General features: G+C 43.2%; 68 protein-coding genes and 1 pseudogene. 21 read left to right on the top strand and 48 right to left on the bottom strand.

Annotated features, from left to right (window positions below; all coding sequences use genetic code 11):
• The coding region (locus A136_RS19580; protein WP_017063889.1) for a DNA ligase at positions 1-705 on the bottom strand (705 nt) is incomplete at its 3' end.
• Positions 706-1,016: 311 nt separating this feature from the next.
• Here A136_RS19580 and A136_RS19585 point away from each other — a divergent pair.
• From A136_RS19585 to A136_RS19665, 17 genes are all read left to right on the top strand, one after another.
• The gene (locus A136_RS19585) at positions 1,017-1,346 is read left to right on the top strand and encodes an STAS domain-containing protein (RefSeq protein WP_017059596.1); all 330 of its coding nucleotides are present in this window, start codon (positions 1,017-1,019) and stop codon (positions 1,344-1,346) included.
• A 63-nt stretch (positions 1,347-1,409) separates the two neighbouring features.
• On the top strand, positions 1,410-2,246 hold the full coding sequence (locus A136_RS19590; protein WP_017063890.1) for an OmpA family protein: 837 nt from the start codon (positions 1,410-1,412) through the stop codon (positions 2,244-2,246).
• Positions 2,243-4,342, top strand: coding sequence for an SLBB domain-containing protein (locus tag A136_RS19595; protein ID WP_017063891.1), 2,100 nt, complete (start codon positions 2,243-2,245; stop codon positions 4,340-4,342). The genes A136_RS19590 and A136_RS19595 overlap by 4 nt, the downstream gene beginning before the upstream one ends.
• Positions 4,342-5,031 carry a tyrosine-protein kinase family protein gene (locus A136_RS19600; RefSeq protein WP_017063892.1) on the top strand — a complete coding sequence of 230 codons (690 nt, stop codon included), beginning with the start codon at positions 4,342-4,344 and terminating at the stop codon, positions 5,029-5,031. The genes A136_RS19595 and A136_RS19600 overlap by 1 nt, the downstream gene beginning before the upstream one ends.
• Before the next feature lie 575 nt (positions 5,032-5,606).
• On the top strand, positions 5,607-6,599 hold the full coding sequence (locus A136_RS19605; RefSeq protein ID WP_017063893.1) for an ABC transporter substrate-binding protein: 993 nt from the start codon (positions 5,607-5,609) through the stop codon (positions 6,597-6,599).
• A gap of 147 nt (positions 6,600-6,746) precedes the next feature.
• The gene (locus A136_RS19610) at positions 6,747-7,646 is read left to right on the top strand and encodes an ABC transporter permease (RefSeq protein WP_017059591.1); all 900 of its coding nucleotides are present in this window, start codon (positions 6,747-6,749) and stop codon (positions 7,644-7,646) included.
• On the top strand, positions 7,639-8,871 hold the full coding sequence (locus A136_RS19615) for a quaternary amine ABC transporter ATP-binding protein (protein WP_017063894.1): 1,233 nt from the start codon (positions 7,639-7,641) through the stop codon (positions 8,869-8,871). The genes A136_RS19610 and A136_RS19615 overlap by 8 nt, the downstream gene beginning before the upstream one ends.
• Before the next feature lie 379 nt (positions 8,872-9,250).
• Positions 9,251-9,655 carry an Hpt domain-containing protein gene (locus tag A136_RS19620; protein ID WP_017059589.1) on the top strand — a complete coding sequence of 135 codons (405 nt, stop codon included), beginning with the start codon at positions 9,251-9,253 and terminating at the stop codon, positions 9,653-9,655.
• Positions 9,656-9,878: 223 nt separating this feature from the next.
• Entirely contained in the window at positions 9,879-11,390 is a 1,512-nt protein-coding gene (locus A136_RS19625; RefSeq protein WP_017063895.1) for a sigma-54-dependent transcriptional regulator, read from the top strand.
• A complete protein-coding gene (locus tag A136_RS19630; protein WP_017063896.1) occupies positions 11,371-12,477 on the top strand; it encodes a glycosyltransferase family 4 protein in 1,107 nt (368 codons plus the stop codon). The genes A136_RS19625 and A136_RS19630 overlap by 20 nt, the downstream gene beginning before the upstream one ends.
• A 252-nt stretch (positions 12,478-12,729) precedes the next feature.
• A complete protein-coding gene (locus tag A136_RS19635; protein WP_017063897.1) occupies positions 12,730-14,106 on the top strand; it encodes an O-antigen ligase family protein in 1,377 nt (458 codons plus the stop codon).
• Between the two features lie 92 nt (positions 14,107-14,198).
• Positions 14,199-14,984: an acyltransferase gene (locus A136_RS19640; protein WP_017063898.1), complete on the top strand. Its 786-nt coding sequence runs from the start codon at positions 14,199-14,201 to the stop codon at positions 14,982-14,984.
• Positions 14,977-16,095, top strand: coding sequence for a glycosyltransferase (locus A136_RS19645; protein ID WP_017063899.1), 1,119 nt, complete (start codon positions 14,977-14,979; stop codon positions 16,093-16,095). The genes A136_RS19640 and A136_RS19645 overlap by 8 nt, the downstream gene beginning before the upstream one ends.
• Entirely contained in the window at positions 16,092-17,516 is a 1,425-nt protein-coding gene (locus tag A136_RS19650) for a GumC family protein (RefSeq protein WP_017063900.1), read from the top strand. Before A136_RS19645 ends, A136_RS19650 begins: the two co-directional genes overlap by 4 nt.
• Before the next feature lie 365 nt (positions 17,517-17,881).
• Positions 17,882-18,982 carry a glycosyltransferase gene (locus A136_RS19655; RefSeq protein ID WP_017063901.1) on the top strand — a complete coding sequence of 367 codons (1,101 nt, stop codon included), beginning with the start codon at positions 17,882-17,884 and terminating at the stop codon, positions 18,980-18,982.
• The gene (locus A136_RS19660) at positions 18,979-20,166 is read left to right on the top strand and encodes a glycosyltransferase family 2 protein (protein WP_017063902.1); all 1,188 of its coding nucleotides are present in this window, start codon (positions 18,979-18,981) and stop codon (positions 20,164-20,166) included. Before A136_RS19655 ends, A136_RS19660 begins: the two co-directional genes overlap by 4 nt.
• Before the next feature lie 9 nt (positions 20,167-20,175).
• Positions 20,176-20,835 (top strand): sugar transferase, encoded by a 660-nt coding sequence (locus A136_RS19665; protein ID WP_017063903.1) that lies wholly within the window; start codon positions 20,176-20,178, stop codon positions 20,833-20,835.
• A gap of 239 nt (positions 20,836-21,074) precedes the next feature.
• Here A136_RS19665 and A136_RS19670 read toward each other — a convergent pair whose 3' ends face one another.
• The 11 genes and pseudogenes from A136_RS19670 to artP form a co-directional block, all read right to left on the bottom strand.
• Positions 21,075-21,590 carry a GNAT family N-acetyltransferase gene (locus A136_RS19670; RefSeq protein WP_017063904.1) on the bottom strand — a complete coding sequence of 172 codons (516 nt, stop codon included), beginning with the start codon at positions 21,588-21,590 and terminating at the stop codon, positions 21,075-21,077.
• Positions 21,591-21,668: 78 nt separating this feature from the next.
• Positions 21,669-21,950: a hypothetical protein gene (locus tag A136_RS19675; protein WP_017063905.1), complete on the bottom strand. Its 282-nt coding sequence runs from the start codon at positions 21,948-21,950 to the stop codon at positions 21,669-21,671.
• A 194-nt stretch (positions 21,951-22,144) separates the two neighbouring features.
• A complete protein-coding gene (locus tag A136_RS19680; RefSeq protein ID WP_017063906.1) occupies positions 22,145-22,549 on the bottom strand; it encodes a DUF1801 domain-containing protein in 405 nt (134 codons plus the stop codon).
• Positions 22,550-22,653: 104 nt separating this feature from the next.
• Positions 22,654-23,105 (bottom strand): annotated as a pseudogene (locus A136_RS19685) (hypothetical protein).
• Between the two features lie 26 nt (positions 23,106-23,131).
• Positions 23,132-23,554, bottom strand: coding sequence for a hypothetical protein (locus A136_RS19690; RefSeq protein WP_017063908.1), 423 nt, complete (start codon positions 23,552-23,554; stop codon positions 23,132-23,134).
• A gap of 521 nt (positions 23,555-24,075) precedes the next feature.
• Entirely contained in the window at positions 24,076-24,618 is a 543-nt protein-coding gene (locus A136_RS19695; RefSeq protein ID WP_017063909.1) for a hypothetical protein, read from the bottom strand.
• Positions 24,615-25,700, bottom strand: coding sequence for a hypothetical protein (locus A136_RS19700; RefSeq protein WP_017063910.1), 1,086 nt, complete (start codon positions 25,698-25,700; stop codon positions 24,615-24,617). The genes A136_RS19695 and A136_RS19700 overlap by 4 nt, the downstream gene beginning before the upstream one ends.
• Before the next feature lie 339 nt (positions 25,701-26,039).
• Entirely contained in the window at positions 26,040-26,708 is a 669-nt protein-coding gene (gene artM / locus A136_RS19705) for an arginine ABC transporter permease ArtM (protein ID WP_017063911.1), read from the bottom strand.
• Entirely contained in the window at positions 26,705-27,391 is a 687-nt protein-coding gene (gene artQ / locus A136_RS19710) for an arginine ABC transporter permease ArtQ (RefSeq protein WP_017063912.1), read from the bottom strand. Before artQ ends, artM begins: the two co-directional genes overlap by 4 nt.
• 3 nt (positions 27,392-27,394) lie before the next feature.
• Positions 27,395-28,126, bottom strand: a complete 732-nt coding sequence (locus A136_RS19715; RefSeq protein ID WP_017063913.1) for a lysine/arginine/ornithine ABC transporter substrate-binding protein — start codon at positions 28,124-28,126, stop codon at positions 27,395-27,397.
• Between the two features lie 120 nt (positions 28,127-28,246).
• Complete coding sequence (gene artP / locus A136_RS19720; protein WP_032545343.1) at positions 28,247-28,975, bottom strand: arginine ABC transporter ATP-binding protein ArtP; 729 nt, start codon at positions 28,973-28,975, stop codon at positions 28,247-28,249.
• Positions 28,976-29,538: 563 nt separating this feature from the next.
• On the opposite strand from artP, the gene A136_RS19725 reads away from it, so the two are divergent.
• Entirely contained in the window at positions 29,539-31,374 is a 1,836-nt protein-coding gene (locus A136_RS19725; protein WP_017063914.1) for an ABC transporter ATP-binding protein/permease, read from the top strand.
• Positions 31,375-31,554: 180 nt separating this feature from the next.
• Positions 31,555-32,019, top strand: a complete 465-nt coding sequence (locus tag A136_RS19730) for an acyl-CoA thioesterase (protein ID WP_017063915.1) — start codon at positions 31,555-31,557, stop codon at positions 32,017-32,019.
• Positions 32,020-32,222: 203 nt separating this feature from the next.
• On the opposite strand, the gene A136_RS19735 is transcribed toward A136_RS19730, so the two are convergent.
• Positions 32,223-34,478, bottom strand: coding sequence for a peptidase U32 family protein (locus A136_RS19735; RefSeq protein ID WP_017063916.1), 2,256 nt, complete (start codon positions 34,476-34,478; stop codon positions 32,223-32,225).
• A 173-nt stretch (positions 34,479-34,651) separates the two neighbouring features.
• Between A136_RS19735 and A136_RS19740 the strand changes: the two genes are divergently transcribed.
• The gene (locus A136_RS19740) at positions 34,652-35,245 is read left to right on the top strand and encodes a glutathione S-transferase (protein ID WP_017063917.1); all 594 of its coding nucleotides are present in this window, start codon (positions 34,652-34,654) and stop codon (positions 35,243-35,245) included.
• A 179-nt stretch (positions 35,246-35,424) separates the two neighbouring features.
• On the opposite strand, the gene A136_RS19745 is transcribed toward A136_RS19740, so the two are convergent.
• The 7 genes from A136_RS19745 to A136_RS19775 all read right to left on the bottom strand — a co-directional run bounded on the left by A136_RS19745 (position 35,425) and on the right by A136_RS19775 (position 39,304).
• Complete coding sequence (locus A136_RS19745; RefSeq protein ID WP_017063918.1) at positions 35,425-35,874, bottom strand: GyrI-like domain-containing protein; 450 nt, start codon at positions 35,872-35,874, stop codon at positions 35,425-35,427.
• Positions 35,875-35,941: 67 nt separating this feature from the next.
• A complete protein-coding gene (locus A136_RS19750) occupies positions 35,942-36,175 on the bottom strand; it encodes a hypothetical protein (protein ID WP_017063919.1) in 234 nt (77 codons plus the stop codon).
• A gap of 8 nt (positions 36,176-36,183) precedes the next feature.
• On the bottom strand, positions 36,184-36,435 hold the full coding sequence (locus A136_RS19755) for a Rho-binding antiterminator (RefSeq protein WP_004733849.1): 252 nt from the start codon (positions 36,433-36,435) through the stop codon (positions 36,184-36,186).
• A 170-nt stretch (positions 36,436-36,605) separates the two neighbouring features.
• A complete protein-coding gene (gene catB, locus A136_RS19760; RefSeq protein WP_017063920.1) occupies positions 36,606-37,238 on the bottom strand; it encodes a type B chloramphenicol O-acetyltransferase in 633 nt (210 codons plus the stop codon).
• A gap of 93 nt (positions 37,239-37,331) precedes the next feature.
• On the bottom strand, positions 37,332-38,063 hold the full coding sequence (locus A136_RS19765) for a glucose 1-dehydrogenase (RefSeq protein ID WP_017063921.1): 732 nt from the start codon (positions 38,061-38,063) through the stop codon (positions 37,332-37,334).
• An 89-nt stretch (positions 38,064-38,152) separates the two neighbouring features.
• On the bottom strand, positions 38,153-38,536 hold the full coding sequence (locus tag A136_RS19770) for a nuclear transport factor 2 family protein (protein ID WP_017061812.1): 384 nt from the start codon (positions 38,534-38,536) through the stop codon (positions 38,153-38,155).
• Between the two features lie 51 nt (positions 38,537-38,587).
• Positions 38,588-39,304: an HAD family hydrolase gene (locus A136_RS19775; RefSeq protein ID WP_017063922.1), complete on the bottom strand. Its 717-nt coding sequence runs from the start codon at positions 39,302-39,304 to the stop codon at positions 38,588-38,590.
• 255 nt (positions 39,305-39,559) lie between these two features.
• Here A136_RS19775 and A136_RS19780 point away from each other — a divergent pair, with 255 nt between their 5' ends.
• Complete coding sequence (locus A136_RS19780) at positions 39,560-39,892, top strand: PBPRA1643 family SWIM/SEC-C metal-binding motif protein (RefSeq protein ID WP_017063923.1); 333 nt, start codon at positions 39,560-39,562, stop codon at positions 39,890-39,892.
• Between the two features lie 104 nt (positions 39,893-39,996).
• On the opposite strand, the gene A136_RS23190 is transcribed toward A136_RS19780, so the two are convergent.
• The 28 genes from A136_RS23190 to A136_RS19920 all read right to left on the bottom strand — a co-directional run bounded on the left by A136_RS23190 (position 39,997) and on the right by A136_RS19920 (position 56,206).
• Positions 39,997-40,239, bottom strand: a complete 243-nt coding sequence (locus tag A136_RS23190) for a hypothetical protein (RefSeq protein WP_029235167.1) — start codon at positions 40,237-40,239, stop codon at positions 39,997-39,999.
• 132 nt (positions 40,240-40,371) lie between these two features.
• Complete coding sequence (locus A136_RS19790; protein ID WP_017063925.1) at positions 40,372-40,887, bottom strand: adenylate kinase; 516 nt, start codon at positions 40,885-40,887, stop codon at positions 40,372-40,374.
• Positions 40,888-41,146: 259 nt separating this feature from the next.
• Positions 41,147-41,611: a DUF302 domain-containing protein gene (locus A136_RS19795; RefSeq protein WP_017061805.1), complete on the bottom strand. Its 465-nt coding sequence runs from the start codon at positions 41,609-41,611 to the stop codon at positions 41,147-41,149.
• Between the two features lie 200 nt (positions 41,612-41,811).
• A complete protein-coding gene (locus A136_RS19800; RefSeq protein ID WP_017063926.1) occupies positions 41,812-42,333 on the bottom strand; it encodes a GNAT family N-acetyltransferase in 522 nt (173 codons plus the stop codon).
• Between the two features lie 69 nt (positions 42,334-42,402).
• Entirely contained in the window at positions 42,403-42,660 is a 258-nt protein-coding gene (locus A136_RS19805) for a hypothetical protein (protein ID WP_017063927.1), read from the bottom strand.
• A 203-nt stretch (positions 42,661-42,863) separates the two neighbouring features.
• Positions 42,864-43,445 (bottom strand): HD domain-containing protein, encoded by a 582-nt coding sequence (locus A136_RS19810; protein ID WP_017063928.1) that lies wholly within the window; start codon positions 43,443-43,445, stop codon positions 42,864-42,866.
• 67 nt (positions 43,446-43,512) lie between these two features.
• Complete coding sequence (locus A136_RS19815; RefSeq protein ID WP_029235168.1) at positions 43,513-43,920, bottom strand: GNAT family N-acetyltransferase; 408 nt, start codon at positions 43,918-43,920, stop codon at positions 43,513-43,515.
• 88 nt (positions 43,921-44,008) lie between these two features.
• Positions 44,009-44,428: a GNAT family N-acetyltransferase gene (locus tag A136_RS19820; protein ID WP_017063930.1), complete on the bottom strand. Its 420-nt coding sequence runs from the start codon at positions 44,426-44,428 to the stop codon at positions 44,009-44,011.
• 56 nt (positions 44,429-44,484) lie between these two features.
• Positions 44,485-44,901 (bottom strand): VOC family protein, encoded by a 417-nt coding sequence (locus A136_RS19825; protein ID WP_017063931.1) that lies wholly within the window; start codon positions 44,899-44,901, stop codon positions 44,485-44,487.
• 119 nt (positions 44,902-45,020) lie between these two features.
• Entirely contained in the window at positions 45,021-45,365 is a 345-nt protein-coding gene (locus tag A136_RS19830) for a VOC family protein (RefSeq protein WP_017063932.1), read from the bottom strand.
• Positions 45,366-45,442: 77 nt separating this feature from the next.
• The gene (locus tag A136_RS19835) at positions 45,443-45,913 is read right to left on the bottom strand and encodes a GNAT family N-acetyltransferase (protein ID WP_017063933.1); all 471 of its coding nucleotides are present in this window, start codon (positions 45,911-45,913) and stop codon (positions 45,443-45,445) included.
• Positions 45,914-45,968: 55 nt separating this feature from the next.
• The gene (locus tag A136_RS19840; protein ID WP_017063934.1) at positions 45,969-46,313 is read right to left on the bottom strand and encodes a glyoxalase/bleomycin resistance/dioxygenase family protein; all 345 of its coding nucleotides are present in this window, start codon (positions 46,311-46,313) and stop codon (positions 45,969-45,971) included.
• A 59-nt stretch (positions 46,314-46,372) separates the two neighbouring features.
• A complete protein-coding gene (locus tag A136_RS19845; protein WP_017063935.1) occupies positions 46,373-46,729 on the bottom strand; it encodes a hypothetical protein in 357 nt (118 codons plus the stop codon).
• 89 nt (positions 46,730-46,818) lie between these two features.
• Positions 46,819-47,253: a GNAT family N-acetyltransferase gene (locus tag A136_RS19850; protein ID WP_029235169.1), complete on the bottom strand. Its 435-nt coding sequence runs from the start codon at positions 47,251-47,253 to the stop codon at positions 46,819-46,821.
• A 34-nt stretch (positions 47,254-47,287) separates the two neighbouring features.
• Positions 47,288-47,707, bottom strand: a complete 420-nt coding sequence (locus A136_RS19855) for a GNAT family N-acetyltransferase (protein ID WP_017063937.1) — start codon at positions 47,705-47,707, stop codon at positions 47,288-47,290.
• Between the two features lie 80 nt (positions 47,708-47,787).
• Positions 47,788-48,219: a DUF2000 domain-containing protein gene (locus A136_RS19860; protein WP_017063938.1), complete on the bottom strand. Its 432-nt coding sequence runs from the start codon at positions 48,217-48,219 to the stop codon at positions 47,788-47,790.
• Positions 48,220-48,294: 75 nt separating this feature from the next.
• Positions 48,295-48,744 (bottom strand): DUF3291 domain-containing protein, encoded by a 450-nt coding sequence (locus A136_RS19865; RefSeq protein ID WP_017063939.1) that lies wholly within the window; start codon positions 48,742-48,744, stop codon positions 48,295-48,297.
• Positions 48,745-48,881: 137 nt separating this feature from the next.
• A complete protein-coding gene (locus tag A136_RS19870; protein ID WP_017063940.1) occupies positions 48,882-49,703 on the bottom strand; it encodes an NAD-dependent epimerase/dehydratase family protein in 822 nt (273 codons plus the stop codon).
• 75 nt (positions 49,704-49,778) lie between these two features.
• Positions 49,779-50,237, bottom strand: coding sequence for a GNAT family N-acetyltransferase (locus A136_RS19875; protein ID WP_017063941.1), 459 nt, complete (start codon positions 50,235-50,237; stop codon positions 49,779-49,781).
• Between the two features lie 6 nt (positions 50,238-50,243).
• Positions 50,244-50,756: a DinB family protein gene (locus A136_RS19880; RefSeq protein ID WP_017063942.1), complete on the bottom strand. Its 513-nt coding sequence runs from the start codon at positions 50,754-50,756 to the stop codon at positions 50,244-50,246.
• 205 nt (positions 50,757-50,961) lie between these two features.
• Entirely contained in the window at positions 50,962-51,315 is a 354-nt protein-coding gene (locus A136_RS19885) for a tRNA-binding protein (protein WP_017063944.1), read from the bottom strand.
• Between the two features lie 139 nt (positions 51,316-51,454).
• On the bottom strand, positions 51,455-52,012 hold the full coding sequence (locus tag A136_RS19890; RefSeq protein WP_017063945.1) for a nucleotidyltransferase family protein: 558 nt from the start codon (positions 52,010-52,012) through the stop codon (positions 51,455-51,457).
• A gap of 38 nt (positions 52,013-52,050) precedes the next feature.
• Positions 52,051-52,896 carry an MBL fold metallo-hydrolase gene (locus A136_RS19895; RefSeq protein WP_029235170.1) on the bottom strand — a complete coding sequence of 282 codons (846 nt, stop codon included), beginning with the start codon at positions 52,894-52,896 and terminating at the stop codon, positions 52,051-52,053.
• Positions 52,897-52,914: 18 nt separating this feature from the next.
• Positions 52,915-53,403: a GNAT family N-acetyltransferase gene (locus tag A136_RS19900; RefSeq protein WP_029235171.1), complete on the bottom strand. Its 489-nt coding sequence runs from the start codon at positions 53,401-53,403 to the stop codon at positions 52,915-52,917.
• 80 nt (positions 53,404-53,483) lie between these two features.
• A complete protein-coding gene (locus A136_RS19905) occupies positions 53,484-54,101 on the bottom strand; it encodes an RraA family protein (RefSeq protein WP_017063948.1) in 618 nt (205 codons plus the stop codon).
• A gap of 61 nt (positions 54,102-54,162) precedes the next feature.
• The gene (locus A136_RS19910; RefSeq protein WP_017063949.1) at positions 54,163-54,639 is read right to left on the bottom strand and encodes a GNAT family N-acetyltransferase; all 477 of its coding nucleotides are present in this window, start codon (positions 54,637-54,639) and stop codon (positions 54,163-54,165) included.
• Positions 54,640-54,856: 217 nt separating this feature from the next.
• Positions 54,857-55,066 carry a DUF3955 domain-containing protein gene (locus tag A136_RS22425; protein WP_081326307.1) on the bottom strand — a complete coding sequence of 70 codons (210 nt, stop codon included), beginning with the start codon at positions 55,064-55,066 and terminating at the stop codon, positions 54,857-54,859.
• 729 nt (positions 55,067-55,795) lie between these two features.
• Positions 55,796-56,206 (bottom strand): cytidine deaminase, encoded by a 411-nt coding sequence (locus A136_RS19920; RefSeq protein WP_017063950.1) that lies wholly within the window; start codon positions 56,204-56,206, stop codon positions 55,796-55,798.
• Positions 56,207-56,628 lie beyond the last annotated feature (422 nt).

The following is a 56,628-nucleotide window of genomic DNA, read 5'->3' on the forward strand; positions in this document are numbered from 1 at the left end:
ATAAAATTCCACACCCTCTTCTGTGTGAACCAAGATTGAACCCATCATCCCTTTATACTTCCCTGTCCCACCCTTGTAGCCAATAACTGTGGCTTCGGCATCATGATGCCTTTTCAGTTTTAACAAATCATTACTTCGGCCTGCTTGATAACGACTGGTGATTTTTCTAAGCATCAAACCTTCGCCATTACGCTCATCGACATTATCAAGTTGATGAAACAAAGCCTCTTCACTGTGAATTGGTACATGTTCTATGTAGCTGACATGAGATTCTCCAATCACGCTTACCCAATGCAAAATGTTGTAATAGCGCTTTTGATAATCTCCCGCAGCGCCTGGCATATCAAACAGCATGAAATCGATTTGGCGCCATGCTGTGTCACTCGGCGTATGATCGAGAACGGTAGATTGAACAAGGTGGAACTTGCCCCTTCCTGCCCACAACTCTCCTTCGAGATGGACCTTAGGCAAGTTTTCAGTAAACCACTTGGGCGAGTAAATGCGATTACCATTGCGTGTATAAAGATGTTGTCCGTCCCAAAGAGCCCGAATCCCATCAAGCTTTTCACTCTTCCAGTATTCAGAAACATCAATGCCTTGTTGGTATGTATTGGCCAGTACCAAATGGTCGGGAGGTAAATAGGATGAATGAGAAGAAAGCGAACACGCCCATAGAGTTGCTATCGCCAATTTAGTTAATCTCATCATCTGCTCCGTATTGATATCTGTAGTAGTCAACAAACGCCTTTAATCCTAAGCGTTCTGACACGTAGGTAGACAACCTTTGCTAGAAGATGCGATCCACTCATCAACCTTATCTAACCTTTTCATTTATTCATTAAATTAATGACCTATAACTCTCATATATTCCGCCGTTTTTAGTTCTCATATTGAGAAACGTCTTTTCTCAATTTGAGATAGGAATTCGTACTAAACATAAATTATTGAAAAATAACAACATAAAAGTTGGCACATTCAGTGCAGTTGTCCATACATACTTAAAAGGAGATATCGCTATGGAACTACGTAAGACTGATTTAAACACAACGACACTGACACTTTCTATTTTCGGTGATCTGGATGCAGCAGGCAGTCGTGATGCACAAACCGACATCGATGATGTGATTTCTAACGATGGTCACCCTGAAATCGAAGTTGATTTTAGCCAGGTTGAGTTTTTAGATTCATCTGGTGTTGGCGCGATTGTTTATATGTTCAAACGTCTGACTGAGCGCGAACGCAACATGCGACTTGAAAATGTGACTGGTCAGCCTCTTGAAATTATGAACCTACTACGTATTGGCCACGCTATCCCAGTAAATTCAAAAAATCCTGCAAATTCATGAAGACCCACTAAGCTAGAAGTAACAAAAAAATAATAAGAAAAATTAGAAACATAGGACGTTGGCATGAAAATACTGAAAAACTACATAGCCCTTTCTCTGTCCGCTCTCGTTCTGGGTGGCTGTACTAGCTATCCTGAACAAGGCACAGGGGGTTTGGCTGAAAGTTACGATTCTATTAACTATCAAAACTCAGACTTCTCTCCTGTCATGCCAGACGAGCCTCTTGGTCCAGAACATGGATTACGCTTTGATTGGCAGCTCGCTAAATTGCACCTTGATGCTTTGATCCAAGAAGGTGCTCGTTGGTGTTTCCCAGCTGCTGTTGTTCAAGCAATCGAAAAGCAAAATCGTATTGCTCGTGAACTTCAAGGCGGTCTATTACTGGATGCAGCCAACGACTTAGTGATCCAAAGAAAACGCCTAAATGAACTTGAGGTCCAACTGGATTACGTAACTTCACAAGCCCGCTGTGAGCCACCAAAAAATGAAAATCAATTTAGAATGCAACTGTCGGTTATTGAACAGTTGTATGACCTGCTTAATGTTGACAACCAATTTGCGGAAAACTCGACTGAAGTAAATCCTAAATATATGGGAAGACTGGCCGAGGCGACCACTTTACTTAAAGAACACAAATCCCTAGACCTTGTTGTTACCGGCCATGCTGATGCAACGGGTGCCGAAGAATACAACGACAAGTTAGCACTTGGACGAGCGAAACAAGTCGAACGCTACCTGACTATTTTTGGACTAGGCGCTCAACGAATCAAAGCCGTCTCTGTTGGCGAAACCGTCCCTCTTTTTGAAGGTGAATCCGACGGCACGCGTTTAACGAACCGCCGAGTAAGTATTGAAATTTTCTCGCCTAAGAATGCCGAGAAAATGGGAGGTGGATTATGAAATCCTTGATCGCTTTTATCATCACCCTACCGTTATGCTTTGCGAATGTCGTCAATGCTAACGATGAGTTTTCAGACGCGGTTCAAGTCGGTGACCTTATCCAAGTTAACGTACCCGGTGAAAGTACCTTAAACACGGGGTTCCAAGTGGATAAGCGTGGCCGTATTACCCTTCCTGAAGTAGGCGCTGTGTTTGTTGCAGGTTACGACAGTGAGCAGCTTAACAAAGTGGTTCTAGAGTCGCTGGCAACCGCCTATAAAGATCTTTCGAACGCTTCAGTCTATGTAAAAGAGCAGCAAATCATCATCTACGTACAAGGTTATGTAGAACAGCCTGGTGAATACACTCTCGCATTAGGTTCTAGCATCCAAATGGCACTTTACGCTGCGGGTGGTTTACGCCCGGGCGCGCAACTGGATAAGCTGATTCTTAAGCGAGGCGCAGACAAGAAAGAGTTTAACTACAAACGATTCCTTGATTCAGGAGACGAGTCAGCATTACCTACTCTTCAATCACTGGATTCACTATTCGTTCCAGCTTCTCCATTAGTCGGTAACATCGAGCAAGAATTTGACGCAGCAAAGCTTGCTAACTCAGGTGACAGTGCTGATTCTCGTAACTCCATCAAAGTGTTTGGTGAGGTGAACGCGCCGGGTTCGTTCACTTACAAAGAGAACACCGACCTTGTCGACGTACTTATGCGTTCGGGCGGCGTAACTCGTTATGCCAGTGTTGAGCAAATCCGAGTGATTTCGAACAACACCCCAACGCTATTCAACCTAAAACGTTACTTAGATTCTGGTGACGAAAGTCTGCTTCCAATTTTACGCCCGGGTGCGACCATTTTCGTTCCCAAGCAAGAAGAAGAGATCAAATCCGGCGCCAACATGGTTTACGTAATGGGCGAAGTCGCAGCCCCTGGTGCTTTTGAAGGCAAAAGAGACGCGACCTTTATGGATATCTTGGCGAATGCGGGCGGCCCAACTCGATTTGCAGAGTCACGACAAATCCGTGTTATCAAAGCAGATGGCAGAGTGCTTAAATTCGATTTAGCGGCTTACACTGAAGGCTTACCTAACTCTAACCCTCCTAGCATCAAAGCTGGTGACGCGATTTTCGTTCCCGAGAAAACCGACATGAACGAGAAGTCTTGGTTGAAAATCACGCCAGACAGAGCAGTTAACGTGATTGGTGAGGTGAATCGACCTGGTCGTATTGAATGGTCAGATGAAATGAATTTCATGGGATTATTGGCACACGTCGGTGGCCCTACGCTACGCGCTGACACATCGAAAATCGAAGTTGTTACTGGTAGAAAGCTAGTTGTGTTTAACCTTGATGATTTTATTCGAAATGGTGCGCCACGTGACCAAATGCCACAAATTCGAGCGGGCTCTATCGTGCGTGTTCACGACTTGCCACAAGATCCTTCAGACAATAAATCACAATGGGTTCGTCAAAGCTCTGATGCTTCGATCTACATCTTTGGACAAGTGAATGCACCCGGTCGTTACCGCTTCACCAAAGACATGCACTTCCTTGATATCTTGTCTGCGGCTGACGGTCCAACAAAGGACGCCGACATCCACAACGTTCGAGTAACGCATCGTGACAAAACCTATTCGCAAGTAAGCAAACTTAACTTATCACTGTACTTTGAAACCGGTGACGAATCGTTACTGCCAAACGTAACCACTGGCGACACGATTTACATCCCAGAGAAAGGCAAAAACTGGTTAGATACACCGAAAGAAGAAACCGTTCGTGTGCTTGGTGCGATTAACAATCCGGGGCGTTATGTGTTCAACGACAACATGACCATTCTAGATATTCTGGCAGAAGCAGCAGGCCCTACCGACAATGCTTATGTAGAAAAAATTACCATCGTCAATATGTCTTGCTGCCAAGGTCAGGCTCGTACTTTTGACCTTGTTGAATTCAGCAAAACGGCGAACATTTACAATTTGCCGGTGCTACGCGCTGGTGACACGATTTACATCCCAGACCGTCGCGAAAGCTTTATTGAAAAAGCACGCGTCGGACTTGATGACATACTGCGTATCACCACCACCATCGTATTAATAGGAGCTTTATAATGACAATTTCAGCGACCCATGCCGAAGTCGAGCAACTGTATTTAGCTTCTGAACTTAACGGCCAAAAATCAATATGCGTCACCGCCTGCCATTCAGGTGACGGCGTAACATCTATTGCAACCGCACTAGCTGAGCGTTTTCTTCTTGCGGGTCATTCAACACTTTATGTTGATCTCAACTTATTCAACCCTGCTTTCAAAGATTTGAATATGCTAGAAGATAATCAGCAAGGTCAATTGATTGAACATGTTGAATCTCAGCGTACGTTTATCGGTGTACCTGCTCCACAAGTTGCTTCAACGCAATTGGCTTATAAAGATCCGACAACGTTACAAAAAGTGGTCAACAAATGGTTAGAGAAATACGACAGAGTCATCATTGATACCTCACCGCTTCTCAACATAAACAAAGGCAATATTCCGGCGCAGTCTGTCGCGAGCGCTTGTGGCAGTACACTAATTGTTGTCGCCTATGGAGAAACGTCGAGTCACCACCTAGAACAAGCGAAAAAGCTGCTTGATGCACAAAGTATCAATCTAATGGGCTGCGTGATGAACATGAAACAAAAGCCTAGCTTTGCACAAGAGTTGGTCAGACAAATCAATCGAATGAAATTTATCCCCGTTAAGCTTCGCGATAGCTTGGCAAACAAGCTGTATCAAAATGAGTTTTTGAACCTGCCGATGTAACTTTTCCGTGCCACTGTAACTTTCTTGTACAACTGTATGGCTGTCATTTATACCATGACAGCCACCTATCCTATTAAATTTCAAGCCGTGACAACTCTAAATACCTCCAAAACCAAATTGGGTGTTTTTGGCGAAATTATTATTGAAAATAAGATTTTAAAAACCATTCAACGCATTTCACACACGTCATTCATGGTCTTACCACCTTTAAATCCCTTCAAAAATAAACAGCCCCACACCTAACTTTAGCGGTAATGTGACACAGACGGTTAAAGTGCCATGTAAATCGCATCAAAGATGGAATTCGTACGATTATTCCCTAAGATTATAAATAGAGGTGGTTTTTGACGAATTTGTAATAGTTTGACAAAGTTATCCGATGGCTGTTGAAACACAGTGGATGAATTGGCAAATCACACTTCACTGACTTTGCACGTTTATCTATTCAAACTTCACCCATCCCTCCTTCTGCTCAAATGGTTCAAATACACGGAAAGGATCACCATCGAGCAATTTAGATAATCAATTTACCTTGGTTACCTTAGTTGTATTATTAAAGAGAAAGGAAACTCAATATGAAATACAAGTTAAGCTCCGTATTTTTGTTAGTAGCAGCAGCCAGCGGTAATGCTAACGCTGGAGAATGTGGCAGCGTAACAATCGCAGATATGAACTGGAACTCTGCAACACTGATCGCCAATATCGACCAATTCATCCTTGAACATGGTTATGGGTGTGATGCTGAACTTATCCCTGGCGACACTATGCCAACAGGCACGTCTATGATCGAAAAAGGCCAGCCTGATGTTGCACCTGAACTTTGGAGCAACAGCTTAAAAGACGCATTAGATAAAGGTGTTGAAGAAAAACGTCTTCGCTACGCAGGTAAAGCACTTGTGAACGGCGGCGAAGAAGGCTTTTGGGTTCCAGCTTACCTAGTAAAACAGTACCCTGAAATGGCAACCATCGAAGGCGTACGCAAAAACGCAAGCTTATTCAAACACCCTGAAGACCCAGATACATCTGCATTCTACAGCTGCCCTGCAGGCTGGAACTGTCAGATCAGCGCCGGAAACCTGTTTAATGCTCTTGAGCTAGAAAACAGCGGTTTCACGATTGTTGATCCAGGCTCGAGTGCCGGCTTATCTGGCTCTATCGCAAAAGCTTATGAACGTGAAGAAGCTTGGTTTGGTTACTACTGGGCACCGACGGCTGTGCTAGGTAAATACGACATGGTTAAAGTCGACTTTGGCAGTGGCGTTAATGAGGAAGAGTTCCTTAACTGTACCACTAAAGAAGATTGTGAATCGCCAAAAGCGACCATGTACCCGCCTTCACCTGTTCACACGATTACCACTGAAAGTTTTGCGTCACGTGCTCCTGAAGCATACGACTACTTTACTAAACGTGGTTTCACGAACGACAAAATGAACTCGCTACTTGCTTGGATGGAAGACAACCAAGCTGATGGCGAAGAAGCGAGTCTGCATTTCTTAAGTGAATTCCCAGAAGTATGGCACCCATGGGTTTCTGAAGAAGTGGCTAAGAAAGTTGAAGCAGAGCTGTAAGAGCTTGATTTAATAACAAGTAATTACGCTTCAACAATAAAACAGAAATAACGTCGCTATACTTGATGTTATTCATGATTCGGAGCCCTTTTCATTAGCGATTTTCTTATCGCATGGACAAGTGGCTCCGAACTATAAGGATATAAAATGGCTGACAGCAATTGGTTATCAAGCTTTCCAGAGATGGAACGCGGTGATTTACGAACCATAAAAAAGACGCTAGATGGCGCATACCGTGAATTTTCCCGTGAATACGGCGAAATGATTGAATCTCTCTTTGACCCTCTTCTTTCATTCCTCGTTTGGTTTGAAAAACTCCTTATCTCAACACCTTGGATTATAGTCCTGGCTGTGTGTACCAGCCTTGTCTACGCAGCAAGCCGTTCTTGGAAACTGGCTCTAGGCTGTGTTGCTTCTCTACTTCTCATTGGTTACTTTGGAATGTGGGAAGACACCATGCGGACGCTCAGTATCATCACTGTATGTACCTTGGTTTCAATATTCTTGGGCATTCCGATTGGTATTGCGATGGCTCGTTCAAATCGAGCTCAGTCAATTGTTACGCCGATGCTCGATATCATGCAAACCATGCCTGCGTTCGTTTATTTGATTCCAGTGGTAATGCTACTGGGCATCGGTAAGATTCCAGGGCTAATCGCCGTGGTTATCTACGCGATTCCACCTGTAATTCGTCTAACTAACCTAGGCATACGCTTAGTTGATAAAGAAGTCCTTGAAGCCGCTACCGCTTTCGGTGCGAGCAAAAAGCAACGCTTATGGGGTGTTCAACTTCCTCTAGCAATGCCCACGATCATGGCGGGTATTAACCAAACCATCATGATGGCACTGTCTATGGTTGTTATCGCATCCATGATTGGTGTGAAAGGCCTAGGACAACCGGTTCTCAAATCGATTACTAACCAGTACTTCACATTAGGCTTGATGAATGGTTTCGCCATCGTTGCCCTCGCAATCCTTTTTGACCGCGCTTCACAAGCGTACGCAAGAAGAACTAATGCGCATTTAGGAGGATTCAAGCATGACTAAACCATTGATTGAAATTAGTGGTCTGTACAAGGTGTTTGGACCGAAACCAATGTCTGTTATGAACCGAGTTCAAAACGGCGAACACAAAGATCAGATTCTTGCGGATACGGGTCATACCGTTGGTTTGAAAGAGATCAACCTTGAGATTAACCGTGGTGAAATCTTCGTTATCATGGGGCTTTCTGGCTCGGGTAAATCGACGCTGATTCGCCACTTCAACCGTTTGATTGACCCGACTCAAGGTAAAATCATGGTTGAAGGCATTGATGTGATGAGCCTCAACACTAAACAGCTAGAAGAGTTCCGTCGTCATAAAATGTCGATGGTATTCCAACGCTTTGGCTTAATGCCTCATCGCACTGTGGTTGAAAACGTTGCGTACGGGTTGGAAGTACAAGGCATCAAAAAAGAAGACCGTTTAGCAAAAGCCAACGAATGGTTAGAAACCGTGGGCTTGAAAGGTTACGGCAAGCAATACCCTGTGCAACTTTCAGGTGGTCAGCAACAACGTGTTGGCCTTTCTCGCGCTCTGTGTACTAACGCTGAAATCTTGTTAATGGATGAAGCCTTTTCGGCACTCGACCCTTTGATTCGAAGTGAAATGCAAGATCAGCTTATCGAACTTCAAGAGAAGCTTCATAAGACGATTGTTTTCATCACACATGATCTGGACGAAGCACTCCGCCTAGGCGATAGAATCGCAATTTTGAAAGACGGCGAGTTAGTACAACAAGGCACACCACATGAGATTCTGCTAAATCCAGCCGATGATTACGTGGAAGCGTTCGTGAAAGACGTAAACCGTGCTCGTGCACTGACCGTTGAAACCGTTATGCAGCCTCCTCTGTATCGAATCACATCAGAAACGATTGAAGGTGCTCTGGCACAGATGAAGATGCTGAAAAACGATTACGCTTATCACGTAACGGATGACGGCTATCAAGGCCTAGTCACACAAGAGAGCCTACAAGACGCAGTTGAAGATTCATCGGTACATGATTTTAGTGATGAGATATACGAAGAAGTCCCTGCCATCTTACCAGATGCGGTGATTGAAGAAGTGCTACCGGACACTATGTCTTGTGACTACTCTCTTCCAGTTGTTGATGAAGACGGTAATCTAAAAGGTGAACTCGAGAGAAGCGCTGTTGCTGATATCTTCTCAGAAAGTAGCGAGGAAGAAGTAGAAGCCGACCCAAAGCCAAAGATTGATAAAGCTTCGTAGTCCTACTTTTCGTGATTTAAAGCTCGGCTGTTTAAATTATCGCTATTTGCGTTATCGCTATTTAGATTAGCCCAAACTGCTTACCCCGCTCTAAGACCACTGTTGTTAATTCACTGCAGTGGTCTTTTTTATTTGTATCGGGCTCGTTTTCTTCTGAGATCTACCCGCACCTTAGGCTTTATAGGCACCTAAGTTTATATTTCATAAGAGAAAGCAAAATAAAATCAGTCCGTTAGGTTTGTCACAAACCCAATAGCAAGATGAGTGAGATGCCAATTAAATGCTCTATTTGTACGGCAACCAGTTGAAATTATTCTAGAAAATGACTAAAACTTAATAGTATTAACAGATATTAAGCTCAATAAAAGGACTTAGTTTGATGAATTCTACTTTAGCGTCAGACGCAGCTACAAATCTAAACTCACAACAAGTGAGCGAGCTTGTCGATGAAAGCGTTCTGGAGCAAATGATTCGCGATACAAGTGCGGACATTATCCCTATCTTGATCGACCATTATGTCGAAGAATCACAAACACGCTTGGTCGCTATAAAAGAGGCAGTCACGCAGAAAGACGCTCAAACACTTGAGTTCGAGGTCCACACTCTCGGCAGCACAGCGCTTTCGTTAGGTAATCGCCCTTTGGGTGAATTAGCTCGAGCTTTAGAAAAGCTATGTTTAGAACAGAGTCATGATGCGGCATTTCGACAAGTTGATGAATTACTAGAGCTCGCAGAGCGTTCAATAAAAGCCTTGCTTGAAAGGAAAGAGGCAGGCTTCAGCTAGCTTTGCATGTTCATTATCGGTATCAGATTAAAAACTCAAAACAGTCGTTATTAATATAGTCGCCATAAGATGGGCTCCATCATGAACAGCAATGCGAGAAGTTATACAGGCCGCTTCTTAAAAGATTGCATGTGGTAGATAACAAATACACAAGACTCGTATTGATGGTTGCATATCACTATGTTATTGATTGGTTAGGATAAAGTTTCAAAAGGAATACACAATGCGCCCTAAGGTATTGTTAGTTGAAGACTCCACCTCACTCGCCGTACTCTACAAGCAGTACGTAAAAGACGAGCCCTATGATATTTTCCACGTCGAAACCGGCGCGGAAGCTAAGACCTTCATTGAAAGGCACTCTCCACAGCTTGTGATTCTCGACCTTAAGCTTCCTGACATGCCAGGCGAAGAAGTCTTAGATTGGATTACTGCTAACGAAATACCGACCGCTGTCATCATCGCGACAGCGCATGGTTCAGTAAACATCGCGGTAGACCTTATCCAACGCGGTGCAGAAGACTTCTTAGAGAAACCCATTCAAGCCGATCGACTCAAGACCTCTGTTAGCTTGCATCTAAAAAGAGCGAAACTCGAAAACCTCGTCGATAACATGCAAAGCAAATTCGATCGTGATCGTTTTCATAATTTCATTGGCTCTTGCCTACCCATGCAGGCGGTTTACAAGATCATTGATTCGGTAGCACCAACCACTGCCAGCGTGTTTATTAACGGCGAAAGTGGTACAGGTAAAGAAGTGTGTGCGGAAGCCATTCACCAAGAGAGTCAGCGTAATGGTAAACCCTTCGTGGCCATTAACTGCGGCGCTATCCCTCGAGACCTAATGGAGAGTGAAATCTTCGGTCACGTTAAAGGTGCGTTTACCGGTGCGACAACCGACCGGAAAGGTGCAGCAATGCAAGCGCATGGCGGTACCCTATTTCTCGATGAGCTTTGTGAAATGGAACTGGAGATGCAGAAGAAGCTCCTCAGATTTTTGCAAACTGGTACGTTTACTCCACTCGGTGGCAACCGCGAGATTAAAGTGGATGTCAGAATTATCTGTGCGACCAACCGCGATCCACTGGTTGAAGTAGAAGAAGGACGTTTTAGAGAAGACCTTTACTATCGTGTTCACGTTGTGCCTATCGAAATGCCACCGCTTCGTGAACGAGGAAGTGACATTGTCACCCTATCTAATCACTTCTTGAAACTTTACGCGAAGCAAGACAAGAAGAAGTTCAAATCAATAGACAAAGAAACGCAGAATCTACTTAAACGTTATGCGTGGCCAGGCAATGTGCGTCAGTTGCAAAACATCATCCGTAACATCGTGGTGTTGAACAATGAAACGAGCGTGACTAAAGACATGTTACCGCCTCCGATGAATAAAGTAGATGCCGCTCCATCATCTAAATCAGTGACACCAATTCGAGTAACTGCGCCTCAACCTGCAGTTGTTGAAGCACCAGAAGCTAAGTTGCCACCGATTACTCCGGAAGAGTTGGAACAATCGTCAGTTGCTCAAGCTCACAACGAGCCGATGACGCCTGCATTTACCACAAGCGAAGGTGCTATTCGTCCAATGTGGCAAATAGAACGTGAAGCCATTCAACATGCCATCAATCATTGCGATGGGAATGTGTTAAACGCTGCTGTGCTGTTAGAACTTAGCCCTTCTACTGTTTATCGTAAGAAACAGGCTTGGGAATCGGAAGATGAGTACAATCAAGCCTAACCAAGGTGTACTCGACATAAACCTTCATGAGATTTGGCTGTTGATCGACAGCCAAACTTTTGGAGGCATAGAAACGCATGTTTTAGAATTAGCACAAGGCCTGATATCGGAAAGCGCTCAGTATTCAGAGGCTGTTCGTATCGTTCTTTTGACTAAGTTTAATCCTGAAGCGATCATCGTTGAAAAGTTGAATGCGCTGAACATCCCTTTTAGTTACCTCTCCGATTTAGCCTCATGTTCTGTAGATTCAAATGGCAATAGCGCGACACAGCTGAAACGTGCAGTTCAACATTATCAACCAAGGCTTATCCATGCTCATGGTTACAAAGCCAGTTTGGTCAGCAAGTTAATCAAGCTTCCGCCTCGTTTCAACAACACAAAGCAAATCACCACTTATCACGCAGGTGAAACCCCAACAGGCAAAGTATGGCTTTATGATTGGCTCGACCGTTACAGCAGTTTTCTTTCTGATCAGTCGCTCGTGGTCAGTGAAAAGATTAAAGCGAAAGTGCCGAGTCAAACCCATCAATTGAATAACTTTGTTAAAATGCCAACCGGGTTAACAAGCTCCCCTTCATCAAGCCCATTCCATGTTGGTTTTGTGGGGCGATTGAGCCATGAAAAAGCGCCTGATCGATTTGTTGCATTAGCCAAACAGTTTCCTGATGTTCGGTTTGAGCTTTTTGGTGACGGGCCAGAAATGGACATCTTAGTTAAATCGCAGCCTGATAATGTGACCTTTCATGGGCATCAGACCAATATGGACGACGTCTGGAGCCAAATCGATCTGTTAATCATCCCTTCTCGCTTTGAAGGCTTACCTATGGCGGCATTAGAAGCCATGATTCGTGGCATTCCCGTTCTCGCCACCTCAGTTGGTAACTTGCCTCAACTCATCGAGCATCAAGTTAACGGCTACCTTGCAAATTCAGAAGCTGAGCTAGAACAGTTTTTATCTTTGTGGATGTCATTGACGAACGAGCAACGTAACTCTCTCAAGAGTCACGCGATAGAAACCGTGAAAAACCAATACTCTCCACAAGCCGTTGTCCCGCAGTTGTTGGAAATCTATCAACTCGACCGTTAATTCTAGCCTTAGTCGATAACTGGTTATTTGGGCTTGATGATTTAAGTACTTTAGTCAGTTTTATACTGATTCTCAAAATGACAAAACTCACCTCAAGGCTACGCCCTCACTTAATAATCCAACATTAAATCAGTAAGTTAAATAAAATGCATAACTGGCACTCACTTTGCAATCTTTAACATCAGGCGTAACTACGTCTTAAAAAGATTACGAGCCGAGTCCTAAAGAGTTTATTTGCCAATAGAGGTCACAATGGTCAACCCTGAAGCCAATAGATTGCCAGTCATCATCACGATCAGCACCTTGTGTGTTGGGCTTGGTGTTGTTTGGTACTTTGTGCCTCACCCTGCTGTCATTGTGGCGCTCGCTCTTGTGCCATTGGCCGGGTTATTCGTGTTAAACAAAACATTCTGGTTAGTTCTATTGTTCGTTGTCTTTTCATTTTTCCGAATTCACGAAGCTATACCTCAGCTCTATTCGCTAAAAATACCGCTGATGCTTTCATTAGGCGCTCTGTCGGCTCTTCTATGGCATGCATTAATCAGTAAAGAACTTAAAATCTTCTGGCACCCTTGTTTAAATTGGCTCGCCATATTTTGGGTATTGGTTTTCATTGGTATTATCTTCGCGTCCAACAGGCCAATAGCACTAGCAGAATTCAAGGGCGTTTATTGGAAAATTATAGTGATGACGCTTGCGATTACTTGGCTAGTAAACACCACGGAAAATCTCGCAAAAACCGCGATGACGATCATCTACGCTGGCGCTTTAGTCAGCTCTATTGCCGTGTACAACTCAGTAAATGGTATTGGGCTTGTCGAGGGCTCACGCGTGACTATTGGCCGCGATTTTGGCTCTATGTTAGGTGACCCGAACGACCTAGCACTGGTACTGATGTTCCCACTCGCCTTTACAATAAGCCAAGCCACCACGACTGGCATCTCACGATCCAAACGTTTAATCAGTGCCTTAGTTTGTCTGTTACTGCTCGCCGCCATTATTGCGACTCAAAGCCGTGGCGGATTACTGGGGTGTATTGCGGTGATTGGTATTTTTGCGTGGAAACTAGTGCGCTCTAAAGTTCTCTTAATCTCCGTAGGAACTGTCGTGGCCGTAGTGCTCTACTTGGTTGCTGGGATCTCAGACAGATCTTCTGGTGGTGCCGCTGAACAAGGTATCGATGAATCTGCAATGGGGCGAATCTATGCTTGGGAAGCGGCAGTAAAAATGGCAGTTGAAAATCCACTGACTGGCGTAGGGTTGAACAACTTCTTCTCGAACTACTTCTTTTATAGTTCGCACTGGGACGGACTGAATCACGCCGTTCACAGTACTTGGTTTGGTGTGTTAGCAGAGACTGGCTTTATTGGTCTGATCATTTTTGTCTGCCTTATCGTTTCTTTGATCAAAACCTCTCGCTCTACGCTAACGAGATTAAAAAACTCGACCACAGAAATCTCCCCCGAGCTTAATGCGGTCGCCTATGCGATCTATGCAGGTCTGATTGGCACAATAGTGTCGGGGACATTTTTGACTCAAGGCTTCAACTGGCCGATTTATATCCTCGCAGCACTCACAGTTTGCGCCTCAAACGTATCTCAAACTGCCTGTCAAAATGAGAAAACCTAAAAGCTATATTTTAACTCATTGAAAATATTATATTTATTAAATGGCACAGTATATGAAAGTACTTCTATATAACAAAACAGAGGATTTTCATTATGACGTCAGTATCTATACATCAATTCAAACATTGGCTTAAGTTTCATCCTAATTCTCGAATTAGAAATGTGTTTTTCATTTTGAAAGACATCAGAAGCGCAGAGCTACCTACCCCTCAAGTACTTAATCGCTGCCTATATCAAGCGCACAAGCTAGTGGTGAATCTGGTTTCTGGCTTTACGCGATTCTTTTACTGGACTCCGGCTTTCAAAGGTCGTGTGGCTCAATGTGGCAAACGCCTGTATTTGTATGGTGGACTGCCTTTCGTCAGCGGTCCGGTGCAAATTACGATTGGCGACAACTGCCGTATCTCTGGCCACACGACATTCTCTGGTTGTACTCAACAACTTGAAGGCTTGGAACACCCACTATTGTCGATTGGCAATAACGTCGACATTGGTTGGCAGTCGACTATCGCTGTTGGAGGTAAAGTGGTTATCTCTGACAACGTACGAATCGCAGGCGGCGCTTTTCTATTTGGATACTCTGGACACCCGCTTGATGCAAAACGCCGAGCGCTAGGTGAAGGTGACGACCCTCAGCAAATCGGTGACATCATTCTTGAACCCGATGTTTGGTTAGGCACGAATGTGACGGTTAAAGGTGGCGTAACCATCGGCGAAGGTGCCGTAATAGCCGCAGGCAGCGTAGTAACAAAGAACATCCCGGCTTTTGCAATCGCAGGTGGCAACCCAGCTCGAGTTGTCGGTCACATTAAACCCGTTGAAGTGACAGAATCCGATATGTTCGATTCGTTAGAGACTCATGGAGGTGACCATGCGTGATTTAATCGTATTTGGTGAAGACTTTGGTGGCCTACCTTCATCGACTCAACATTTAGTTCGTCACCTTGCTAAGCAGCACAAAGTCTTATGGGTCAACTCAATTGGCTTAAGACAACCGAAGCTGTCCGCCAAAGATGCAAACCGAGCGTTCAACAAGTTGTTTGGTAAAACCAAGGCCGTAACTCAAAACATGCTCGACTCTGAGGGACACGACAACATTACTATCGTTAACTTAAAGACAATCCCTGCGCCTGCTTCTAAATTTTCTAGAAAGTTGGCTCAGCAAATGATGTTGCACCAACTAAAACCGATTATTGCGGAGCTTAATCTGAACGCGCCTATCCTATGGACTTCTCTTCCGACCGCTATTGATTTGTGCGGACACTTAGGCGAGTCATCTGTGGTCTATTACTGCGGTGATGATTTTAGCGCGCTGGCTGGTGTTGATCATGACACCGTTGCACAGCACGAATCAGAGCTAATCGAAAAATCAACGCTTATATTCGCGGCTAGCAAAAAATTGATGGGTAAATTTCCAAAGCATAAAGCGCACTTGCTACCACATGGTGTCGACGTAGACCTATTTTCAACACCCGCACCAAGAGCAAAAGATTTACCAAGCAACCACCGCCCTATTGCTGGTTTTTATGGCAGCCTTTCTAAGTGGCTTGATTATGAAATGATTGATCATGTTGCGAATGCGATGCCGGAATGGGACTTTGTTTTCATAGGTCCAAACGAGCTTGATAAGCTCATGCTGCCTAAGTTGAGTAACGTACATTACCTTGGCCCTCGTCCACACCACACGCTACCAAGCTATTCTCAACACTGGGATGTGAGCTTGTTGCCGTTTGTTGATAACGAGCAGATCCGAGCGTGTAGCCCACTCAAACTAATGGAATACCTTGCGGCGGGCACACCCATTATCACAACACCGTTCCCTGCTTTGGTTCCATATCAAGGGCACGTAACCACGGTTGGCAGTGCCAACCAAATGATTTGGGCGCTTGATCATGCACGCGAGCTAAGCAACTCACCTATCTCTGTCGTCGAACAAGAGAGCTGGCAGAACCGTGGTAACTTCGTACATTGGATGTTGGAGCTATTATGAATAATCTGAAATTGCGGTTATTAGTCATCATCAATGCGATGTGGCGCCAACGCTACGTTATCGTTCTGCCAATGCTTATTTTGCCCTTTGTAGGCTTTGGTGTGAGCAAGTTGGCTCCAACTAAATATGACGCGCATACCAGTATGTTGATTCAAGAAACGGCCAAGATGAATCCATTCTTGGAAGACATTGCCGTTTCGACGATGCTCAAAGATCGACTTAACGCATTGAGAACACTGCTTCACAGTCGACATGTGCTTTACTCGGTCGCTGATGAACTGCAATTAACCACGCCAGATATGCCTGAAATTGAGAAACAAGAGATCATTACTGACCTGTCTCAACGTCTAACGGTGACTCAGCTTGGAAAAGATTTTCTAAAGATAAGTCTAACGTCGAACACACCAAATGGAATGGAAGCGACGCTGCGCTCGGTAAGTGAACATTTCATTGAACAGTTACTCGCACCGGAACGTTCATCGATTGAAGATTCAAGTAACTTCTTGAAAATCCATATCGACAAACGTAGCGCAGAGCTTGCAGAAGCAGAAGAAGCGCTAGCTGCATACATGAATGAGAATGTTCATTCGACGCCTGAGGTACAGAGCCAAAGTTTGAATCGCTTAGCTTCACTCAAACAAACACTGGCAGAAAAAGAGGCCGAGTTATCGGGTGTCGAAAAAAGTTTAGGGTCAATCGACCAACAACTTTCAAGAACCAACCCTGTGATCGGTAAATTAGAAGACCAGATCATCGACATTCGTAGCGACCTTACCTTGTTACAAGCTAAATACACGGACAAGCACAGTGCTGTGCAAGCTAAAGTGCGTGAGCTAGACAGACTAGAGAATGAACGTAAGAGTTTGCTCGAGGTAACCCAGCCAACGATGAACAGCGACCAGCTTTGGGACATCGCAAGTAGTACGACACTGAACAAACTTTCTGATACCCAACCTCTTCTGGTCACTCAATTACACAGCCTACAGCTGGTTCGTGCTCGCTTTGAGTCTTTAACTGAAGAGACCAAAAGCCTTCGAACTATGATTTTCGAATTAGAACACAAGGCCAATAACTTCGGCGAAAATGCAAAAGAGATGTACCGCCTTAAACGTCAAGTTGAAATCAAACGTCAACTATATGATGAACTGACAGAGCGTTATGAAATGGCTCAACTAACGGGTTCGCTTGGTGTATTTGAGCAAAACAAACGTGTGAAGATTATCGATTTGCCTTTCACACCGAGTGTCAAATCTAACATGCCGACTTTTGTTTTTATTCTGGCTGGATTCGTTGCAGGTATCGGACTGGGTATTGGTTTAGCGGTATTGTTTGAACTGTTTGATTCTTCAATCAAACGCAAAGACGAAATCGAAGATATCTTGGGTGTCCCTGTGATAACGGTGATCCCTAAAATGAGCTAGTCAGCCTCAAAGCCATTTATGACTTGCTAGATTCACAGCTTTCAAATTTCCTAGCTTCGTGCATCCTAGAGCAAAACGCCAACACTCGGTTGGCGTTTTGTTTATTTAGAGCCCCAGTTCTAATGCTACTTTCGATTTACCCAGCCCTATGATTCAAACTGCCATTCAATTGTATTTTGTTTTGATTCCCATTTTGAGAAATGAAAACTGCCCTAGAATTGAATAATCTAAACGCATGAAAAATATAGGTTATTTAATTGGCACAACTCCTGCAATCTCCTTGTGTAGTTAAACGTTTTAAAGAAGTTACTTCAAGAGAAACGTCAGAAAGGCGAAATAAGAATCACAAAGGCAGGGTCCAAACTATGAATACGCATTTAACGAAGCATGGCAAAATGATCATACACGTTGTTCAGCACCTTGCACCGGGTGGATTAGAAACCCTAACTCTGGATTTGCTCCGCCTTGCTAAACCAACAGACCAAGTGTTGATTGTCAGTTTAGAGGGTACTAAACAAGAGTCTATAAACAACTGGCCGAAGCTAGAGCCATACAAAAAGCAAATCGTCTTTTTGGATAAAGCACCAGGCGTACAATTCAATATCATTATTAAGCTAATTAAAGCCTTCAACGCGATTCGCCCTGATGTGGTTCATACCCATCATATTGGCCCACTGTTATACGCTGGTTATGCCGCTCGCGTAACCGGGGTTCCAACTCGAATCCATACCGAACATGACGCGTGGCATCTGAACAACAACAAACGTCGTCGATTACAAGCGCTTGCTTTAAAAGCTGCTCAACCAACGTTAGTTGCCGACGCGACACGTGTTTATAACCAACTACGCACTGCTTTTTCTTATGAGAACATCATTACCATCAAAAATGGCGTTGATTGTGAGAAGTTTAAGCCGATGTCGAAAGAACACGCGAGAGCAAAACTAAACCTGCCGACAGACAAACACATCATCGGTTGTGCAGGTCGACTAGAACATGTCAAAGGCCAAGACCAACTTATTAAAGCACTGACTCTTTTACCTGCAAACATGGTTGTCGCATTGGCTGGCGGCGGTACGAAACGCAATCAACTAGAGCAACTGACTAGCCGCTTGAATCTGAGTGACCGAGTCATCTTTCTTGGCTTAGTTGAAGACATGACCACGTTTTACGGAGCGTTGGATACGTTCTGCCTACCTTCACGCCACGAAGGACTGCCGCTTTCTACACTAGAAGCTCAGGCGTGCAACATCCCTACCGTCGCAATGAATGTAGGAGCTGTCGATGAAACCTTATGTCCAGTCAGCGGCGCCCTCGTCAAAAGCGGCAGCATTGTGGGGTTAGCTAGTGCGCTATTAGAAAAGCAAAATGAACGCTTTTTGTCACCTCGTCGTTACGTACTCGAAAACTTCGACATCATCAAAATGGTTTCGTCTTACAACGATATATCAGAAGGAGCTTACGCATGATTGATTGGTTGCTTGCGGGACTTTGTTTGTTTTCAGGTGCGTTGATTGTCTATCATCACGCAGCCTACCCTTTGTTACTGCGTTGGTATGCGAAAAGCCACCCCGCACGCAAAGTTGAAGAGAGTCATCGTTGCTACAAAGAGGAACAGCAAGATGGCACGTTGCCGACCATCACCGTTCTTGTTCCTGCATTTAACGAAGAACAGTGGATCGCAGACAAGATTCGTAACCTTGCTTCACTCGATTACCCAAAAAAGAAGTTGGAAGTCATTATCGCTTGCGATGGTTGCACTGATAACACAGTCGCCATTGCACAAATGACCATACAAGAAGCGATGTGCAGTGATGTTTATTTTGAGATACATGACCATCAAGTAAACCGAGGTAAAGTCGCGGTTGTTAATGAAGAAGTGACACGTATAACCAGTGATATCACGGCGATGAGTGATGTTTCTGCCCTTATTTCATTGGATGCTTTGCTTATAGCTGCCGCTCATTTTGAAAGTGACAAGGTTGGAGTGGTAAACGCAACGTATCAACTTTGTCCAACAGGCAATGAAGGCGAAAACACGTATTGGCAGTACCAAACCGCGGTTAAAGAGTCTGAGGCTTCGTTAGGTTCTAGCTTGGGTTCTCATGGCGCTTTCTACTTGTTTAGAACACACCTGTTTGAACTGCTTCCACTCAACACTATTAATGATGATTTCATCTTACCGATGCAAATCGTTAAACAAGGTTACATCGCCGAATACGAAACCCAAATGGTGGCATTAGAGCTAGAAGAATCGAACCTAGAAACAGACTTCAAAAGAAGACTTCGTATTTCAGCGGGCAACATGCAACAAGCGATTCGATTATTTGCCTTGTTCAGCCCGAAGTTTAAAGGCATCGCGTTTGCGTTCTTTTCAGGAAAAGGACTTCGCCTACTCACTCCATATTTAATGATTGTGTGCTTAGTGTGCTCAATCTTACTTAGCAACTACTTGGTATTTGAAGCGCTGTTATGGGCTCAAGTTGCCGTTTATACCATTGGCGTCCTTGGCTGCATCTTGCCAAAGCGTCTAGTAAACAAACCTATTTCATTAATCTCTTATTTGATAGTTGGACACTACGCCAACTTCATTGGTGGCATTCGTTACCTAATCGGACTAGAAAACTCACCTTGGACACGAGCAAATCATTAAGGACTTATTATGATGAACATCGAACAGCTATCTACCCAAAACCTATACCAATACAAAATCTCACGTGCTAAACGTACTTTCGATTTTGTAAGCTCACTGATTGCTTTGATTTTGCTAGCGCCCGTATTCCCGTTGATTGCGATGGCGATTGCACTCACTTCTCGTGGCCCTATTTTCTACCGTCAATTGCGCGTTGGTAAATCGACACCGGAGAAAATGGAAATCTTTGAGATCATGAAATTCCGTAGCATGTACGAGGATGCAGAAACTCGCTCTGGTGCAGTTTGGGCTACCGCGAATGACCCACGAATCACGCCTGTTGGCCGCTTTTTGAGAAAGACACGTCTTGATGAACTGCCACAACTGATCAATGTACTGAAAGGTGAAATGTCTCTAATTGGCCCGCGCCCTGAACGCCCTACTTTTTACACCAAACTAGAGAACGAAATTCCTTACTTTGCCGACCGTACATACGGTGTAATGCCTGGTATTACAGGGCTTGCACAAGTAAATCAAGGTTACGACACCTGTATTGATGATGTACGTCGTAAAGTAGGTTTTGACCACAGTTATGCACTAAGCCTATGTTCGGTTAAGTCTTGGATTGCCGCTGATCTCAGCATCATCTCTAAAACAATCATCGTAATGGTAGATGGTCGAGGTCGCTAAACCAGTATGGTCTAATGTGGATACAAAGCCTGTTTTCTATAAAGCCTTAGGGGGCGATTGGAGAGTCGCTAATGAAACACAGAGTGCCGAATTAGCCCACGTTAACTAGACTCGCTGCTCTCGGTTCTCAGTTGAATTGTGTAATAAGGTTTCTTCCCTATCAATTGACGTAAACATTGGCAATGAATGTATAACGCAGATGTGGCTTGAGTTAGGGATTAGAAATTAAGAGCTCAGAGTTAAGAGTTAAGACGAGAAAGCTTATATTCATAGAAAACCACAGCACTTTCGTCAGAGGCTTGCTCAACAAAACCTAGCTTTTTAAGTAAGTTGGCAGAGGCTATGTTTGAACGATCGACACCGCCAATCAGTGTGGACCATGACTCGGTTTTTGCGACTTCTGTGATGAAACTCTGCAATAACTCACTCGCGAAACCCTTGCCCCAGAACTCTTCTGCAAGCAAGTAGCCAATATGAGCATCACTTTCGTCTTCTACATAAGCGAACAGAAAACCAATTAATTGATTATCGTTGGATTTCACTTGAAGTAAGCGGCTCTCCGACAACATTCGATCGAGCCAAATTTCAGCCAGCTCACCTGACACAATACCATGAAAGTATGGTGGAAGGTTTTCAACGACTGACGGGATTAGAATGCCAGGTACTCGCTCAAGCAGAGCCGAACGTTCAGGAACAGTAAGTTCACCTGCGACTTCTTCTACTTTTAGTCTTTGAGTTTCAAACGAGATCGCCATGTGTCCTGCCCAATTTGATAAAAATGTGGATTATACACCTGAGTTCTCGTGTTGGCTTCGTTTCCAGGCTAAAGCAAACTAAAGAACTGCCACGCCTTCAACTTCAATCACTGAGTTAACATTTGCTCGCTCGATTATCTTGAGTAACGTCGTTTGAACTAATTCATTATCTCGGATTTCGGTTTCACAAGAAAAACGCTCTTCTTGAACACCATCGCCCTCACCCAGCATAAATTGAACCGCGACTTCCGTTGCGAGATCTTTGGTCGCTCCGTAGTACGCTAACGTGATTTTTGGGTATCCGTGGTCGCCTTTTTTAACCTGCTTTGCGATACGTTTTTTGGCTTTATCTAAATTCATACAACTTCCTTTTAAGTTTGAAATACAAGGTGACTAGAACACCTTTTTAAACGGTAAGCAATACAATCAGCGTTGGTTATAGAGATTCCCTAGCCTCTTGATACTAATCAAGATGGTACACTCTTAACGCTTTAAAGAGTGATAGCTAGAACACAGATAACCAGTTTAAGAAATATAATGACAGCGCGTAAGAATTACGCGCCAAGAAGCGGTAGATGTTTTCGTTGTTGATAAGTTAAGGCTAACTCTAAGCACTGCTTGATTGGTGCTTTGGGAAGTGGTTCAGTTAGGTTCAAGACGATTGCCCGATTACCTTGAAATACCAATGTGCCATCGTGCAATTCTCTGAATGTGTCGACTAGCTTCGTTTGACAGTTAAAGAACAAGTAATAGTTGTTTGGTGACTTCAATTTCCAGTCGATTCGAATTGGGCTGCCCGTCTTAACGCTGTAACTCGGCTCGCCCCATTTCAGAGACTCTTCGACTTCACCTAGTTCCAAATCAGAGCAAAGCTCAAAGATTAATGAACGCAACTCTTCAAGCCGAGCTCGAACATCATCGGGATACTCGTCGAAATGTGTTTTGATTGCTCTGTCCATTCAACCTCCGATTCATTTGTTGTGATATTAAAGTCCAGCTCACTTAAAGCATAGAACCTTAAACATTAGCCCAACTTTAAACGAAAAGTGCCAAGCCTAATAAATCATTTTTCGTTTATCTGTTCGTTAGCGGTTTCAAGGCCAGCTTTAAACCGTCCGTATCCTTACAACCAATGTAAACATGCTTTCCATTACTTAAGCTTAACTTAAGCGCTGAACCTATCGATGCATTATACAACCAACCATCGCTCAGCATTCGGATACCAATACCTTGATACCACTTGCTTTGATAGAACGATGTCTCGGTAATGTCTGACACTTCTACATTCTTACGCAAAAAGCCAAAGCCGAAATACCAACTTAGTACATTGTCTTTGACCTCAATGGTCATGGAGAAAAAGAGCAAAGCAATTAAACCATTGATGGCGTGAGCGACTAATGTCCCGGGGTTATTATCCGAGGTAACGACAATGAAAGCACTTATCGCAACAAGGATGAGCAGCAATCCCTTGTTGAATTCCTTACTATAAAACACAGCGACAACTCCTATAGACAACGAACAACCCACTAACTAGCCAACAGTTATCTTACTGCAGCCTTTCTAAATAATCGTAGCAAGTAATGCAGGCATACTCCCACAACCAAACCAAGTAGCATCGCCTTGATACTACCAACCCAAAGTATCAAGCCAGAATAACCTTGTCCCGGACCTAAGCCTTGTTTATTAATCACATCGACGAACATAAATCCGTTCCACAGCACATGCAGTGAGGCTGTAAATCCATGCACACAAATTGCGATGGTTCCAAGTAACTTGTACTTGCTAATGACTGGTGCGCCACAAAAAATGACAACAAGCGCAAAGGTAAAAATCAGAGGGCCAGACAATACTAAAGTGAGTGTGGTTACTTCAACGTGGCTCTCTATGCCATAACTGTATGTACAAAATACCATTGTCATTGAAAACAAAAGCGAAATGAGTGCGAACCATAGCGTTCTATTCATTGGGGTTCCCTGCCTTAATAGTGGGTTTAGGACAAATTCGATAATCGACAGGAAGAACTAATTACCAAAAATACGGTATGAGAAATGCCCTTGTTACTCTACTATTCGATGGACGACTCAGACTTTCATAAACCCAATGTAACAGAAGACTTAGAACACAAGGCAATATTGCTTCGGCTATATTGAACCACGAGCATAGACTGAAGACAGGTGCTACGACGGAACAAGTAAGGTAGGCTCTACTCATCAAACGATGAGCAATCCACGTATATCAGCATGAGAACCGACGACATTACTTGCTTCATCTATGTGATAACACTATCCCTTAAATAACAAGAAAGGCTCTATAAATGCGGGAGCAGAAACTTCTACGCTCTTATTGACAGAGGGGGTCATATCGCCCAATTAAGGTGTGAAGCACGCTACCACAGCATTTGAATAGAGCATCTTAATCACTAAACTTGATTCAAACCAAAAATGCCAAGCGTGCTGAATCACTCTTAAATTGTTTGTTAACTGGCTTAGTGACGCTGGTTATGTGAACGCTCATTCCTAGTTTTAGCTTCTGCAATTTTGCCCTTAACATCTTTCAGCGCAGATTTTGTTTGTAGAAATGTTGCAAACAAAAGATACAACTGAATGATTGCTAGTACCACGATTGTAAAAAACAAAATTCCTCGTAGGTAATTACGATACTCATTCAAAAAGCTGATTTGGACAGCAACTTCTTTAACGAACGGAATCCCAACACTAATTGCGATAACAACAATTGAGGTAATGATTGTTTTTATAAAACCAAGCAATACATTATTATCATGTTGCGCTTGTTCATAAACAGCATCATTAGCAGCTTTTAGAGCCAGTTCTGTCGATGCCAAAGCCTTAGGATATACAAGAGCTAACCAGGCACCAGTTACGCCAAAGATTATAGCTGAGACGTTTCTAATCTCCGACAATAAACTCGCTTGCTTGGCGTAAGAAATATTCATACCCAAAGTCACTGCATAATACGAACCCAGAAACGTAGCAACTAGCAGAATGAATTTTGCTAATTTAGATTTCATGCGCTCTGTCGTTGCTCCAAAGTTGACACGTTATCTTCTAACAAGTTGACCAGTTCACTTCGATGAGAATGTAGTGTCTGAAGAAGTACATCACCTTTAACTAATTGTCCTACCAAAACCCACTCAATATCGACCGTTATTTTTATTTTTGCAAACGACTTACTCAACCACTCTGTTTTCTCAGCGCCAAAACCATTGTTGTCAGGAAATACAAAACCTACGTCTTCCCAATTACTTTTACTTGGTGAAGTCTCGTATGTTGAGAACATTTCTTGAACTTCACTCTCTGTCGGCGTGTAGCTAAATTCATATTTAAGAGACACATCATGATCATGAATCGCTGTTTCGGTTGATATGCCGACACGGCTTTTTAAGTTGTCGATTAAGCCTTTATCTGCGACTTGTCCACGTTCGAGGTTGATACGGCGAACTACTCCACGAATATGCTGACAGTTTGAAAGTATGAGGTGTCTTTTCGAAGGGTTTCGATACAGTTGTTTACTAAACCTAGGTTCAAGATCGTTGTGAATCGTGCCATAAGCAGACCGATAACCGATAAACTGATCACTTTCATCAAAAGTTGCAAACCTACTTTCAGTACGGAAAAAGCTCTCTAACCAATAACTAAACGCATTCATACCTGAGCGAGGATTACCAAAGGTAATTGTAGCCATTACAGATTTAGACGGTATGAACCAAAAGTAGGTTGCATATCCTGGAATTGAACTTTCCGGCAAGTTCCCTTGGTGAAACGTTTGCTCAGAAACATTCGTCAACTGAGTTCCTGCATCCAAAGCATAGACGGAATCACCACTGGCATGTGTTCGGTTCCAAAAGCAAAATAGGTAGTCATCATTATATTTTTGCGCAGAAACCAAATACGTTTCTAAAAACTCTTGTTCAAAATCTTCGCCGACCTCGTAACTACACGTATTCAGAACTAAGCGCCCTGGCTCGGCAGCCCAGTTATAGATATTGTGTAAAATTTCGTTGAAACTCCCCAATGTGCTTTGACGAGCCCTAGCTTTAAACAGCCCGCAATGTTTCACATCGTAAAATCGAATACTCGCTCTTTCTGACATATTTCACCATTATTATTTGTATTGTGCAGGGTTCACCTGCCAGTTAACAGCTATTAGACAGAAAAATTCTGCATTTAAATATAGGATTTTTCTATCTAGTTTCATATGTACAGCAATTTACCACGATTAATCACAGAAATTCAGTGACTTAAAACATAGATAGACTCATTGAATGACAAAATGCAGAATATTTCTATATAGTATGAATTTCGCAAAAACCCCGCTCTACTAGATATAAAAACAGTACCACTACACATACCCCAAACACAAAAAAGCCTGCCATCTATGCGAACATAAATGGCAGGCTTTATACGTTAATTAAATTTGTTTGTGGCTAGCTTACGCGGCTTCGAATGCGAGGGCTTTCTTCTCTACTTGGCGGAAGATCAGCGTTAGTATGCCGTTTACTGCTAAGTAGAATGCGCCGGCGATACCAAACACAGTAAGTGTGTCGTAGGTTTGGCCGTTAATACGCTGAGCGTAACCCATCAAATCCATTATGGTGATGGTGCTTGCCAGTGACGTGCCTTTGAATACAAGAATCACTTCGTTCGAGTAAGCTGGAACGGCGCGACGTAGTGCGTATGGAAGCAACACTCTAAGCGTTGCGATTTTGTCCATACCAAGTGCGCGACATGCTTCCCACTGCCCTGCTGGAATCGCGTTGAATGCACCTCTGAACAGTAGCGTGCTATATGCTGCAGTGTTCAAAGCCAATGCTAACATTGCACAGAACCAAGGTTGACTTAACCAAGTCCACATGAAGCTTTCACGAATCCAATCGAACTGACCCGGGCCGTAATACACCAAGAAGATTTGAACCAACAATGGTGTGCCAGTGAACAGCGTGATGATGCCACGAGTGAACCAGTGAATCGCCGGTATTCTTAGAATTAGCGTTACCGTCATCAGCAGTGACAAGATACAACCAACCAGCAATGAAGCGCCTGTGAGTTGAAGACTGGTCACTAAGCCTTCAAGCATTTGAGAGAGGTATTGTTGATTCATGCCATTGCCCCTTTGTTACCCAAACCTTGAATAGATAACTTACCATCAATCACTTTTACCAATCTTTGTGTGATTAAAGTGATGACCAAGTAGATTGCTGCTGCGGTCGCGTACCAAGTAAATGCTTCGTGCGTTGCCGCTGATGTTAGTTGTGCTTGTTTCAGCAAATCTGTTACGCCAATTAGCGAAACTAGCGCGGTATCTTTCAGTAACACTAACCATTGGTTGGTTAACCCTGGTAGTGCGTGTCTTACCGCTTGAGGTAACACGATACGAAAGAATGCACGAGACTGAGAAATACCAAGCGCGCTTGCTGCTTCTCTCTGCCCTTTGCTTACTGCTTTTAATGCACCACGCAAGGTTTGCGAAGCGTAAGAAGCAAAGATAAGTGACAGTGCAACAACACCAGATAAGAACGGGCTCACTTCTATGAAATCGCCAGTGATCATGAACAGAACTTGTGTCGAACCAAAGTAGATAAACAGTACGACCAGAATTTCTGGTAAACCACGAACAATCGTCACAAATGCAGTCGTTGGCCATTTGATTGCAATACGACGAGACATCTCACCACTTGCAAACAAAACTGCTAGAACCAATCCAACCAATAGGCTTACGAACGCAAGCTGAACAGTCATCCAGCTTGCTTCGACGAGCCCTAAAGAGTAACCCGTTAATTCCATAAATTACTTACCGAAGTACTTGTTGAAGATCTTGTCGTATTCGCCGTTCGCTTTCACTGCTGCAAGTGCAACGTTAAGCTGATCTACAAGTTCTTGGTTGCTCTTGTTTACTGCGATGCCAAAGCCGTTACCGAAGTACTCTTGGTTTGTTACTTGGTCGCCTACGTACGTTAGGTTGTCTTCTTTCTTGAACCATTCTGCTACAACGGCTGTGTCACCGAATACAGAATCGATACGACCGTTCTTCATGTCGATGAATGCATCTTGGTAGCTTGAGTAAGGTACCGCTGTTACGCCAGTCATTTGCTCAAGTAGGAAGCTCTGGTGAGTAGAACCGTTTTGAACGCCAACACGCTTACCTTCTAGTGCTGCTTGGTCTGCTACTTTGCCTTCGAAAGAAATGAATGCTGCAGAGTTATCGTAGTATGCGTTAGAGAAGTTCACTTGTTTAAGACGCGCTTCTGTGATGTCCATTGCCGAGATAGCGGCATCGTAACGTTTGAATTTAAGTGCAGGGATCAAGCTATCGAATGCTTGGTTGTGGAAAGTACAGGTCGCTTTCATCTCTTCACAAAGTGCGTTTGCTAGGTCTACGTCAAAACCTTGAATTTGGTTGTTCTCATCCATGTATTCGAATGGTGCGTACGTTGCTTCCATCGCGAATTTGATTTCTTCTTGAGCTGCTGCGTTAAAAGAAGCAAGGCCGATAAGTGAAGCTAGTAGAATCTTTTTCATTTTGTTACTCCGAATACTGTGTAATAGCGGCCTGTGGCCATTCTTATAATTTGATTGTTTTAATTGATGTTGTGTTTAGCTAGATCTAGTGAGTCAACTTTCTTTTAATAAGTGACTTACTTAATGAGTCAGATACTCGGCAAACTCAGGTGTCTGCGGATTAACGAATGAATCGCTGGTGCCGTGTTCAACGATGTACCCTTTCTCTAGGTACAGAACGTGGCTAGCAATCTTCTTCGCGAAATCGACTTCATGCGTCACGACCACTTGGGTAATGCCCGTTCCGCTCAATTCTTTAATAATGCTCACGACTTGGTTGGTGATCTCAGGATCAAGCGCCGCTGTTGGTTCATCAAACAACAACACATCCGGTTTCATCATCAGCGCACGTGCAATCGCAACACGCTGTTGTTGACCGCCAGACAGTTGAAGTGGCCAAGCGTCTGCTTTGTCGGCAAGTTGAAGTGTCTTTAGGACTTCTTGCGCTTGCTTAATCGCTTCTTGCTTATCCAAACCCGCCACTTTGGTTGGTGCTTCAATCAAGTTTTCCATCACCGTCATGTGTGGCCATAAGTTGTATTGCTGGAACACCATGCCGACTTTACGACGAAGTTTAAGCCCCTGCTTCTCTTGGATTTGGCTTGAAAAATCGAATTGCTCATTCGCAATGTCTAATTCGCCGTTGTCCGCGATTTCAAGCAGGTTCAATACACGCAGTAATGAACTCTTGCCCGCGCCGCTTGGGCCAAGCAATACCAAGGTTTCGCCACTCTCACAGTCGAAACTGATGTCGTGAAGAACTTGGGTATCACCGTATGATTTGTTGATGCTCTTTACTTGAATACTCATGCCACAATACTGCATTAATTGTCATTTGTTGGTTATTCTATTCAATCCGAGGTTTTATGCAAGAAAAATGTATAAAAAACTACTTTGTTGAATTTTTGTAACAAATATTCCACAAAAAACAGTCGCTATAACTGGTCTTACAACCAAAACTCACAAGTCATTGATAAAGCTAATATCGAGATAAATAGCAAACGTTTTGCTATCAATTTATAAATCATTGCACGGTTGCTTGTTTATGTGTGCACTCTCCTATCAACGCTAATTTACTTGCATAAAAATTAGGGTTAAATAGCTTGATTTCCTATCCAACTGACTGGATCAAAATGCTTAGTTTTCCTTTAAGGTCGTTTCGAATTATTCACTTAGTGTTGATGAAATATTGGAAATTGAGTTTCCTAGGGAGCGTCACAGCGCAATAAATGCTTTAATGGGTTCGATTCTCAACAACAATTACTGCCCAGCGAACAACGCGCAGTACAGGCAATAAGTCATAAAGCAATTAGCCATAAGCAACAAGCAACAAGCCATCTATTTTTAAAGCGATAACACATTAAGGCAGTCATATGCAAAACGATGTCTCTTCTACGCTCGACTCGAACCAGCGACAGACTCAGCGATCGACTCAACAAGCGCCAGAACCCAAACCTGAGAAAAAAAGCCTCAGTATTTTGTTTGAGCTGAGTAAATTCATTCAGCCTTATAAAGGTCGTGTTATTGCTGCGTTGATCGCGTTGATCTTCACAGCGAGCTTAACCCTTTCAGTCGGACACGGTATTCGTCTTCTTATCGACCAAGGCTTCAGCCAACAATCGTTGTCAGACTTAGGCAGCGCGATTCAATTCATCATGGTGGTGGTCGTGCTGATCTCGATTGGCACCTTCTTCCGCTTCTATTTGGTCTCTTCTGTTGGTGAGCGAGTAAGTGCGGATATACGCCTGTCGGTTTTCAATCATGTCGTGACGCTGCATCCAAGTTACTTCGAGACCAATGGCAGTGGCGACATCATGTCGCGCATTACTACGGATACCACTCTGCTTCAAAGCATCATAGGTTCATCGTTCTCTATGGCGATGCGCAGCGCGTTGATGTGTATTGGTGCGATCATCATGCTGTTTGCAACCAATATTAAGCTGACGTTGATTGTATTGGCCTCGGTGCCGTTTATCTTGATTCCGATCCTTGTTTATGGGCGCCGTGTAAGAGCCCTATCTCGCCAAAGCCAAGATTCCATGTCTGATGTGGGTTCTTACGCAGGTGAGGCAATTGAGCACATTAAAACGGTGCAAAGCTACAGCCGAGAAGAGCAAGAGAAAGCATCATTCGCGGTAGAAGTGGAAAAGGCGTATGAGATTGGTCGCCAGCGTGTAAAACAGCGCGCGATTCTTATTTCTGGCGTGATCGTGATTGTATTTAGTGCTATTTCAGGCATGCTTTGGGTAGGCGGCAGTGATGTTATCAACGGCACTATGTCGGCTGGTGACTTAGCCGCGTTTGTGTTCTACGCAATTATGGTTGCTTCATCGTTAGGTACGATTTCTGAAGTGATGGGTGAACTGCAACGCGCGGCAGGTGCGACCGAGCGATTAATCGAGATCCTACAAGTTGAAAGCCATATTGTTGCGCCAGTTGCGAATCCAACTTCGCTTGCTAACGTAACGCCAGAAGTTGCATTTGATGATGTGACCTTCTGTTATCCATCAAGACCGGACCAACCCGCAACAAGCAACCTCACGCTTACTGCCCATGAAGGCAAAGTGTTGGCACTGGTTGGCCCGTCTGGCGCAGGTAAAACTACCCTGTTCGAACTGCTGCAACGTTTCTACGACCCACAAGTGGGTAAGGTCACCTTAGGCGGTGTTGAACTGAATCAGTTTGATCCTAACGAGCTAAGAAAGCAGATGGCATTGGTGCCGCAACAACCTGCTCTGTTCAGTAACGATGTGTTCCATAACATTCGCTACGGCAACCCGCAGGCAACAGACGAGCAAGTGATCGAAGCGGCGAAGAAAGCGCACGCACACGAGTTCATTCAAAACCTACCTGATGGCTACAACAGCTTTCTTGGTGAACGTGGTGTAAGGCTTTCTGGTGGGCAGAGACAACGTATTGCTATCGCACGTGCCATCTTGAAAGATCCAAATATTCTATTGTTGGATGAAGCAACCAGCGCACTAGACAGTGAAAGTGAGCATCACGTACAACAAGCGTTAGAAGAGTTAATGCGTGGCAGAACGACGATCATTATCGCCCATCGATTATCAACAATTAAACACGCCGACCAAATTGCGGTGCTCGATAAAGGACAACTAGTAGACATCGGCGACCACCAGTCTCTCATCAATAGCTGCGAATTGTACCAACGCTTGGTTGAGCTGCAATTCAAACACCTTAGTGCCTAACTATTGAGTGGATGTGCAACTAAGTAACTGACATTGTGTGGTTTCAAGCTTCAAAAACTTAAATCACGCGTGTTGCAGTTTTGTTAATTTAGCGGTAGGGTTTTTATTCCAATAACAACTTATTCCGATGAAGGATAAGTAAATAACGTTAATTACACAGATAACAATAAGAGAGTTCGCATGGAAGCACTATTATCTGACTACCCGGTAGTAACAGAAATCCCTGTCGCTTGGGGAGAAATGGACGCACTCAATCACGTTAACAACGCCGTATATTTTCGCTATTTCGAAACCGCTCGCTTAGATTTTTTCAAGCACGTTGAGTTGATGGAAGAGATGGCGATTACCAAAGTTGGCCCTGTTCTTGGTGACACTTACTGTAAGTATTTCCGCCCAGTCACGTATCCAGATACCTTGATGGTCGGCTCACGTGTTACCGATATTCAAGATGACCGATTCACCATGGAATACGCGATTGTCAGTAAGGCTCAACAGAAACTGACGACCGTTGGCACTGCGACTATCGTGATGTTTGATTTTGCTTCGAACCAGAAAGCCCTGCTCTCGCTGCGCTTAACCAATGAAATCGAAAAGATGAACACGTTGAAGAGCCCATGCTTCAAACAAGAAACAGTGACGGAATAACGTATTCGCTGATTGAGAAAGACTCAGAAAGTTTCAGACATTAAAAAGGCCACTCGATTGAGTGGCCTTTTGTTTATTGGTTCAGAGTGCTTATAAGCGGTTGAGCGTTATAAACCTTGAACGCTCTTTGCGTTAGAAGCTATAAGCCTTACAGCCCATAGACATTGAACCCTATAAACCTTGTACGCTATAGACCTTGCACCCTATAAACCTTGAACGTACTGAGCATTAGTTCGAACTTCAACCATCTGCTCTAGGTTCTGTTGTGAACCTTCAACGCCGTTCAGTAGCGCTTCGAAATGCTTGATAAGCTCAACTTTGTCTTTCACTTCTTTAGAACCTGCACCGATGTTGGTTAGGTCAATGAAGAACTCGTCGAACAGACCAGAGAAGTCAGTTACTGCGTCGTGGTTCAAGAACTGCTCGTGGTTGTAAATGCTTGGGTAGCCACCCTTCTGTTTATCAACCGCAAAAGAGATGCCTTTCACGTTGGTAATCGTGGTCGCTTTCTCACACTTCAACATACAACCTGCTTCGATGCTTGGCTTGTTACAACCCACGGTTCTTTGGAAGAAACACTGACGGCTGGTCATCATCAAGATTGGGTGGTAAATGCTGTAGAACAGTTTGAAGTTCTCTGGGCGACGAATATGACGAATCTGACCTTTGTTGATCTCGTTCGAAATGAATGCGCCTGCACAGTTCAGCTCTTCTTTCAGAGTAACCAGTGCGTGAGAGTTGGTCGTGTTCATGAACGGGCCTGCAACCCACTCAATACCCATCTCGTAAGCTTTGTAAGCAATACCCGTGTTGTTGGTTACGATGCGAGCTGGCTTGATCTCTTCAAGAATACGAACCGCTTCGTCGTAATCTTTACCGATCAATACCGCTGGGAACCAAGGAATCAAACGTGGGTTTGCTGCCAAGATGTCGATGTACTTGTTACAACGCTTCTTGAAGCTTTCTGGAAGTTTGAAGTAAACATCCGCGTCAGTCACGTCACACAGGTGTAAGTCTTCTACATCGGCGATAAGCATCGACATAGTCGGCTTCTCGTTCACTTTAGGGTGCTGAGGCAGTGCTGGCACTTCAACGTGCTTAATCACTTCCACAGAGCCGTTCAGAATGAAGTCGATCTCGTCTTTTAGGTCTGAAACTTCTTTTAGAGGAATCAACAAGCCTGCATCCACTTCACTGAAGTCGTGGCTTTCTAGCGTGTGAACTGCACTCTTCACGTTTTTGAAGCGCTTCTCAAGTAGCTCTTGAGTAATCGCCTTCTCTTCAACCGCTTTCAATAGCGATTTAGATTGAAGAGTAAAGTTCTCTTTTGGCGTGTTCACAGTCACCGTAAATGGTTGACCCACTTTTGCGCTGAACGACAGTGCTACTGGTGTCTTGCGAATATCAAGGAACTCGATCTTGTCACGCATTTCGTTACCAAGAACGTCTTTCGCTTGGTGAAGTTCGTTGGTCACTTCTTGAATCTGTACAACTGAGATTTCGTTGTTCTGCTCCGTCGCTTTTTCAACAGCGTAGTTCATGCTGTTGTCGCGCGGGTTATCGATGAACATGTCTTTCGTTAGGTTGCCCTTTAGGAAAGAGTTGGTGAAATCACGGTTGAATACTTTGTGTAGGTTCGAATCGTCTTCGATCAACAAACCACTTTCTACAAAGCTATCAATCTGTTTACGCCATGTGTCTACCACAGTGTAAACGTAGTGTGCGCCTTTAATACGGCCTTCTACTTTCAATGAGTCGACTTTCGCATCAACCAATTCAGGTAGGTCGTAGTAAGCTGAGTTATCTTTCAGGTTAAGCGGGAACTTGTTGCCCGCGTTGGTGATTTCGTACTCATCACGACACGCTTGGCTACAACGACCACGGTTACCTGAGTTACCCACACTTACTGAGCTTGAGTAACATTGACCAGAGAATGCGATACACAGAGCGCCGTGTACGAACACTTCGGTTAATACGTCGTGATCGTGTGCCACTTCCGTCAGCATCTTGATTTCAGGCAGGTTCAACTCACGAGACAAGTTAACGCGCGTCGCGCCAATCTTAGACAAGAACTTAATCTGACCTTCGTTGTGCGTAGTTAACTGAGTCGACGCGTGAACGTCTAACGATGGGAAATGCTTCTTAACCAGGTTGAATAAACCCAAGTCTTGAACAATGATGCCGTCCACTTTGGTGTTCACAAGCTGGTTCAGCAGTTTGGTGATGCTCTTAGTCTCGTGCTCCAGTAGCACAACGTTAAGAGTCAGGAACACTTCACAGCCGTATTCATGAGCAAGGCGAATCACACCATTCAATTCGTCTAACGACAGGTTAGAGGCTCTGTTACGAGCGTTGAATGTGTCTAAACCACAATAAACTGCATTAGCACCCGCTACGATGGCGGCTTTTATCGCTTCTACATCGCCACCTGGGGCTAATAACTCAATTTTTCTGCTCATTTTTGAAGTCGCTCACTTACTTATAATTTTTAAGCCGCGTATTCTACCCACATCACGATCTCTTTACCACCGTACAACACTTTTCAAACTAAATGACCTCAATAATGCCGAACGAATCCGATCTACCTATCCTTTATTCTTTACGCCGTTGCCCTTATGCAATGCGCGGACGAATGGGCATCGCACTATCACAGCAAAAAGTGTTACTTCGAGAAATCGTTACCAAAGACAAGCCTAGCGAACTATTGGCCAGTTCGCCAAAAGGAACAGTGCCTGTATTGGTGTTACCCAATGGACAAGTCATTGAACAGAGCTTGGATGTGATGAACTGGTCACTTCAACAAAACGATCCTCAAGATCTTCTGCGTTCAAGCAATCCAACGCTTAGCGAACAAGTTCAGCAGCTCATTAAAACCAACGATGAAGAATTTATTGGTCACTTAGAAAGGTATCGTGCATCGGTTCGTTACCGAAACATCGATGTTGAACAACGCCGACAAGCCTGCGAAACCTTCATTAAGCAGTTAGAAGTGCGACTTACCGATCAGCCCTACTTTTTTGGAGAAAGCCCAAGCTTGGCCGATTTTGCGGTGATGCCTTTCGTCAGTCAGTTTGTGCGAGTCGAAAAGAAGTGGTTTGTGAAATCGGAATATCAAAACGTAGGACGTTGGTTAAGAGCGCACCTTGAAAGTAAGCTCTACACCCAAGTCATGAAGCAATACCCTTTGTGGAATGAAACCAAGCACGATTGTCTTTTTGGTGGATAATGGTAATTCAAGGATAGAGAAAGCGTAGTAATCAAGATAAGTACGTGACACTGTATCTTCTTTGTAATGAGCAGATATTCAAAGGCTTAACTGGGTTTCCGTTGTCTCTTTACCGGTAACTACTGTCTCTTAACTGGCAAACACAGTCTAAGCTAAGCCTTTTGTTCATTTTAACCTGATCACTGAATCGCTATCGAAATCTCGACTTCAGTTTCACCTTTGTATAGTTCAAAATCTGTCGTGTAAGTTCTCACATGTGGGCAGTCAGCAGCGCTGAAATACGCCCACACTTCACCCCATAGGTCGATCACAGCTTGTGGTAATTCACCTTCAGCAGAAAACGTTAAGTATTTACCTGATTGTATTGCGGTTTCTACAAGCGTATCAACATTCTGATCCGTAAGTGCATTAGTACACGCGATAACATCAAATTCGCCCGTAAAGTCAGACTCGTAGTTAGTGTAAACGCCATACACTTTTGAATCCGGTGTTAATTTCGGAAATGCTTGGTCAAAAAAGCCCTGCCACAATTGCCCTATCTTGGCTCTTGCTGGGTCCATCTCATCGGTATTGGTGGTTCTTACTGAAAAACCATACGCCTTTACGGCTTCTATCGTTTCAACTTTCATTCGTTCTATTCCTAAGCCAATTGACGATCTAACTGTATTGAATCCAATGTTTTATAAGATAACGATGCTAATCTTGTATCTCTTTATGGCCACATTTTTCACAGACAAGGTGACGAGAAAACTCATCCATTGACGCGACAAACGGGCCAAGGAACCAACCTTTTATCATGCCTGCCCAAAACTCGCTTCGCTTTTGGTTAGGTTTCTCTGCAAACGCACTCGTCTTTCTGACCAACACAACAACATGTTGTGTCTCTTCTCTGCACGCGGTGCAATAGCATTGTTCTATGGTGTTATTCATTTGAAAGCCTATGACGTTTTGAATGAAATCTGCTGAAAATGAGGGTTGTCGACACAAACTTCTAGTGTGGAAAGGTCTGTGAGTACGACAAGTTGTTCTACACCTTGAATACTGACCTTAATGCACTCTTCACGGCTATCATTGCGTTGAGTATCTAATCCGACACATTCAATCTGCTCGCCAGATTTCAGCGTTAATTTGATTGGGTATCGGTGCATACACACAATCTCAATATAATCGTAATCGTTGCAACTAATCATAATACCCTTCCAATTCATCCACCACGCTAATGCGACATGCCATACTATTCAATATCTTTACAATCAATAAGTTACTCGTATCACAATCGCATTGCCATAATCAGATTATTGAGTAATTTGTTAAATTTAATCTCGTTCTCACCATTCACATTTCATCTGTGAACGACAATTTAAGGCTTCAAGAATCCTTTCCAATAATGGTACAAACCACCAATGTCTGAAGAACACATTAGCGACATTGCGCCTTTGATTTGTTCTTCGCTCCATTCCCACCATTTCATTTCTAGCAACTGAGCGATTTCAGTCTCATTGAAACGATAACGGATATGGCGTGCTGGGTTTGAACCGACAATCGAGTATGGCGCGACATCTTTAGTCACAACCGCTCGACTTGCGATGATGGCTCCGTCACCAACCTTAACACCACTCATGATCATGGCTTCTGTACCAATCCACACATCGTTACCAATCACGGTATCACCAGAGCGTTCAAAGCCGTCTATCGCACCTTCAAACTTCTCATCGTCTTGATAGAAAAACGGGAAGGTACTCACCCACTGGTTTTGGTGGCCTTGGTTGCCCGCCATCATAAACACGGCGCCAGAACCAATCGAGCAGTAGCTGCCAATGATCAGCTTATCGATGTCGGTTCTATCCGGTAATAGGTAACGCGCACAGTCATCAAAGCTGTGGTTATGGTAGTAACCCGAGTAATAGCTGTGCTCGCCCACGATGATGTTCGGGTTGGTCACTTGTTCTTTGAGTGACTTTCCAACAAACGGGCTTTCAAAATAGTTTTTCATGGTTGTACTCTTAGTTTCGTTCTTTTAGTTAGGTACTTTTGTTGCGTGTTGATGGTTGTAACTTGTTTATATTAGTGTAAAGGCAAACGTGCCCTATCGACCGCCTGCAATATCAATAAACGAGCCGGTGACATACGAAGCTTCGTCTGATAATAACCACGCGATAGAGTTCGCGACTTCTTCTGGTGTGCCACCTCGTTGTAACGGTAACTGCGAAGCTAGTCTGTCTACGCGATCTGGCTCTCCGCCGTCTGCATGCATCTCAGTATAAATACAACCTGGCCTTACGCCATTCACTCGGATATTGCGTGAAGCTAATTCAAGCGATAAGCCTTTGGTGAGTGAATCCATCGCACCTTTCGATGCTGCGTAATCCACATACTCAAACGGTGCGCCAGTGCGAGAAGCGGCAGACGATACATTCACAATCGAACCCGCGCCATCGGCTTGTTTGATAAAGGCTTTACTGCACAGAAAGCAGCTTGATACGTTGGATTTCATCACCTTTTCAAAGCGATCCAATTCAATATCAACCAATGGTGACTGGGTAAACAAGATCCCGGCATTATTGACCAAATGAGTCACTGGGCCTAGCTTGTTACGAGCAATCTCAAACAAAGATTTCACATCCGATTCAACAGACACATCCGCCCGCACGCTTATCGCGGTTCCGCCTTGTTCGCGAATCTCGTTCACTAGATCTTCAGCTCGCGACTCATTGTGTATAAAGTTAACGCATACGGCATAGCCTTTACTGGCCAATAATTTAGACGTCGCTGCGCCAATGCCTCGGCTTCCGCCGGTTACAACCACTACCTTGCTCAATGAAACCTCCTAATGTTTACTTATTCTGTGCAACCTGATTATTCGATACGACCTAGTTGTTCGTGACAAACTGATCGTATCGATACAAACTAATTGTTCGATACGATCTGAACCCACTGCGATCGCCACGCCGGCGCTTCGAATGGGTCTGGCCAAAACTCAGTTTGCTTTTGAATTAAACCGTCAACCACCGTGTGAAAGGTGATCACTCGGCCTTTCAACACACTGTCAGTGACCGAAACGTCCGTGACTACCGTATCACCTTCACAGACAATCGAATTGAGCGTGAATTCCCAAACACCATTGGCTGGGTATTCAGTATTGATTGCAGTGAAGTTGTCGCGCCCTAACGTCAATTCAGACGACTGCGGCCAATAGCCTTCAAAATCTGCGGTTAGCCATTCACCTGCCTTTGCAAAATCATTACTGCGCATTGCATCCCAAAATCCCAATACCACTTGTTTTGGTGTCATTATTCTTCCTTCAAGTTATTTACGTGTGGTGATTTTTAAATGTCTGCTTCGTTATGCGTACTTGCTAATGATCGTTAAAAGATCATCGACACTGTTAGCAATGTAATCGGGCTTGGTTTGCCAATTTTCAGGTTTCGATTGGCTATAACCTGCTGCAACGGCAATCACTTTTGCGTTTTTACCCAGCGCGGCTTCAATATTGCGAGCAAACTGTGTGTCCGCTTCATGGTCACCGATGTACATCAAACAAAGCTCGTTAGTCGGATCGGCGCCAAATATGTTCTCGACACATTTCACACCACCAAATGGATGGGGTTTTTGGTTGCCGCTCGAAACATCGTCATAACCCACTACCGATTTAAACAAATCACCAATGCCATAGCTGTCGAGCACACCACGAATATTCAATTGAGAGTTTTGAGAGCAGATCCCATGAGGAAGATGAGCAAACTGATTAACCACGGTTTCCATTCCTTCAAACAAGGCAACGGCTGTTTGGTTTTTCTCTTGATGCTCTGCCCACATTCCACCAGCGATCAACATTTCATCGTGTGATAAGCCGTAATAGTCGATATATAAGGCTTGCCAGTTTTTAGCCCCGTGGTTGGCTTCATGATAAAGCGCTTCGCTGAGCAAATATTTAGGTAAGTTGTCGCCTGACAAGTGTGGCGCGACTAAAGAGATAATGTCTTTTGTGATTGCGATATTCTTTGGAACGGAATTGACTAAGGTTCCATCGTAATCCCACAGGATGGCATCTAACTTCATACACTATCTCTTTGTTTCGATTAATAATTTGAATTTATCATTCATAAGCCTATTTAGGGAAATCTTATTGTCTTGAATTTGAAAATTAGTCCAATCCGAACAATGCTAGAGAGCAAACCGTTACTAGCAAACAATAACCAAACAGCCTTTGTTCACATCACTGCTTTATCAATTGCAATATATGCGTATAATCCCCGCTCCATTGCGCTATCGTCGTTAAAAATAGCGCCATTCAACATTTTTTATGAGTACCCAATGTCGAAACTATTTTTCAAAGGCCGTATCGAAACAAGACAGAACCACGTTCTTGCTGGCTACAACGTAAACCGCGATGTAAAAGCGGGTACCGAAGAATCTCCAATCGCAGTAATGGTTCAAACTGAAGCGCGCAAAGCAGAAGTTGAAGCACTAGCCGCTGAAAATTCTATCTTCGTTACTGTTACAGTCGACGCAGACAAAGAAGAGAACACCATCGAGCTTGATACTCTACTGAACAAGCCAAAAACGATGACGTTTGAAAAGACCCCTAACCGTAACGATCCGTGTTCTTGCGGCAGCGGTAAAAAATACAAGAAGTGTTGTGCATAAGACTTCTCACTCAAACTGCCAATAGCACGATGAGTTAAGTAATATCTAACGGGAAGATCATTGAGGTCTTCCCGTTTTTATTTGCCTAAGCCAAACTCACAAACTCAGTCGAGGTTGTCTGGTGTATTCAGATATGTTCCACATTGGGTACATTTGTAATCACCTGTCGCGCCCGAACCTGTAACACCAAAAGATAGAAACTCCGATAAAATTCGTTGGAGTAAGCTCGGTTCTTTATCTTCAGCTTGTGGTGCCTTTTGCACTTGGCTACTGAACATCGTGTACCTATGCAGTGTAAGTTCCTTACAGTTACAGCAGAACGCTCTCGTCTTCTCACTTCCATACATAATATCTATAGCCTTAATTCAAAGCACAAATTCAACACATGGCAAATATGCCACATGTTGAGTTAAATCTATATATTTTCATGAAGTTATGAGCAAATTAAAGCGTTTCAAAGAAAGGTAAGCTCTCGACTGTTAAGTGACGTGTTGATGAACAAAGTTATTCAATTCAGTCACGCTTCTGATGATGTAAACCTCTTTCTCTTTAGCGCGCAATTCTAACTGCGCTTTAAAGTCGTCATTCCAAAATTTAGGACACAGTTTTAGTGTCTTATAACTTTGTATCGTGCCTTTTATAACTGAACTTCCATCAGGCCAGCCTTCAGGTTTAACGAATAGACCTTTGAGCATTCGCTTGGTTACAAACCAGTAGCTAATTGAATAAGGAAGGTCGATATAAACCAAGGTATCAGCTGCATCTAAACGTGTGTTGAACGAGCCTAGAGGGCCAAAACCATCGATGATCCAGCTTTCTGACTTAAGTATGCTCTCATGAGCCTCCTCAAATACTTCACGTTCAACAAACTCTCCGTTGGCCTTGTAAACAATAGAGTCCAACTGGTGAAGCTCTATCCCTGTAGCTAGTGCTAACGCCTTGCTGACTGTGGATTTTCCACTCCCAGGCTTGCCAAAAACCGCGATCTTTTTCATATGACTTCCTCTATTCAGATAAAACCCATAAGACAGCGACAAAAAACCCACCTTACGGGTGGGTTCGATAAACAAAGCGCATCAACAATCCCACCATTCCTATGGAATGATGATAATTCGTTGGTTAGATTGCGCTAAATTCAGTTTCATAAAACTACTTTTATATACTGTTGCTTAGTTGTCAACACAATGACTAATGGGCGATATCATCGTCATATCGCACCCATTAATAGTCTTAATGAGTGCTTATTGATCTTGGTTATTTTGCTTTCTTTTTCGCCACTGTCGCTTCTGATAGCTTGCTTAGTACACCCGATACTTTCTTAACGACCTCGTCACAGCCATTGATCGCGTGACGCTCTACCAAGTAATTAGGATCGTTGTAAGACAACCATACTTTCTTATTAGAATCCTCAGTGACTAACACCTTCTGCGGTAAATCTATCGCGACTTCTTGAGCACATTGCATTAATGGTGTCCCTACTTTCGGGTTACCAAAGATGATGACTTCCGTTGGTCTCAATTCAAGATCGACCTTACTCGCGTTTTTCTGATGGTCAATTCGCGCAAACAATGTCAAACCTTTGCTTATAGCGAGTTCTTCAAAGCGGTCAGCGGTCTCTTTCACTGAGTAATTACTTTGGTATTTAATCAAACCATCAGAAGCCGCAGCTAAAAATGATGCAGAGAGTAAAATGGCGCATAGTGGTAGTAATTTTTTCATCGTCACCTCAGAGATTTAACCTAATCAAACTTACATTCATAGCGCCACTTCTAAAATCAGCGACGTAACCCATGTCAGTATAGACGCGATTCCATTCTCAGTTTGCAGAGAGGATCACTTTTCTAATGCGTCTTATTATCATCAGTTTACCTAGGGTTTATTCACATCGTTAACTCATGGAGTAACTTAAAACAAGAGAGCTAATACATATAGCCAAGCCAATCAATATCCCCTAAAGGCCATTGTTTTCCGTTCAATGGCTTTACATATAGGTCATCAATTTCTTCAACAGCGACGCCATAACTAAGGTGCTCATGAAGTCTTAACCAAGAGTTAGTACTAGTAATTTGGACATACCCTTGTGAGGAATAGAAATCATGAAGATCTGATATCAAAATAATGAAATCGACATCCCTATTCTTTGCATACCCATCCAATTCAGACAGCATAGATTTACCAACACCTTGCCCTCGGACATTCTCAGCAACACAAAAATCAATAACACCTAATACTTTGTACGCACTGTCACCAACACTGACCATACGGTGATCAAGACCAAGGTAGCCGACGAGTCGTTCTTCACGGTATTGCAGAGCTCGCATATGAGGGAGTTGTTTATAATAAGAACGCTCTACCTGATGATCGGGGAAAGAGCTATTTCTCAGAGCGGTAATGGCTTGATGTTGCTCTTTAGACACTTCAATTTCGGATATGATTTCCATACAGTCCCTTGCGATTTCTGACACATATTTATTGTTGTCAGGATATTTACATCAAATTTTCATACCCAATTAATGCCACGACTTAGTCCCACATTTCTCACATTGGTATTCGTAATCACTGTCTACATAAAAACTGGGAACATTATGGTCACCTCTAAACAATAACGTCACCAGGTACTCCATCAACACGCCTAACTTCCATTGTTTCTTTTCAGATTCAGCGTCCGCTTTAGATTCAGCATCGGAAGCGCTAACAGCAAGGTGCGGGGTAAGTGCGTCGCACTGCTCACAGTGATAAGGGTGTTTAATATACTTATTATCAAGCATTTATATAAGCCAACTGATATTTATAAATTTGATACATACTAACAACTTATCACTCGGTTATCGAACTTATTGTTGTCCACTAGAGTTTTATTAGAAAGAAATGAGACACAAGGTAAGTGCCATGCATCTTGAATCAGTTACCATCGAGATCTCCCTCATTGAAAAGCTAAAGCTATTCTTACGCTAAGGTATGAAATTAACTTTTACTTTAATAGCCCTTTTTCCGCAGCACCTTCAAGTTGCACTTCTAGCTCTTTCCATAAGGCACGACTGCCTTTAGAAATACGCTCGCCATTGAAGGTCAGTACTTTGTCTTTGGATATGTTGTGCTTCTTCCAGCTGTGACCACCACCATGGATGTTATGAAGCAAAGGCGGCACTCTATCGATCGCCTTACAAAATCTAGCTTCTGGTGACTCACCGGCTTCGAACTCAAGCCATAAATCCAAATACTCGCTTGTTGAATGGCTCGGCAATGATTTCAGCAACCGCTCGACGCAGTTTCTCTCTTTGAGCTTGTTTTCTTCGGTTTCACTGGCATAAATGATGGTGTCTCCGGCATCGATTTCCCCAAGATCATGAATCAGCAGCATCTTCATTACTCGCGTAATATCGATTTCTTCATTGGCATAGTCTTTCAACATGAGTGCGCTCAAACAGACGTGCCAACTGTGCTCAGCGGAGTTTTCATATCGATCCAATCCAACCGGTTTTGTCTGTCGATGAACATCCTTTAATTGTTCAATCTCGACCATGAATTGCAGAATGCCTTTGATTTCTTCCACGATGAGCTTCCTTAACTTAAGTTGATGATTTAGCGGTGCGGAGGGTTAACCTAACGAAAGAGAAGCGTTACTCCCAATGAACCGACATTTTGTAATACGCAACACCCGATTTTTCAAATTCAGGGCCTTCTACAGCCATCCCAAACTTTTGATAAAAACCTAAAGCCGTTGTACGCGCATCGCACCAAAAATATTGGATGTTTAAATCTTTGAGGTTAGAGATTGCATGATCAATCACGTTTGAACCGATTCCCTGCCCTTGGAATTCAGGCAGCGTGGCAAACTTTCTCAGCCTCGCTTCATTGCCTTGGATATAGATAGACGCGACACAAACCAACTGCTCACCAATAAACGCGCCGTAATGCGTTGCTTGTTCGTCATCTGGCACCATACAAAACGACATCGGTTTATCAGGCCAAAGCACTTGATGCCTAACCGGAAGTACCTCCATCGCTGACAGCTGTTTTATTTCCATATTCTCTGTTTAGCTCCCGACTTGATTACCCTTGTTGTAATTGCAGAGATTGTGATCGCCATGATTGTTATTACTAAGCTTATTATTACTAAACTTGGTAAGTCATTAAGTGATAACGCTCTAATCCCTCTCCCTCTGTGGACGAGATTACAAAGCCTTGCGACTGATAAAAGCCAACCGCATTTTCATTGGTAGTCAAACACTTCAATGTCAGATCAGGGTAATGTTGTTTGCAAGTATTGAGTAAAGCAGAACCAGCCCCAGAACGTAGCATTCGCGCGCAAACATAGAGGTGATGGATGAAGCTTTCAGGTTTCCAAATAGAGGCAAAACCTAAAACCTTATTGCCAGAAACGGCGACCCATATTTCTTCACCTTCTGTATCTAATTCGAAATCGGATAACTTAAAAGCGTCGGCATCAGCCCAATGAAAGGTGTCCTGTCTTGATTCTAGATAGAGCGCCTGTAAAGCGGTTAAATACTTGGGTTGATACCTAGTGACTTCCATGTCGCTCCTGCCAATCCGTATGACTAGAATTATGGTTGTGGGCTAAGCTTGCTTATCTATCTGTTAGCTATAGGGTGTTCAGGGTTTAACTGAAGCAGATCCCACAAGTTACCGTAAAGATCTTCAAACACAGCAACGGTACCGTAGCCTTGCTCTTTAGGCTCTCGGACGAAATTTATGCCCAAAGACGTCATGCGTTCGTAATCACGCCAGAAGTCATCGGTGTTTAAGAATAGGAATACGCGTCCACCAGCTTGGTTACCGATGAAATCGTGTTGCTCAGGCTTGGAAGCTCTAGCAAGTAACAGGCTCACACCGGTTGAATTTGGTGGAGCAACAACAACCCAGCGTTTATCTTCTTCTGGTAGATACGTGTCTTCGATGAGATCAAACTTAAGCTTGTTTACATAGAAATCAAGCGCTTCATCGTAGTCTTTTACCACGAGTGCAATGTGGACAACATTCTGTTTCATAACATACCTTGTTGGGGTTTTAGCTGCGTGGAATGATGCCATGAAGCAGGCAAAGACACTAGGTGTCTCATCATAAATCGTAGTATCTCGTCCTTCACAATCTAAAAGCTATGCATCACCTATAACTCCCAGAATCCCAGTTCGACGCCACCTTGAATAACAATGGCACACATGCCGTGACGTGGTAACTCCATTGGCGGCACCGCAACTTCGGCGCCTAGTTTCTCGGCTGCAGTTACTGCAGACTGAATATCCTCAACCAACGTGTAATGACGAACAGTTGGTTCTTCAGTTTCACGAAGCGGTGCTCGAATGCCAATTACCCCGCCATTAGATAGCTTTGCAGTGCGCGCCCCACCAAGGTTCACATCTGCACCACTGAATTTCACGTTGTAGAGCTGAGCGTATGTTGCACAAACGACATCGACCTCTGGGGTAACCACTTCAAGATATTGAACCTTCATCAAATTTCCTTCTCGTGTTCTTTAAGACTCTCAACCTGCATACAGCTGTGCAGGTGTTTCTCATCAATAATTTATTACTAAGCAATTCGACCGCGCATGATAAATTGCGGGCCTGCTGCGCCACCTAAATACTGTTGATTGATATCTTCGAAGCCGCCTTTCTTATAACAGTTGAATGCTGCCGGATTTTTGCAATTCACAGTTAAGTAAATCGACTCATACGCTGAGTAATTCGCTTTTAAATACGGAAACAAAGCCTTCACCGTGCCTGTTCCTAAACCTTTACCTTGCTGGTTTTTATCAAGCACAAAAGCTCTCAAGCCAATGCTTCCTTCAGGGCAGAATTCGTAGTGCTCTGCGTAAGCGATATCCAGCTTAAAGAAACCCACAACTTCGTTATCAGACTTAATCACGTGCAAGTGCGTCGTTTCACTGCCGTCTAATAAAAACTCTGCAGCTGTACCAGCGAACTTGACCTGTTCATCGGCGAGTTGGATGGCCTGAACTAACGCCACATGTGATTCTTCAAGCCTTTCGATAGTTATCATTGTTGTTCCTTTTTATACAAACCACATAGTCCCTTATTGAGAGGCGGGAGAAGTTCTAACCTCGTAAGCCAATTAGGTTACCAAATGGGTCCTCTACTTGGCACATGATTAGCCCACCTTCTATGGCCATTGGACCACGATATAACGTTGCTCCAATTGACTGAAAATAAACAAGAGATTCTTCAACGCTGTCGACTGACCAATACAGTACTGTTCCTTTTTTACCTGCATTAACTTTACTGTCGGCTTGCACAACTTCAATAGAGAACCCGTTAAGATCCAAAACTGTAAAATCAGAATCTGGATGATAAATGGCAACGGCATGTGGAAATGCTTTCTGGTACCAGTTCAGCCCTTCTTCAATATTTGGGACATGGACAAGGATAGCGATTGGACTCAAATTTACCTCTTCTTCGTTGTTACCGATTATTCAGGATAAAACAAGTTAGTCTGAACCGACTAGAGCTCATCGCTAGTGTCTCGAGAACCGTAGTTTGGGAAGTTGATATTAAGAACGTTATCGTCCTCAAGCGTGAATAGAACACTTCCATTCTCTACACCGGTTTCGTTCCTATCTGAACAACCTAGAAACAACTCCCAATCAAACGAATATTGAACTCGATATTGATTCGCATTGATGTGTAGAACGTCTTTGATTTTAATGCCGTTCACCACATGTGCCATATCATCGATGTATGACAGATCAGGGATTAACTTTTCTTCGAAATCACTCTTATGCTCGGTTAAGAAATTGACCAGTTCAGAACATAACTCGGAGCCATGAACCAATGGTTTAGACAGACTAGAAAACAACATTTCTAAATACTCCAAGGATTGTTTTGATATTGGGAAGATGCACGCGAATCTGTTACAAATTCAAGCTCAGCCAGCGCGAACCTTTAAGGCTAAACGTTACTATTATCCGAGCTATTAAACGAGTACATTCGAACTTCATCTCGAGGAAACCAGCCCAATTTTTCGTAAAACTGTTGAGCATTGATGTTGTCGTTATAGACAAACAAGTGGGTCTTCGGGATACCTAACCCTGCAAGGGCGTTGACCGCCTCTGCGACAAGCTTACAACCTAACTTTTGCCCTCTGAAGTTGGCCGAGACAGCTAAATGTTGTAAATACCCACGACGTCCATCCGTACCGACCAACACAGCGCCAATGATCTCGTTGTTGCTTTCAGCCACAAAACTTAGACCGAGGTTACGATCTAAATAGCTCGCAATGCTTTCTTTCGAATCGGCATCGCGAATACTCATGCCTTCTGTCTGGCACCACAACGCGATCACTGAGTCGTAGTCTGAAATTGCCATTTCCCGAATGTTGACCAATCTACTCTCCTTGTATAAACGGGCGCTTAATACGCTACTTTTTGACGAGCGACTTGGTGAGAAACGATAGCGAGGAATCTACAGGGTAATTTTCTAACACCATCTGGCATTCATACCCTCGTTTCTCATAGAAAGGCTTAGCTTGGAAACTTAATGTATCGACCAATGACGACGTACAACCTTGAGACTTCGCATACTCTTCAATACGCTCAAGCAGCTCACTGCCGACTTGCTTTCCTCTCATCGAATCGTCAACCCAGAGGAACTTAATCAGTAACCAGCTTCCCCAAAGGTCAGCGATAATGCCACCGACTTTGTTACCTTCTTCCATCGCGTAGTACGCAACTTGAGACTTGGGGATCCCTTCCAGAAACGGTGTGTTGTGTTTGATTAACCCGCCTCGGACTTCATTAATGTCGTCATCGGAAGGTTCAATATCTAATTGGTATTCCATTGACTTCCTATCTATAGATTAACGGCTTATGTAACATGTTCGATGCACTTACTAGCAGATAGCTAAACCGCTAAAGTGAGTTACTTATACAAGCTAAACTTCTTTGTAAATTCACGCAGGGTTTCAGTGTCACCAAAGAAGCATACTCCGAGATACTCTAAGTCTGCTTCTTTGGTTTGCTTAGTTCTTTGCTGTTGCTCGATGGAGCCACCTTCGATCATCGTACTCGTGAAATCGGTAAATTTGATACCACGGCTAATAGCCTCTTCACGTACTTTTCGAAGCTTGTTTGAATTGTCGGCTTTCAAAACAATGAAAGGATAGTGAGACAAATTAGGGTGAGTGCCGTCATCCATATCTTGATAGTCGACGTAACAGGTTTCACCCTCGTTCAATTGATTCGACAAGCCAACACTTAAATGCCCTAGTACATTCAGCGTTCTTCCCAAATCCATCTTCTTACTTAAAACAGCAATAAATCGTTTCTGGTTTTCATCTGGCAAAGTGCTCACAGTGTTCCCCTTATTTGTTTGCGAAAATACATTAGCTATATAACGTATTACCGAGGTGTAGACATTGCAAGTGCTTCATCTAGGAGCTTCTGACTCAGTAAAATTGGTTTTGAATGTAAATGCATAAGGCGAATCACCCACTTCTCTTAGATGCTCTAACCGCTCGATGGCTTCATCAAGGCTCGGAATATGTTCATCATCAACCCACCAAAGAACATACGTATCTTCAGTTAAACGATGAAACCATTCGTTTTTTCTTCGCATGAAGTCGCGATGGTGAGTTCTAAACATGAAGTTCTTTAACGAGTCTACTGAATCCCACACCGACATATTGACGATCATATTCGGATCATCGAACGCTTTTATATTGGTCGCATCACCAGATTCGTCTTTAAGACGCCAGGCAAATCCCTCACTGCTTTCGGCTATGCCATTAACAAGATCCAAATTATCGACAAAGTCTTTGATTTCTGGTGCATCTAAAGCGTACTTCGCTAGAGCAATATTTAACTGAGCTAATTTCACAATGCTTCTTCCTTGAATGATTATGATAAAAATAGAGAACGCTGCGATAAGCAATAACCATTCGCCAATCTCAGATCCTCACTGATACTTTACACCGTAACACGAAAGCTAAATTGATTGTTTTGTTATTGATTTCATTACATCCAACTTTTTATGTAGTCGCTGATAAGTTCATTGGCTTTGAAAAAAGGGCTAATTGGAAGTGTGAGGTTCAGTTGTTCAATATCTACAACCTCACAGCCATTTAAAGCCTCGAATTCAACCCAAGAACATTCATCTACTTTTCGAATCACGTTTGATTCTAATAAAAGTTGAGCAAAATGAGCTGGGCTGTAACCCTTAGTTTCTGCAATAAAATGCTGTTTTTCTGAGGTTTGCTTTTGCGCTAACAACAAATAGAATTTGGCGATGTCATAGACGTGGACGTATTGATTATACCCTTGGGATGGGACAGCTACCTTAACGGTTCGATTTGCATACGATTCGATGATTCGCTTTAATTGGCAATTGTCACCGCCATATACCAAGCTCGGGCAGTAAACGATATGCCAGTTAGTACCAATCACGGAATGAATTGTTTTTACGTCTAACTCAACGGCCTTTAAAGGTTTAAGCCTAAACTCTTTAAGGTCTTGTTGAGATGCATGACCAAACAGCCAAACTCCCGATGTGTGGATCTTTATCGCATCTTCAGACGCAAACCTATCAAGCTGTGTGAGCAAACCATGTTCAATGTCTACGATTTCAACTGGCGAAAATTCTGACCAGTGAGGGCGTGCGCAATTGATAACCACATCGAAGTAATCTTCATAATCTGTGGATAGGTCTTTGATGTAATCCGAACAAGGGACAATGCCTTTGTCCCTCCTGTATCCAAAAACATCAAAACCACTGTTTACGAATGCCTTCGTAATGTGACGACCAATATAACCATTGGCACCTGCTATTAAAACTCTCATTCATTCCCTAAATTAAACACCAAGCTTCAACCGTTGACCATTTATTCTTCATAAAAACAAATATAATGTTAGCGATTAAAAATACGCAGGTATCGCGCCTTTGAATTCCGCGTTATCACTCGTACTGTACATACAGTCAGACCCTTCAATTGCGGTAAATCCTAGTCGCCTATAAAACTCTTTGTCAATATCACTATGCAGAAACAACGCCTTACTATTTTGATTTTGGAATAGCTCATCTTTTACCAAGTTAATTAATTTTGAAGCATAGCCTTTGCCCCTTAATTCTGGTGGCGTTGCAATGGAACCCAACCCACGGCTTCCTTCCAAAAGGCCAAACTCTCTCTGATAAACAATCAAAGAAGACACAATTTGTTCCTGTTCTATTAGCACATACCAAGTTCCTTTCTGATACTTACCACTGTTGTAACAAGAAGCTAGATACTCATCGACCGACAACTGGCTTCCCCATACATCAAAACCCATGAGATAAATATCATCCAACTCATGCGTATGTGCTGTTCTTAAGTACATAACCTTTTACTTTTCTTTCAACACGTCGCTACCTCTACGTGATGGCTCAGCAAAGTGCAGATAGCGGGTAAATGTGTCCTTTGGGCGTTCTAAATCGTTTTCAGCCAACACCCTAGACGCCATACCTCTGTGGTTATTACCGTGTGTGAGTAAGTGGATAAGAATCTCTTCAACAGACATTGTTCCTATATCACCATCTACGAAGTTAAACTGAATAACCTTGTCTAATTCTTCTTTTGAGGCCGACAGCGCATACTGCACTAACCATTTGTCATTGTGAGCCATTCTCTCACGCAGCTCTGAAAACGAAGGGGTTTCAACGGTATTATCAGCAGTATATTTTTCTGGTTCACCGAGAATTCGACTTATGAATAGACTATCCACTACGGTCGTATGGTTTAAAATTCTAACGAAAAATGTGCCATCGTTTTCCGGCAATTTTGAGAATTGTCTCGCTCCAAAATCAAGTAACTGACTATTTGCCCACTTTTTGTATTCAAATGCCTTCGCAAACTGCATTTATTTATCCTTTTTTGTTTCAGTTATTCACTTATGTACCGTCATCCACTCCGTGACTGCGTGCAATTGCCACACTCGATGTTCCAATCGCTATAAAGCCAGTTTGCTCTGCAATGAGAGCGCTTGCTGAACCCAAACCACATTTTCATTGGGATCTGGAACTTCGAACAAAGACCAAAACAACTCCAACATCCAAGTGTGTACGTTACCCAGCTCGAGCACCATTAGGCATTTCGGTTTCAGGACAAGCTAAACACGGATTTAATTTGTCTTCATAACCAATATCAAACAACATACCCTGAGACATTTCACCCGCCATCTTTCTTTCAGGCAAGTTCACAACAAACAAAGCTTGCTTACCTTCGATTTCTTTGGGGTTTTCACGCTCTTGTTTGATGCCAGCCAAGATTGATCGCTGATGATCGCCAAAGTCGACGGTGAGTTTCATCAGCTTATCTGATTTAACGACTTCAGAAACCTTTACGATTAAGCCGACACGAATATCTAATTTCGCGAAATCATCAAACGTAATTTCATCTTTAGTTGGAGCGTATTTCATAAACCAGACCTCGTTGTTTCCAAATCACATAACGTACAACTAAGTCACTAACAATGCTGAGACTAGATTCAAATTTACCACTGACGCCAAACTGAATTAAATACCCAATGTTAAGAGCGATCCCACAAAGCTTTATAGATCAATTCCAAGGAAGCACTTTTACTTGCTGCCATCGAGCCTTATAGCCAGTGGTCATTTTGTTGTAATTTTCTTCTGTCATTGCTCGCTTATTCGGTTTAATCAGCATATCAAACGCATCCTCTACACCGTATGGTGAAAACAACTTGATGCCGCCTGAATCATTCAAAGTAAACCCGATAGCAAATGCAGAGAGCCAAGACTCGATACCTTGTTCAACACGATCGTATGGTTGAATGAAGCAACCGAACTTCTTAGCGTAATGCTCATGAATGGTCGCTTGGTTCTTTACGTCCACGTCGACACAATGACTTAACCGCGAACGAATGCGGTTTTTGAACTGATCTTCGGTGATAGCTGAGGTACTATTGAAATAGACAACATCGAAGTCTTTGACTTGGTCTAGAAGCGGTTTGTTTTCGATATCATTCCAGATGATTTGAGTGATAGCTCCGCCTGCAATATAGAAGTTTGGCAAGCCCACCTCACGACATACTTTGGCTGTATCGATTAGCTCAGGAACTTGTTGAATGAGGTTCTTTAGTTTTTGTTTATTCATCGTGACCTAACTAACATCCATCTAAGGTTTGACCAACGCTACACATGAATACGCCGACCTGTCGGCATTGCTTCCAGACGCTTGCCTAATACTTCTTTCAACAACTCATAAGCTTTCTTGCCTGTGCAGTGCCCTGTATACAGTTTATCAATGGGGTATTGAGACAACGTCAATCCAAGATCTCTAATGTCTTGCTTTGTGCCACCAATACTATTGAACAATGGTAAGCCCACTAGATGGAAGCCCCCGACAACCGCTTTTATTCTCTCTCCTGGGAACAGAGTAACCGCTGTATCAACCATATTAAGAACGCCACTATGCGCACATCCCGTGAATATAACTAAACCATCTGGCTCTTTAATCACTAACAGTAATTCATGATCAAATGAGTCGCGCTCCCGTCGATTTTCCGACTGTGTATAAAGGTATTTATTACCCTTAGGTTGTTCGTGTTTCACGCTAATATCTGTGATAGCAAAGACATTTGGGGCGATCTCAGTAGTACGATTAACGAAGACTAACCGCTCGTTGCTGTTTTCTAGTAAGTCCGGATTGATCCCGACATCACTTTTGAAACCGAAAGCCCGGAAATGATAGCTTTTCTGTTCGCAATTTTTCAGAAACACTTTGGCTTTAGAGTTATGAGCAACAAAATCAGCGGTGCCATTACAATGATCATGATGCCTGTGTGATATGACAGCGAGGTCTACATCTTTAATATCAATACCCAGTAATGGTGCGTTTTGACAAAACGTATCGCCACTTCCCATATCGAACAAGATCTTTAGCGATTCAGTTTCAATATGCAGTGATAGTCCGCGCTCAACGGCTAAATCTTTCCTGTTATCCAGTCGAGAGTTATCAACCAGCGTCGTTATTTTCATAGTTCCCTTTTGATTCATTTACGAATCGCACATTGCCCAACGGAAATAAGGTCTTTGACCATCCATTCGCTCAACCTCTGCACCCAACCTTTTGTAGAAATCATGCGCTTTCTTATTATGTGGACTTGCCGTCCATGAGATGTGAGAGGCATATGATGACTCCGCTTGTGACTTTAAAGCCAACATAAGTTCACGGCCATACCCTTGTGATCTTTGATTTCCTGTAACCAATAGGTCGTCAAGCCAGATTGATGGCTCTCCACTGAAGGATGAATATCGATAGTGATACAGTGCGAAGCCAAAAGGCTCACAATTCCGTTCTAATATTAATGCATGGGCAAATGCGTAATCACCAAATAATGTGCGTTCGATTTTCTCTATAGTTGTCGAGATTTCACCACTAAACCCTTTCATACTCCGGTCAAAGTCAGCTTTTTGTTCAATAAACTCTAACAAGACACTTGAGTCTTCTTGCGTCGCAGTCCGTACGATCACTCTCTTCTCCATGGATGAATTTATTCGTTGTCGCCTAACGCCTGTTAATTGATGACAAATGCCACGCATTACAAATCAACTTGCTGCACCAATTAAGTTTTTTGTTTCGCAGACGTTATTGCTTGGGCTATTTTAGCCCTATGACTCGTTTCCCACTCAGCGAGTGTTAATGACGCCTCTTTACTCGCTTTCTGTGAAGCCATTAAAAACACTTCGTCTTTTCTGGGTTTAGGAATAACGACAATACCCTCTACATCGGCAACAATGATATCTCCCGTAGAGACCTTTGCTCCGCCGCAAGTGATTGGAGCGCCCAATTCAGAATAGACCTCTTTCTTTCCCGGAACTGGATGAACACCTTTCGCAAAAACTGGAAACTTCATATCTGAAATTTCAGTCAAATCTCGAATGACACCATCAATAATAAAGCCTTTGATACCTCGACTCTTCGCGACTGCGCATACATTACCGCCGGCTACAGCATATTCGCTATCAACGCCATCTACTACAATGATCGAACCTTCTGGTGCTTCGTATATGGCTGAATGAAGCATTAAATTATCACCAGACGTTAACTGGACAGTAAACGCTTCTCCACAAATTCGCGGCATTCCCTGCCAAAGAGGACCAATACTAAAGTCAATAAAGTGATCGTTACTTAGTATATTTCCGTACTCGGTTGTCGCAAGTTTTGAAAAATCTGACTTCATGTTTTCACTCCATATTTGAATGAAACCTGCCGGTCTATGTATGTAGCTTGATATGTTGAGGCTACCCGCTTAGTTTCTTAGACATATTGAAACCGGTAACCTCAAAGCCAACTTCTTTATACAACTTAAGCGCCCGCTTATTATGATATGCGACCCTCAGTTTTATTTGATTGATACCAATAGCAAGTAGTTGGGTCTCTAATGCAGAAATTGATTGAGTACCATAACCTAGACCTCGATGTTCATTCGAAATGAAGAAGTCATAGATAAACGTAGATTTATCCCCAATATTGACTGAGTGCCAAAGGTAATCCACAAGCTTACATTCACCATCGACTTCAGCATCAATGCATAATAGCGAATGCTCATTGCTCTCTAGTCCGTTAGGGAAGCTCCGATGCAAGTCCTTCTTTGCCAATTCGACTGAAACGTCTAAAGAATGCCCATAGTTTCTAGCTATTTCCTGACTGTAATCGTCAATAAAATACTGACAATATGCTGGATATTCGTCTTGGCGCATTCCTCTAAGTACTACCATGTTCATCCTTTATAAACGTTGAATTCAATTAATAACATAACGCCCGCTTGAGCAGATGGCAACGCTACCAATACTCTCAAATTTAACACCTAACCCACTGAAGTTAAAACGAGTGGAAACACCAATACCGCCGCATGCCAAAATGCCAAGCGTACCGAATCGCGCTTAAGTTGTTTGTGATAACAAAACATCTTCGTGTACTCGTAGCTTAAATGGATTACTGGCACTTTTTATGTCTAACGAAGGTCACGACCAAAGCCACCAACGCAAGTAGCTCAAAAAGCCAAAATATAGGAATAAACCCGAATGGCTCAACCAACACACCATTTTCATCTACGTATGAACCTATGGTGTTATAAACAATGAAACATAAAAGTCCACTAACGTAGAAAAGGGAACTGATTTTATACTTACGGAGAAAATTCATCGGAGCCTCAACATTTGAATATCTAAAATATCAGACACTTTATAAGAGAGCATGGTTCACTCCGATAAGCATAATTGGATAGACGAGTTATCGCCGCTTGAAGTAGCTGACATCGCGAGCACCTCACCCATTGTGCCTTAATCACTAAAGCCGATTCAAACTCAAACCGCCAAGCGTAGCGAATCTGCTTAAATTATTTGTTATATGCACTCACAAACATCACACTTCCATACCTGTAATGGAACAATCCTAGATTTCAATAAAACAAAAGCTTACATTGACCACATTTATTGCTTAATTAGAGTTCCCAGAATAATGCTAATGAAAATGCTGAGGTTACTAAAACAATCTATTGCCCTGTTTTGGTTCATGTTGATACTAAGTTTTGTAGTCAACTATTCAGGCGTTCACAATGAAATGACATTTACAATTTTAGGAGTGTCTCTTTTCACATCTGCGGTCATTACTTGGTTTTTACCACTCATAATCGTACTAGCTAACAATGAAGTTCAGAGAAAAGGACTGATACTATTATTATCATTAGTCTTCCCCGTCTTCGGTGGAATCATTAGCTATTTGATTCTAAGTAAACAGGTAAGAATGACGACAATGTAAGGACGAACCACTTGTGCATATAACGCCAACACCTTACCTAAGCCATTGTGCTATAACACTAAGCCGACTTGAAGTAAAAGTGCCGAGCATTGTGAATCAATCTTAAACGGTTTGCTATAGTGCTTTACCGTTTACCAGTGACCAATGGTGAGGCATTAGTTCACGTATAGTTTTAAAAACCAATGAATTATCTGGAGTCGTAATTGCTGCTTTAACATCCCCACCCCAGTGGACAAGGCGCTCTTGGCAAACTCCGCATGGTGACAAGATTAAAAACTCATCGTTCTCGCTTTCACGACACAGGCATAACGAGTGGGTCACTCGCTCATTGAGTTTGTGAGCCTCTAAATACGCCCCCACTTCCATACATAGTGAAAGAGCATCATTTTTAGTATCAGGAGCAATGCTTGTTAATATTTTTCCTGAATCTGTTCGAACAGCCGCTGCGCCACCCCAACCTGATGGATACCGAACCTTTACTAGTTCTACTGCTGCTTGATAAAGCTCTCTTTCGATATTATCCATGACCATCCATATTCAATTTTATCGAGCGCCGCCGTATTGAGGTTTGAGCAACGCTACCACAACACTGAACCATACCACCATATACACGAAACCCAACGATTGAACAAAAAATGCCAAGCGTTGGGAATCATTCTTAAATGCTTTGTATATACGATTTTACTCAAGTGACTTCATTAACTCATGAATTTCACTAATGCTGTAAGATTTATACTTATTGTAAAAATCTCTCGTATTAACAGAAGCGTGAGACACGTTGTTTATGCCAGCAACTGATTTGTAGTTGCAAATTTTTGCACTAATGTTTCCGACTTCTAATCCAGACTTCAGTGATATTTCACGGGCATACTCACTTTGCTTGCCTCTCGGAAACCCTTCACTTTCCAACTTTTTAAAAGCCTCTAAGCATCTGAGTTCGTTTAGAT

Origin of the sequence: Vibrio crassostreae 9ZC13 (assembly GCF_000272045.2) — a bacterium.
GTDB classification, from domain to species: Bacteria; Pseudomonadota; Gammaproteobacteria; order Enterobacterales; family Vibrionaceae; genus Vibrio; species Vibrio crassostreae_C.

What these genes read in the sequence shown, in the direction of transcription:
- A136_RS19585 (WP_017059596.1), top strand. Translation starts at nt 1,017, where the DNA reads ATGGAACTACGTAAGACTGATTTAAACACAACGACACTGACACTTTCT.
- A136_RS19590 (WP_017063890.1), top strand. Translation starts at nt 1,410, where the DNA reads ATGAAAATACTGAAAAACTACATAGCCCTTTCTCTGTCCGCTCTCGTT.
- A136_RS19595 (WP_017063891.1), top strand. Translation starts at nt 2,243, where the DNA reads ATGAAATCCTTGATCGCTTTTATCATCACCCTACCGTTATGCTTTGCG.
- A136_RS19600 (WP_017063892.1), top strand. Translation starts at nt 4,342, where the DNA reads ATGACAATTTCAGCGACCCATGCCGAAGTCGAGCAACTGTATTTAGCT.
- A136_RS19605 (WP_017063893.1), top strand. Translation starts at nt 5,607, where the DNA reads ATGAAATACAAGTTAAGCTCCGTATTTTTGTTAGTAGCAGCAGCCAGC.
- A136_RS19610 (WP_017059591.1), top strand. Translation starts at nt 6,747, where the DNA reads ATGGCTGACAGCAATTGGTTATCAAGCTTTCCAGAGATGGAACGCGGT.
- A136_RS19615 (WP_017063894.1), top strand. Translation starts at nt 7,639, where the DNA reads ATGACTAAACCATTGATTGAAATTAGTGGTCTGTACAAGGTGTTTGGA.
- A136_RS19620 (WP_017059589.1), top strand. Translation starts at nt 9,251, where the DNA reads ATGAATTCTACTTTAGCGTCAGACGCAGCTACAAATCTAAACTCACAA.
- A136_RS19625 (WP_017063895.1), top strand. Translation starts at nt 9,879, where the DNA reads ATGCGCCCTAAGGTATTGTTAGTTGAAGACTCCACCTCACTCGCCGTA.
- A136_RS19630 (WP_017063896.1), top strand. Translation starts at nt 11,371, where the DNA reads ATGAGTACAATCAAGCCTAACCAAGGTGTACTCGACATAAACCTTCAT.
- A136_RS19635 (WP_017063897.1), top strand. Translation starts at nt 12,730, where the DNA reads ATGGTCAACCCTGAAGCCAATAGATTGCCAGTCATCATCACGATCAGC.
- A136_RS19640 (WP_017063898.1), top strand. Translation starts at nt 14,199, where the DNA reads ATGACGTCAGTATCTATACATCAATTCAAACATTGGCTTAAGTTTCAT.
- A136_RS19645 (WP_017063899.1), top strand. Translation starts at nt 14,977, where the DNA reads ATGCGTGATTTAATCGTATTTGGTGAAGACTTTGGTGGCCTACCTTCA.
- A136_RS19650 (WP_017063900.1), top strand. Translation starts at nt 16,092, where the DNA reads ATGAATAATCTGAAATTGCGGTTATTAGTCATCATCAATGCGATGTGG.
- A136_RS19655 (WP_017063901.1), top strand. Translation starts at nt 17,882, where the DNA reads ATGAATACGCATTTAACGAAGCATGGCAAAATGATCATACACGTTGTT.
- A136_RS19660 (WP_017063902.1), top strand. Translation starts at nt 18,979, where the DNA reads ATGATTGATTGGTTGCTTGCGGGACTTTGTTTGTTTTCAGGTGCGTTG.
- A136_RS19665 (WP_017063903.1), top strand. Translation starts at nt 20,176, where the DNA reads ATGATGAACATCGAACAGCTATCTACCCAAAACCTATACCAATACAAA.
- A136_RS19670 (WP_017063904.1), bottom strand. Translation starts at nt 21,590, where the DNA reads ATGGCGATCTCGTTTGAAACTCAAAGACTAAAAGTAGAAGAAGTCGCA.
- A136_RS19675 (WP_017063905.1), bottom strand. Translation starts at nt 21,950, where the DNA reads ATGAATTTAGATAAAGCCAAAAAACGTATCGCAAAGCAGGTTAAAAAA.
- A136_RS19680 (WP_017063906.1), bottom strand. Translation starts at nt 22,549, where the DNA reads ATGGACAGAGCAATCAAAACACATTTCGACGAGTATCCCGATGATGTT.
- A136_RS19690 (WP_017063908.1), bottom strand. Translation starts at nt 23,554, where the DNA reads ATGAATAGAACGCTATGGTTCGCACTCATTTCGCTTTTGTTTTCAATG.
- A136_RS19695 (WP_017063909.1), bottom strand. Translation starts at nt 24,618, where the DNA reads ATGAAATCTAAATTAGCAAAATTCATTCTGCTAGTTGCTACGTTTCTG.
- A136_RS19700 (WP_017063910.1), bottom strand. Translation starts at nt 25,700, where the DNA reads ATGTCAGAAAGAGCGAGTATTCGATTTTACGATGTGAAACATTGCGGG.
- artM (WP_017063911.1), bottom strand. Translation starts at nt 26,708, where the DNA reads ATGAATCAACAATACCTCTCTCAAATGCTTGAAGGCTTAGTGACCAGT.
- artQ (WP_017063912.1), bottom strand. Translation starts at nt 27,391, where the DNA reads ATGGAATTAACGGGTTACTCTTTAGGGCTCGTCGAAGCAAGCTGGATG.
- A136_RS19715 (WP_017063913.1), bottom strand. Translation starts at nt 28,126, where the DNA reads ATGAAAAAGATTCTACTAGCTTCACTTATCGGCCTTGCTTCTTTTAAC.
- artP (WP_032545343.1), bottom strand. Translation starts at nt 28,975, where the DNA reads ATGAGTATTCAAGTAAAGAGCATCAACAAATCATACGGTGATACCCAA.
- A136_RS19725 (WP_017063914.1), top strand. Translation starts at nt 29,539, where the DNA reads ATGCAAAACGATGTCTCTTCTACGCTCGACTCGAACCAGCGACAGACT.
- A136_RS19730 (WP_017063915.1), top strand. Translation starts at nt 31,555, where the DNA reads ATGGAAGCACTATTATCTGACTACCCGGTAGTAACAGAAATCCCTGTC.
- A136_RS19735 (WP_017063916.1), bottom strand. Translation starts at nt 34,478, where the DNA reads ATGAGCAGAAAAATTGAGTTATTAGCCCCAGGTGGCGATGTAGAAGCG.
- A136_RS19740 (WP_017063917.1), top strand. Translation starts at nt 34,652, where the DNA reads ATGGGCATCGCACTATCACAGCAAAAAGTGTTACTTCGAGAAATCGTT.
- A136_RS19745 (WP_017063918.1), bottom strand. Translation starts at nt 35,874, where the DNA reads ATGAAAGTTGAAACGATAGAAGCCGTAAAGGCGTATGGTTTTTCAGTA.
- A136_RS19750 (WP_017063919.1), bottom strand. Translation starts at nt 36,175, where the DNA reads ATGAATAACACCATAGAACAATGCTATTGCACCGCGTGCAGAGAAGAG.
- A136_RS19755 (WP_004733849.1), bottom strand. Translation starts at nt 36,435, where the DNA reads ATGATTAGTTGCAACGATTACGATTATATTGAGATTGTGTGTATGCAC.
- catB (WP_017063920.1), bottom strand. Translation starts at nt 37,238, where the DNA reads ATGAAAAACTATTTTGAAAGCCCGTTTGTTGGAAAGTCACTCAAAGAA.
- A136_RS19770 (WP_017061812.1), bottom strand. Translation starts at nt 38,536, where the DNA reads ATGACACCAAAACAAGTGGTATTGGGATTTTGGGATGCAATGCGCAGT.
- A136_RS19775 (WP_017063922.1), bottom strand. Translation starts at nt 39,304, where the DNA reads ATGAAGTTAGATGCCATCCTGTGGGATTACGATGGAACCTTAGTCAAT.
- A136_RS19780 (WP_017063923.1), top strand. Translation starts at nt 39,560, where the DNA reads ATGTCGAAACTATTTTTCAAAGGCCGTATCGAAACAAGACAGAACCAC.
- A136_RS23190 (WP_029235167.1), bottom strand. Translation starts at nt 40,239, where the DNA reads ATGTATGGAAGTGAGAAGACGAGAGCGTTCTGCTGTAACTGTAAGGAA.
- A136_RS19790 (WP_017063925.1), bottom strand. Translation starts at nt 40,887, where the DNA reads ATGAAAAAGATCGCGGTTTTTGGCAAGCCTGGGAGTGGAAAATCCACA.
- A136_RS19795 (WP_017061805.1), bottom strand. Translation starts at nt 41,611, where the DNA reads ATGAAAAAATTACTACCACTATGCGCCATTTTACTCTCTGCATCATTT.
- A136_RS19800 (WP_017063926.1), bottom strand. Translation starts at nt 42,333, where the DNA reads ATGGAAATCATATCCGAAATTGAAGTGTCTAAAGAGCAACATCAAGCC.
- A136_RS19805 (WP_017063927.1), bottom strand. Translation starts at nt 42,660, where the DNA reads ATGCTTGATAATAAGTATATTAAACACCCTTATCACTGTGAGCAGTGC.
- A136_RS19815 (WP_029235168.1), bottom strand. Translation starts at nt 43,920, where the DNA reads ATGGAAATAAAACAGCTGTCAGCGATGGAGGTACTTCCGGTTAGGCAT.
- A136_RS19820 (WP_017063930.1), bottom strand. Translation starts at nt 44,428, where the DNA reads ATGGAAGTCACTAGGTATCAACCCAAGTATTTAACCGCTTTACAGGCG.
- A136_RS19825 (WP_017063931.1), bottom strand. Translation starts at nt 44,901, where the DNA reads ATGAAACAGAATGTTGTCCACATTGCACTCGTGGTAAAAGACTACGAT.
- A136_RS19830 (WP_017063932.1), bottom strand. Translation starts at nt 45,365, where the DNA reads ATGAAGGTTCAATATCTTGAAGTGGTTACCCCAGAGGTCGATGTCGTT.
- A136_RS19835 (WP_017063933.1), bottom strand. Translation starts at nt 45,913, where the DNA reads ATGATAACTATCGAAAGGCTTGAAGAATCACATGTGGCGTTAGTTCAG.
- A136_RS19845 (WP_017063935.1), bottom strand. Translation starts at nt 46,729, where the DNA reads ATGTTGTTTTCTAGTCTGTCTAAACCATTGGTTCATGGCTCCGAGTTA.
- A136_RS19855 (WP_017063937.1), bottom strand. Translation starts at nt 47,707, where the DNA reads ATGGAATACCAATTAGATATTGAACCTTCCGATGACGACATTAATGAA.
- A136_RS19870 (WP_017063940.1), bottom strand. Translation starts at nt 49,703, where the DNA reads ATGAGAGTTTTAATAGCAGGTGCCAATGGTTATATTGGTCGTCACATT.
- A136_RS19875 (WP_017063941.1), bottom strand. Translation starts at nt 50,237, where the DNA reads ATGTACTTAAGAACAGCACATACGCATGAGTTGGATGATATTTATCTC.
- A136_RS19880 (WP_017063942.1), bottom strand. Translation starts at nt 50,756, where the DNA reads ATGCAGTTTGCGAAGGCATTTGAATACAAAAAGTGGGCAAATAGTCAG.
- A136_RS19885 (WP_017063944.1), bottom strand. Translation starts at nt 51,315, where the DNA reads ATGAAATACGCTCCAACTAAAGATGAAATTACGTTTGATGATTTCGCG.
- A136_RS19890 (WP_017063945.1), bottom strand. Translation starts at nt 52,012, where the DNA reads ATGAATAAACAAAAACTAAAGAACCTCATTCAACAAGTTCCTGAGCTA.
- A136_RS19895 (WP_029235170.1), bottom strand. Translation starts at nt 52,896, where the DNA reads ATGAAAATAACGACGCTGGTTGATAACTCTCGACTGGATAACAGGAAA.
- A136_RS19900 (WP_029235171.1), bottom strand. Translation starts at nt 53,403, where the DNA reads ATGGAGAAGAGAGTGATCGTACGGACTGCGACGCAAGAAGACTCAAGT.
- A136_RS19905 (WP_017063948.1), bottom strand. Translation starts at nt 54,101, where the DNA reads ATGAAGTCAGATTTTTCAAAACTTGCGACAACCGAGTACGGAAATATA.
- A136_RS19910 (WP_017063949.1), bottom strand. Translation starts at nt 54,639, where the DNA reads ATGGTAGTACTTAGAGGAATGCGCCAAGACGAATATCCAGCATATTGT.
- A136_RS22425 (WP_081326307.1), bottom strand. Translation starts at nt 55,066, where the DNA reads ATGAATTTTCTCCGTAAGTATAAAATCAGTTCCCTTTTCTACGTTAGT.
- A136_RS19920 (WP_017063950.1), bottom strand. Translation starts at nt 56,206, where the DNA reads ATGGATAATATCGAAAGAGAGCTTTATCAAGCAGCAGTAGAACTAGTA.